The following is a 55,908-nucleotide window of genomic DNA, read 5'->3' as shown; positions in this document are numbered from 1 at the left end:
GGCCGCGATGATGCAGAACGAAAAACCCGGCGGCCACGGCGAACGCTCGGTCGCGGTGGGCACCATCGACATGGCCGTCTGGGACGCCGTGGCCAAGATCGCGGAAAAGCCGCTGTTCCGCCTGCTGGCGGAGCAGAAGGGCATTGAGGCCGATCCGCGCGTTTTCGTCTATGCGGCGGGCGGCTATTATTACCCCGGCAAGGACGACAGCGCGCTTTGCCGCGAGATGCGCAGCTACGTCGATCGCGGCTATACCGTGGTCAAGATGAAGATCGGCGGCGCATCCCTGTCAGAGGACCAGCGCCGGATCGAGGCGGTGCTGCGCGAGATCGGTAGCGAGGCGCGGCTGGCCGTGGATGCCAACGGGCGCTTCGATCTGGAAAGCGGGATCGCCTATGCCAGGATGCTCAGGCCCTACGACCTTTTCTGGTACGAGGAAATCGGCGACCCGCTGGATTACCAGCTTCAGGCCGCCATGGCGGAATTCTACCCAGGTCCCATGGCAACCGGCGAGAATCTGTTTTCCCATCAGGACGCGCGAAACCTGCTGCGCTACGGCGGGCTGCGGCCCGACCGCGACTGGTTGCAGTTCGACTGCGCGTTGTCTTACGGGCTGGTGGAATACCTGCGCACGCTTGACGAGATCGCGGCGGCGGGCTGGTCGCCGTCGCGCTGCATCCCGCATGGCGGCCACCAGATGTCGCTGAACATCGCGGCGGGCCTTGGGCTGGGCGGAAACGAAAGCTACCCGGACCTGTTCCAGCCCTATGGCGGCTTCCCCGACGGGGTGGCGGTGGAGGACGGATATATTACCATGCCCGACCTCCCCGGTATCGGCTTCGAGGGCAAATCCGACCTGATCGCGGAAATGCGCGCGTTGGCGGAATGATCCCGTCAGACCTGCCGCTTGCGGGTCAGGGAGGCGACGTGGCGCGGCAGGTTGCTGTGCCCGTGCAGAAAGTCGACAAAGACGACCTCGGCCGCGAGGTCGACGAAGACCGCGAAATGCTCTCCGGCACGGACAAAGCGGAGCCCATCCGTGTCGTCCCCGGCCAGCACGGCGCAATCGTATGAAACCGCACGCCCCGCCGCCACGGCCTCGCATCTTTCGAGCAGGTCGGCCTGATACCGTTCCGCCTGGGCCGGGCCAAAGCGGTCCAGCGTCCACAAGGCGATGCGATACAGCGACTCCTCGGCGTGCGGCGTCAGCCGCCAGGGTTTCACCCGTCGCTCCGCGCCTGCCGCGCCCTGTCAAAGGCGCGCTTTACCGCCTCCGCCCCATTGCCCTCGGCGCGGGCGCCGTCGCGGGCCTCTGCCAGCGCGGCGCCCAGACGTGCCCGGATCTCAGTCTGTTGCGTTTCCTCGTCCTGCAACAGGCGCAGCCCCGCGCGCACCGCTTCGCTGGCATTCTGGTAGCGGCCCGCCGCCACCAGCTGCGCCAGAAAGGCGTCCATGTCCTCGGTCAGAACAACATTTCTCGTCGCCATGCGCGGCCTCCATCCGGGTTGATGGCAATATATGCCAACGCGAGCGGAAAACAAACGGCCTCAGGACAGCGAGACGAAGTAATCCATGCCCTCGTTGAGCAGATGGCAGGTGCGCAGCTCCACCACGCGGTCGAGCACGTCGACCGCCTCGCGCCGCATCCGCATCACCGGCGCGCCCTCCGGGATCTCCAGCGCGCGGGCCACCTCGGGCGGGGCGGCGACGGCGCGCAGGCGCTCGTCGGCGCGGGTGATGATGATGGAATAGGCCTGCTGATACAGCACATACAGCGCGTTGGTCAGCGGCGCGCGCTCCATGATACCGGGATACAGCGAAGGCGGCAGGCAGGAGACCTCGTATGTCGCCTTGCGCCCGTCGACCGAACGCACGCGGTGGATCTGGATCACCTCTTCGGGCGCGCCGTGCAGGGTCGCAGTCTCCTCCGCGGTGGCGGGGCGGCGGGTGACCTCCTCCGTCACCAGCCTTGGCGCGGTCAGTGTCCCGTCCGGGCGGCGCAGCCGGAAGAAGTTGAACAGCGACGTCTCCGGCGTGCGCACGGTGACAAAGGTCCCCCGCCCCTGCGCCCGCTGCACCAGCCCGCGTTTTTCCAGATCCATCAACGCCTTGCGCGCGGTACCCTGGCTCACGCCCAGGTCGGACCCCAGCTGCGTTTCGCTGGGCAGCATGGCGCCCGAAGGCAGATCGCCGGACGCGATTCGCGCGATGATGGTGTCGATCACGGTCTGATAGAGCGGGGTCGCCATGGGCCAGTCTCCTGAAGTTCTGCGACAAATAGCACTGCCCCCCCGTCCCCGGCAAGTCTCATACATTATGTCTTGTATAAGACTAAGTGTACATGTTACCGACTCGTCAACAAATGACGGACAACGAGGAGGACCAGACCGTGGGCAAACCACATCTTCTGAAACACGATCACACCGACAACGTCGGTGTCGTGGTGGTCGAAGGGCTGACAGCGGGCACCGAGATGCTCGGCGTCGTCACCGCCGACAATTCCGATTTCACCGTGACGGCGAAGGCCGACATCCCCATCGGTCACAAGGTCGCCCTGACCGACCTGTCCGAGGGCGACACGGTGATGAAATACGGCGAAGACATCGGCCGCATGGTGGGCCCCGCCTCCGTGGGCGAGCACGTCCACACCCACAACTGCAAGACGAAACGGTGGTGACCCATGCCCTTTGATTTCAAATCCATGACCGTCAACGCCTGGCGCCGCGAAAACGGCCGCGTGGGCGTGCGCAACCACGTGCTGATCCTGCCCGTCGACGACATCTCGAACGCCGCCTGCGAGGCTGTCGCCAACAACGTGAAGGGCACGCTGGCCATTCCGCACGCCTACGGGCGACTGCAGTTCGGCGAGGATCTCGACCTGCATTTCCGCACCATCATCGGCACCGGCGCGAACCCCAACGTGGCCGCCGTCGTCGTCATCGGCATCGAACCCGAGTGGACGCAGATCATCGTCGACGGCATCGCCGCGACCGGCAAGCCGGTCACCGGCATTTCCATCGAGCAGAAGGGTGATTTCGAGGCGATCCGCCAGGCCAGCTGGAAGGCCAAGGAATACGTGCAGTGGGCCACCGAACTGCAAAAGGAGGAATGCCCGGTCTCCGATCTGTGGATTTCCACAAAGTGCGGCGAAAGCGATACCACCACTGGCCTGTCGTCCTGCCCCACCGTCGGCAACATGTACGACAAGCTGCTGCCCGAAGGCATCTACGGCTGCTTTGGGGAAACCTCCGAAATCACCGGCGCGGAACACATCTGCGAAAAACGCGCCGCCACGCCCGAGGCCGCCGCCGCCTTCATGAAGATCTTCCAGGCCTATCAGGACGAGGTGATCGAACCCTACAAGACCTCCGACCTGTCGGACAGCCAGCCGACAAAGGGCAATATCCTCGGCGGCCTGACCACGATCGAGGAAAAGGCGCTCGGCAACCTCGAAAAGATCGGCCGCACCTCCTCCTACATCGACGCCATGGGCCCTGCCGTGGCGCCCCAAAAGGGGCCCGGGCTCTATTTCATGGACACCTCCTCCGCGGCGGCGGAATGCGTCACGCTGATGGCGGCGGCGGGCTACGTCATCCACACCTTCCCCACCGGGCAGGGCAATGTGGTGGGCAACCCCATCGTTCCGGTCATCAAGATTTCCGGCAACCCGCGCACCCTGCGCACCATGTCGGAACACATCGACGTGGACGTGACCGGCGTGCTGACCCGCGAGCAAACCATCGACGAAGCCGGCGACGCCCTGATCGAGATGATTGCCCGCACCGCCAACGGCCGCCTCACCGCCGCCGAGGCACTGGGACACCGGGAGTTCTCGCTGACGAAACTCTACCGGTCCGCCTGATGCGCGTCGTCGTATCGGAGTTCATGGACCAGGATGCCCTCGCCGCCTTTGGCGAGGGGATCGAGGTGCTCTACGATCCGACGCTGGTGGACGACCGGGAGGCGCTGCTTGCGGCGCTTCCCGGCACCCACGGGCTGATCGTGCGCAACCGCACGCAGGTGGACACCGCCGTGCTGGACGCCGCGCCGTCGCTGAAGGTGATCGGGCGGCTGGGCGTCGGGCTGGACAATATCGACATGGGCGCCTGCATGATGCGCGGCGTGGCGGTGCGGCCCGCGACCGGGGCGAACACGCTGTCGGTGGCGGAATACGTCATCACCACGGCGCTGGTGCTGCTGCGCGGGGCCTATGCGTCAAACGCGGCAATGATCGCCGGCGACTGGCCGCGCAACGCCCTGATCGGCGGCGAGGCATCGGGCCGTGTGATGGGGCTGGTGGGTTACGGCGGCATCGCCCGCGCCGTGGCGGACCGTGCCCGCGCGCTTGGAATGACGATCGCGGCCTTTGATCCCTACCTCTCAGAGAACGACCCGGCGTGGCAGGGCGTTCAACGCTGCACGCTGCCGGACCTGCTGGCGCTGGCGGACGTGGTGTCGCTGCATGTCCCTCTCACCGATGCCACCCGCGACCTGATCGGGGCAGAGGCCATCGCCGGGATGAAGCCCGGCGCCGTGGTCATCAATACCGCGCGCGGCGGAGTGATCGACGAAGCCGCTTTGGCACAGGCGCTGAAGCTGGGGCGGCTGGGGGGCGCGGCGCTCGATGTCTTTGCCACCGAACCCCTGTCCGCCGAGGCGGGCCGCATATTCGCCGGCGTGCCGAACCTGATCCTGACGCCGCACATCGCAGGCGTCACCCAGGAGGCCAATATCCGCGTCAGCCGCCTGACCGTCGAGAACGTGAAGGAGGCCCTGACTCATGCCCCCGCCTGACGCGCAACGCATCCGGCCTGATGCTCAGCTGACCCGGCCCGAGGCGGAAACCCTCATCGCCCGCGCGCTGCAATCCGCCGGGACCGCCCCCGACAACGCGCACAGCGTGGCACGCGCGCTGGTCGCGGCGGAGATCGACGGCCAGAAGGGGCACGGGTTTTCGCGCGTCGCCTCCTACGCGGCGCAGGTGGCCTCGGGCAAGGTCGCGGGCCACGCCCGCCCCACGTCCACCCGCCACGGCGCGCGGCTGGACGTGGACGCCGCGAACGGATTTGCCTTCCCGGCGGTCGACCTTGCCATCGCGGAGCTGATCCGCATGGCCCCCGAAACCGGCGTCGCCATGGCCGCTATCCGCCGCTCGCACCATTGCGGCCAGCTTGGCGCGCATGTGGAACGGCTGGCGGAGGCGGGGCTTGCCGCGCTGATGGTCGCCAACACACCGCAGGCCATGGCCCCCTGGGGCGGCAATCGCGCCCTGTTCGGAACCAACCCCATCGCCTTTGCCGCGCCGCGCCCCGGCCAGCCGCCGCTGGTCATCGACCTGTCTCTGTCAAAGGTCGCGCGCGGCAAGGTCATGGCCGCCTCGAAGGCCGGCCAGCCGATCCCCGAAGGCTGGGCGCTCGACCCCGAGGGCCGCCCGACCACCGACCCCGCGCAGGGGCTGAAGGGCACCATGGTGCCCGCAGGCGATGCCAAGGGCGCCGCGCTGGCGCTGGTGGTCGAAATCCTCGCCGCCCTCGTCACCGGCGCCAACCGCTCCGACGAGGCGTCAAGCTTCTTCGACGCGGACGGACCGCCGCCCGGCGTCGGGCAGATGATCCTCGCGTTCGACCTGTCGCACGCGCCGGGCTTCGGCGAACGCCTCGAAGGGCTGATCAGCGCGATCCTCGCGCAGGACGGCACCCGCCTGCCCGGCAGCCGCCGCCTGACCGCGCGCGATGCGACGCATGTCACTGTCCCCGGACACCTGATGGAGGAGGTCGACGCGCTGATCCGCTGAGAACACCGAGACCAAGAAGCCCGGGCCGCGCAGCGGAGCCGGGACGCCCCAAGACACCCGGAGCGGAGGAGGTTCCGGGTCCACATCCAAAGGCCATATCCAAGGCCACATCCAAGGGAGGAGACCCCATGAGAAAGACCATCATCGCAAGCCTTGCGGCCATTACCCTGTCGCTGCCCGCAGCGGCGCAGGAATTCCCGCCGGGCCAGGTGGAATACATCATCCCCTTCGGACCGGGCGGCGAATCCGACATCACCGCCCGGATGCAGCAGCCCTTCTTCGAAGCGCTCTACGACGAACAGCTCGTGGTGTCCTACAAGCCCGGTGGCGGCGGCGCCGTGGGCTGGTCGCAGCTGAATTCCATGGCCGCCGACGGGTCGGTGATCATGGGGATCAACCTGCCCCACATCATCCTGCAACCGCAGCAGGGCAATGTCGGCTACCAGACCGACGACATCACCGGCGTCTACATCTTTCACTACACGCCCGACGCCATCGTGGTGCCCACCGACAGCCCGTTCCAGACGCTGGACGACCTGATCGCGGCGGCGAAGGAGAGCCCCAGGAAGATCACCTTCTCCGGATCGGGCAAGGGCACGGCGAACCATCTCGCCGCGATCCGTTTCGACCAGATGGCCGAGGTGGAAACCACCTACGTCGCCTTCAAGGGCACCGCAGCCGCCGTCACCGCCATGCTGGGCGGTCAGGTCGCGGCCGAATGGGGCTATACCACCGTCGGCGTGGGCCAGGGCGATCAGGTGCGCCTGCTGGCCGTCGCCATGGAGGACCGCCACCCCGCGTTCCCCGACGTGCCGACTTTCCGGGAACTGGGCTATGACCTCGTTTCCGGGGCCTATCGCGGCATCGCCGTGCCCAGGGACGCCTCCGAGGAAACCCGTCGGGCGGTGTCCGACACCATCGGCAAGATCAACGCCGACCCGGAGTTCCAGAAGAAGATGCTCGACGGGGGCTTTGCCCTGACCGACGTCGCATACGGCGAGGAAATGGACGCGTGGATGAAGGCCAAGGCCGATGAATTCATCCCCGCCGCCCGCGCCGCCGGCGTCATCGATTGACGGTAATCGATTGGCGGTGATCGACTGACCCTGCCCTGCGGGACGTGCAGTTCACCCCGGCACATCCCCCAGGGCACCGCGCGGGCGGGATACCCCTGCCCGCGCACGCCCCGCCGAAGCCGACCCAGCCCAGATCCGGCTGCCCAGATCCGGCTGCCCAGACATAGCCCCGACGGATGCCCGACCCATGCTCGACTACCTCTTTGCGGCACTGACGCCGCTCAATATCCTGCTGGCCTTCGCCGGCGTGGCCGCGGGCACGATCATCGGTTCCGTGCCCGGCCTGACCGCGACCATGGCCGTGGCGGTCCTGGTGCCGATCACCTTCGGCATGACCCCCGAAAGCGCGCTGATCCTGCTGGGCGCGATCTACACCGGCGCGATCTATGGCGGCGCCTATGCCGCCATCCTGCTGAACACGCCCGGCACGCCTTCGGCCATCGGCACCACCTTCGACGGCTACCCCATGGCGAAACGCGGCGACGGCGACCTGGCCGTGACCATCGCCTGCCTCGCTTCGCTGGTGGGCGGGCTGATCGGTGCCGCCGCGCTGCTGCTTCTCGCCCCACCGCTGGCCACCGCCGCGCTGGCCTTTGGCCCCGTCGAATACTTCTGGCTGGCCATCTTCGGCCTGTCGCTGATCGCCGCGCTGTCGACCCGCGATTTCCTCAAAGGTCTGATCGGCGCCGCCTTCGGCATTCTCATCGCCATGATCGGCGTGTCGGAAATCTCCGGCGAGGTGCGGTTTACCTTCGGTTCGACCACGCTTCTGGGCGGGATCGAAACCGTTTCCGCGCTGATCGGCCTCTACTGCGTTCCGGTTCTGATCGAACTCGCCGCGCGCTCAGAACGCCACCTTCAGGAACCCGAGGCCACGCGCGGCTTCCGCCTGCCCGAAGCCTTTGCCACCGTCATGCGTCAGAAGGTAAACCTGCTGCGCAGTTCGGTCATCGGCACGCTGGTCGGCGCCCTGCCCGGCGCGGGCGGCTCCATCGCCGGGCTCGTCGCCTATTCCGAGGCGCGCCGCTCCGACCGCCGCCAGCCGCCCTACGGCAGGGGCAACCCCGGCGGCATCGTCGCCACGGAATCCGCCAACAACGCCACCGTGGGCGGCGGCTTCATCCCGACACTGGTGCTGGGCATTCCCGGCACGCCGCCCGATGCGGTCATCCTCGGCGCGCTGCTGGTACAGGGCGTCCGCACCGGCCCCACGCTTTTCAACGAAGGGTCGAGCATCGTTTACACCTTCATCTTCGGCCTGTTCCTCGCCACGCTGCTTATGCTGCCCGTGGGCCTGCTGATCGGGCGCTTTGCCTATGGCTCCATTGTGCGCGCGCCAAAGGCCGGGCTGGTGCCGGTGGTGGCCTTCATGACCATCATCGGCAGCTTTGCGATCCGCAACAGCCTGTCGGACGTGGGCATCATGCTGGTGCTGGGCATTGTCGGCTGGGTGGCGAACCGGCGCGGCTTCGCCGTCTCGCCCATCGTGCTGGGGCTGATCCTCGGCCGCATCGCCGAAGAGGGCTTCGTCCAGAGCTGGACCATCGGCGAGGCAATGGGCTCCGTCTCCGGGCAGTTCTTTGGCCGGCCGCTGTCCATGGTCATCATCGCTCTGACCGCGATGAGCTTCCTCTACCCCTTCATGCCAGCGCTGAAACGCATCCTGAAACGCGGCGGCGAAGAGGCCATGCCGGAGAAATCCGAGGCCTCCGACCCCGCCAGCCGCGCCGCCATCCTGCGCGACCTCGCGGGTATCGGCACCATGGCGGCGGTCGCCATTATCGCCCTGTGGCAATGCTCCACCCTGAACCTGGAGGCGGCCGTGTTCCCGCGCACCATCGCCACCGGCATGCTGGTGCTGTGCGGGCTGGCCGCGCTGGAAACGATCCTGACCCGCCGCGTGGTCGAGGACCGCTCCTCCGGCTCCCTGCCGCGTCGGGCGGGCGTCCCCCTCGCCATGGCGGCGGGCATCGCGCTGGCGCCGGTGCTGGGCTTTGCCGCCGCGGGTATCGTCATGGCGGCGGGGCTGATGCTCTGCGCCGAACACGACCGCCGCAGCGCACGCGGCTGGGTGATCCTCGGGATCAGCACGGCGGCGGTGATCGTGATCTTTACCATGGGCTTCCGCGAGGCGCTCATGGTCCCGCTGCCGCGCGGGCTGCTGTACTGAAGGACTGCACATGACCGACCCGACACTCGCAGCGCCCCGCCTCAAGGGGCTCCTGCACCGCGCCGACACGCTTTGGCCCGGCCTGCTGGTCTGCGCGCTGGCGGCGCTGGCGGCGCAGTTCCTGTCCGACCACTACGGCGCGCCTGCCATGCTGATGGCGCTCCTGATGGGACTCTCGCTGCACTTCCTCGTGGAGGACGGCGAACGGTGCGCCCCCGGCATCGGCCTTGCCGCGCGCACGGTGCTGCGCCTTGGCGTGGCGCTGCTGGGCGCGCGCATCTCCTTCGAGGTCTTCGCCCAGCTGGGGCTTCAGGTGGTGGGGCTGATCGTGGCCGCGCTGCTGGCCACCATGGCGTTCGGCTGGCTGGCGGCGCGTCTGCTGGGACGCGGCTGGCGGCTGGCGATCCTGACGGCGGGTTCCGTGTCGATCTGCGGTGCCTCCGCCGCCATGGCCATCGCTGCCGTGCTGCCGCGCAACGACCTGAGCGAACGCAACCTCAGCTTTACCGTCTTCGGGGTCACGCTGCTGTCGACCGTCGCCATGGTGGTCTACCCGATCCTGTCCAACCTCCTGGGCCTGACCGACCTGCAATCCGGTATCTTTCTCGGCGGCACGATCCATGACGTGGCACAGGTGGTCGGCGCAGGCTTCTCCGTCTCCGAATCCGTGGGCGAGACCGCCACCACCGTGAAACTCATCCGCGTTTCCTTGCTGGCGCCCTTCGTCCTGGTGCTCACTGTCGCGCTGCGCCGCGCCGGGGTCGAGGACACCACCGCCGACAAGCGCCCCCCTGCCCTGCCCGCCTTTGTCCTGGCCTTCCTCGTCCTCGCCTTCGTCAACTCGCTGGGCTGGCTTCCCGCCGTCGCGCAGGCGACGCTCTGGGCGCTGTCCAAATGGGCCATGCTGACGGCCATCGCCGCGGTGGGCATGAAGACCGACCTCAAGCGCATCCTCTCCGTGCCGCCGCAATCAGTGGTGCTGATCTTCCTCGAAACGGCCTTTATCGCCGCCATCGTGCTGGCCGGGGTGCTGTTCCTGGCATGACGTAACATCGCCTGCTTGCGGGGCCTCTGGGATACCCTCATGTTAACCGCCATGACCGGGAGGCCTCCATGGCGGAAATGACCCTGCGGCAGATCGAAGTTATCCGCGCCGTGATGCTGACCGGCACCATCAACGGTGCCGCCGCCATGCTGCATGTCTCCGCCCCCGGTATCAGCCGTCTGGTAAAGCACACCGAGGAATCGCTTGGCATCCGCCTGTTCGAGCGCAAGGCCGGGTTATTCGTTCCTGCGATGGAGGCCGCCCGCGTCTTTGACCAGATCCGGGCCGTTTACCGTGGCGTCGAACACCTGCACCAGGCGGTCGGCGCCCTGCAGGAGGGCGAGGACGTCCGCCTCGCCATTGCCTCCGCACCGTCCGTTGCGCAATTCATCGCCGCCCGTGTCATGCAACGGATGCGCGCGCGATACGCCGACCTCTTCATCGACCTCAATATCCTGAAGATAGAGGAGACCGTGGATTACCTCCTTCTGGAGCGGGGCGAATTCGTGGTGATGAGTTCCCCCATCCCCAATGCCGCCATGGAAAACGAACAGATCGCCGAGGGGCGGCTGGTGGCCATCATGCCCGACGGGCACCCGCTGGCGGCGCGGACCGCTGTCTCCGTGCACGACCTGATCGCCGAGCCGCTTATCGGCATCGACCCCGCCGACCCCTATGGCCAACTGCTGGCCCGCCCTTTCGAACGCGAGGGCCTGACGCCCCGCCACGCCATGCGCGGCCGCTTTGCGCAGACGCTGGTCAGCCTCGTGCGGCACGGGTTGGGCGTTGCCGTGATCGACGAATTCTCCGTGTCGGAGGTCTATATGCCCGGCGTCACCCGCCGCCCGCTGGCGGAGGAAACCTCCGTCGGCGTGCATGTCGTGCGCAAGAAGGGCCGCGTTCTGTCGGGTTTCGCCGAATACGCCATCGGACAGTTCCGGAGCGAGCTCGCGAAGGCGGTGGAGGACGGCCCATGGCTGCGCGCCGCCCCGCCCCGGAAATAACTTCGTGTTCATCGGAATGAAATCTGGGTATTTGACGTTACGCGAAGGCCGCCCCAGACTCCCCCCAAGACTCCGAAGGAACCACCATGCCCAGCCCCGACGCGACTCCCGGCCTCAAACTCGGCCTCATCGGTGACAATATCGCCAGATCCCGCGCCCCCCTGCTGCACCGCCTCGCAGGGGAGCAGTCCGGACTGGCCGTGCAATACGACCGCCTCGTTCCGGCCGAGATGGGCGAGGCCTTCGACATCCTCTTTGGCAAGTGCCCCGCGCGCCGCTATCGCGGCATCAACGTCACCTACCCCTACAAGGAACGCGCGGCGAAGAAGGTCACGACCGCCGATCCGCTGGTCGCCGCCATCGGCGCGGTGAACACCGTGCTGTTCGATGCCGACGGCCCGCAGGGGTTCAACACCGATTACAGCGGCTTTGTCGCCGCCTACCGCGCCGCGCGCAGCACGCCCCCCGGCATCGCCTGCCTGATCGGCACCGGCGGGGTCGGCCGCGCGCTGGCCTTCGGGCTTCTGGCGCTCGGGGCCGAGGAGATCCGCCTGCTCGACCGCGACGCGGCAAAGGCCGAGACGCTCGCCGCCGACCTCCGCGCCGCCGGGAAACCCACGCGCATTTCCACCTGGACCGCCCCCGCAGAAGCCGCCAAAGGCGCTCAGGGCCTGCTGAACGGCACCCCGGTCGGCATGGTCGGCCATGGCGGCACCCCACTGCCCGCGCGGCACATGGGGGGCGCGGACTGGGCCTTTGACGCGGTCTATACCCCGGTCGACACGCCGTTCCTGCAAGACGCGCAGGCGAATGGCCTTCAGGTCATCTCCGGCTTCGAGCTCTTCTTCTGGCAGGGCGTGCACGCCTGGGATCATTTCTCCGATGGCCGCCCTCTCGACCAATGCGCCCTGCGCGCAGCCCTCGACGCAGCCCCGGCGGACCCCGCATGAAAACCTCAATCGCCACCGTCTCCATATCCGGCACCCTGCGCGAAAAGCTCGCCGCCATCGCGAAGGCCGGTTTCGACGGCATCGAGATCTTCGAACAGGACTTCATCGCGGACGAGGGATCGGCCCGCGAAATCGGCGCCATGATCCGCGACCACGGGCTTGAAATTCCCCTCTTCCAGCCCTTCCGCGACTTCGAAGGGCTGACCGGCGACCTGCGCCGCCGCGCCTTTGACCGCGCGCGGTACAAGTTCGACACCATGGCCGAGCTCGGCACCGACCGTATCCTGATCTGTTCCACCTGCCACCCGCAGGCGCTTGGCGGGATCGACCGCGCCGCCGCCGACTTTGCCGAACTGGGCGAGATCGCCCGCCCCTACGGCATCCAGGTGGGGTACGAGGCGCTGGCCTGGGGCCGCCACGTCAACGACCACCGCGACGCCTGGGAAATCGTGCGCCGCGCCGATCATCCCAACGTCGGCGTGATCCTCGACAGCTTTCACACGCTGGCGCGCCGCATCGACCCCGATACCATCCGCCGCATTCCCGGCGACCGCATCACCTTTGTCCAGCTGGCCGACGCGCCGCTGATCGACATGGACCTGCTCTACTGGTCGCGCCACTTCCGCAACATGCCGGGCGAAGGCGACCTTGCCGTGGCGGACTTCATGCGCGCGGTGGCCGCGACGGGCTATGACGGCTGGATCAGCCTCGAAATCTTCAACGACCAGTTTCGCGGCGGACGCCCCGAAGGGCTGGCCCGCGACGGCCACCGCTCGCTGGTGGCCCTCATGGACGACGTGCGGCGGCAGGAACCCGACATTGCTGCAACCGTGCCCGCCCTGCCCGCCCGCGTGGCGACCACAGGCGTCTCCTTCGTCGAATTTGCCACGCGAGGGGCCGAGGCGGACGCGCTGCGCGACCTTCTGCGTGCCATGGGCTTTGCCCAGGTCGCCCGCCACGTGGCGAAATCCGTAACCCTCTGGCAACAGGGCGATATTCGCATCATCCTGAACGAGGAAACCACCGGCTTCGCCGACCACGCATGGACCGCACGCGGCACCGGGATCTGCGACGTGGGGCTGTCGGTGGTACGGGCGTCCGATACCGTGACCCGCGCTCAGGCGCTTGGCGCGGAACTCTTTCACCAGCCGGTGGGACCGGGCGAATTCGACATCCCCGCAATCCGCAGCGTCGGTGCCTCAGTGCTGCATTTCATTGACGAGGAAACCGGCCTTTCAAAGGTCTGGCAGGTGGAATTCACCCCCATCGACGCGCCAGAGCCCGACGCGGGCCTGACCCGCATCGACCACCTGGCCGAAACCATGAGCTACGATGAAATGCTGTCATGGTCGCTGTTCTACACCACGCTTTTCGACCTCGCGCCCTCGCCGCTGGCCGATGTGATCGACCCCGACGGTCTGGTGCGCAGCCAGGCCCTGCGCAGCCCCGACGGCGCGCTGCGCATCACGCTGAACGGCGCGGAAACCCACCGCACGCTGGCCGGGGCCTTCCTCGCCGAAAGCTTTGGCGGCGCGGTGCAGCATGTGGCCTTTGCTTGCGACGACATCCTCGCCACCGCGCGCGCCATGGGGGATCGGGCATTTGCGCCGCTGCCGATGACCGAAAACTATTATCGCGATCTCGCCGCACGCTTTGACCTTTCGCCCGAGACGCTCGCGGCGCTGAAGGCGCATCACATCCTTTACGACGAAGACGCGCAGGGCCGGTTCTACCAGTTCTACGCCCGCCCCTTCGGCGGCGGCTTCTTCTTCGAGGTGGTGCAGAGGGTCGATGGCTACGACGGTTACGGCGGCCCCAACGCCCCCTTCCGCATCGCCGCGCAGAAGCGGCTGACCGGGACAAAGGGCGTGCCGACCCGCTGACCGCGGCGGGCTAAGACAGGACGCCCCCCCCCCCTGCCCCGCCGGCAGTCAAACCATCCAGTCACCTGGACGGCGGGCCGAATATCCGCTCAAGCTCGTTCATCGCCACGTCGATGGTGTCGCGCCCCACCGCGCGCCCGGACAGCCGGATATACCAACCGTTCGCATCCTCGCCCGCCTGAAACCGTACGCCGTTGTCCAGCACGCGCGGGCTGGCGACTTTCTTCGGGCGGCCGCCCTTTTTGGGGTCGGCCTTGCGCTCCACCCCGTCCAGCGCCTCCGCGATCAGCGCGGCCTCTTCCTCGGGCGTCTCGACCCGGCCCTCGGCCAGCGCGTCGCGCAGCCGCCCTTCTGCGCCCTCGCGCAGCGCCGCCGCCATGCGCAGACCGTCGCGTTCCTTCAGCATGTCGGGAAAGGACAGCATGTCGCCCAATTCCTCGAAGATCAGCGCAAAGGACCGGATCTTGGACCGCTTCGCCTTGGACGCCTGCGGGAACAGCGCGTTCACCGCCTCTTCGGTGTTCACGAAGGCCCCCTGCTGCGCCGCGATCACCGCGATCCGCCCGCGTTCGAAATGGCTCAGGGAGGCGCGGATCTCATTCTCCTCGACCATGGCGGCAAAGGTGCCCCCCATGGCCTGAGGATCGCGCACCACGGCCTTGATCGTGGCGTGTTTCTCCCCGCCGAAGTAATCGCTCAGTTGCTGCATCGCCATCAGCCGTCGATACCCGGACAAAAGCCCGTAGCGAAATGCGCCCTCCTCCAGTGGAAACACCTCGATCGGCAGGCGCAGCCCGGTCTTCATGATCGACAGCTTCAGTTCTTCGAGTTCGGCCGCGTCGATCACCACCCGGTCGCGTACGATGGCATCGCGCCGGATCTCGCTCAGCGGCACCTCCAGCATCACGAGGCCGCCCTTCTCCGCCGCCCTCAGCCGCTCCGCATCCGACCGGTCCTTCGCAGCCGCCGCCCGATCCTGCGCCGATCGGGTCTCGTGCAGGGCAGCCGTCTCTGCCGCCACCTGTGCGATCGGTGCGTTCACGATCCCTTTGGAGGTTTCGCGGCGAAACTCCTCCTCGATCCGGCTCAGATCCTCCGCGGAGGGCGCCTCCAGTTTTCTGCGCTTTGCCATCACTCAGCCTCCTCGTTCATCGCGGGACCCTCCGGGCCCGCGTTCTCCGCCATTTGCAGATCGCGCCACCAGGTGCCCAGGATCACCTCCTTCACCTCGGCCCAGGTGCGGTCGAACGTCTCGCGCCCACGCACATAGGTGTCGCGGTTGAAGTCGCGGTAATCGGTTTCGTAAATGCCGGACACCATCTCTCCCGCCTGCCCCACCATGGCCGTCACCTCCTGCCGGTAGGTCGTCATGAAGTCGCCGAAATAGGCCTGGATCACGTTCGCCAGATCGGTCTGCTGGCCCGCGTCGAACCGCGTCACCAGCGCCCGCACCGCGTCCCATTCGAACCGCATCTCCGGCAGCCCCCCCTGCCGCCGCGCGCGGTTCTCGCCTTCTTCGATGGAGGCGAAGGTCGAATAGATCATGTCGAAAAACCGCCCCGTGGAATCGAACTCCAGGAACGACGCGCCCAACGGCACGAGCAGGATATCCGCCGCCGAGAGCGCGTTAATCGTCAGATATCCCAGCGCGGGCGGCGTATCGAGCAGGATGATGTCGTAGTCGTCCAGCATACCGCCCTCCTCCAGCGCGTTCAGCAGCGCATCCCACAACGCCCATCCCCGCAGCTGCATCCGCCAGACCGGCACCTGGAATTCCGCCCAATACAGGTTCAGCTGCGCGCCGATCAGGTCGATGTTCGGCCAGTGGGTCTTTTGAACCAGGTTTCGCGGCGAAACCTCTAACGCGGCGGTCAGTGTCTCATCCAATTGGTAAGGCGTTTGCCCTTCCGCTTCGCGCACCCGATTCTCTTCGACCAGTTTCAGCGCGTAATCCCGCGCCAGCATGGGAAAGACCGTCTGCCATTCGTCCTCCACCGTGCCGCCCATGATCGAGGTCATGGAGCCCTGGCTGTCGAGGTCGATCACCAGCACCTTGTAGCCGTCCAGCGCCGCCGACATCGCCAGATGCGCGCAGGTTGAGGTCTTGCCGACCCCGCCCTTGAAGTTGGCGACCGCCACCACCTTCGCCGGCAGGCCTTCCGGCCTCCAGGCGCGGTATTCCTTGCCCTTGGCGCCCTCCTCGGCAAAGAAATCGCGCAAGGACAGGATCTCTTCGAGCGTGAACCACTTCGACCCGCCTTCGCCCTCGCCCTGCGGCAGGTCCGGGTTCTGCCGCAGCACGCGCCGCAGGTGGGCGGGGTTCACCGGGATCAGGTACTTGCAGACCTCCCAGGTGGAAAACTTGCGCAGCCGCTTCGCCCCGTCCGGCGCGTAGCCGCGTTTCGCCAGGTCGTCGCGCCCGCGCATGGCAAAGGCCGCTGCCTTGGCAAACCGGGCCGTATCGATAGGGTCCGCCAAGCGCGCGGCAGCCGCCGCCGGGTCGATGTTGAAATACGGGGGCAGGTCCGGCTTTGCCGATGGTTTCTGTGCCATGTCGCCTCGTCATGTTCGCTGTTTGCCGCGATATCGTGGAAACTATGGCACATGCGCGGGGCTGAGTGAATCGCCTTCATCCCTCATCAATCAAAATATACACCACACAGGCGGATTGTTTGAGACTCTTTCTGATTATTTAGAATCTTTCCGGTCTGGATTTTTCCGTCATACCAAATACTTGCAACTGCACAGGCACCCGCTTCCGGGATCAGGGGGCGCCGTTCCCGGGGCGAAGGGAACCCGTTTCCGGTATCAAGGGCTCCGATTCGCGGTTCTCCTGTGGATAAGCGCCGAAAACAGCCATGTTAGACCCTGATCGCCCCAGCCCCGAGTCGCCCCGATTCGCGCTGATCCCCTGACCGACCCGTAAACGGATACCTTTCGCCATGGGCCATCGCTGCCCCGACCGGCAAAGGCACCCGTTTACAGGATGCACCCAAAGGTGCCAGCCGGAGGCTTGTCACGGGATACCTTTTCCCGGACAATACGGGCCAACCGGGGCGCGATTCCGGAGCGGGCCGCCAACAGGGCGCGAACTGGCCCGAACTGGCCTGAACTGGCAACGGATGGCGACACGGGGCAGGACCAGATCCCGACGCCGGGCAGAGAGGCACGAGATGGACGACATTCCCCGCGACGATCTGAGCGGCCCGCTGCGCCGTGGCGCGGTCAAGAAGCACGTGGCCGCGATCCATGTATCGGGCAAGCTGACGCTGTTGCAGCGCAAGCTGTCGAACGTGTTGCTGCTCAATGCCTACGACACGCTGACCTCCGCCAGCCGCCACCGCATCGACGCGCGTACGCTGTGCCTGATGATCGGCTACAATTCGAACGACATGGACACGCTCAAGGCATCGCTGCGTGGTCTCGCGGAAACCGTGGCGGAATGGGACATGCTCGACGCCAGGGGGGAACAGGAATGGGGCGTCTCCTCCCTGCTGTCCTACGCAAAGCTCAAGGGCGGCGTCTGTGAATACGCCTATTCACCGGCGTTGGCGGAAAAGCTGCACGACCCAAAGGTCTTTGCCCTGATCAACCTCAACATCCAGCGCCGGTTCACCTCCGGCCATGCGCTGGCGCTGTATGAAAACTGCTATCGTTTCGTGCGGACGGGATCGACGGGCTGGTGGTCGCTGGACCTGTTCCGCCGCCTGATGGGGGTGGCGGACTCGCCGTATTACGAGGTCTACAAGCACCTCAACGCCAAGATCATCAAACCCGCCGTGGCCGAGGTCAACAAGACCTCCAACATCGTCGTCACGCCCGAAGTGAAAAAGCTGGGCCGACAGGTTACCGAAATCCGCTTTCGCATCGCGGAAAACCCGCAGTTGTCGATCCTCGACCTCGATGATGGCGAGGGTTTGCGCAAGTCCGACGTCTACGCCCGGCTGCGCGCGCTCGGCGTATCGGACCGGCTGGCACGGCAGTGGATGACGGAACACGGCGAAAACCACGTACGCGCCAAGATCGACTTCGTGGCGGGGCAGGGTGGGGTAAAGAACCCGGTAGGATACCTTACTGCCGCGTTAAGGAATGACTACTCACCCGGTGCCCCGCCGGAAGGAGGTTTCGCGGCGAAACCTCCCTCGGGTGGGGGGCAGGGTTTCGCGGCGAAACCTGTCAGCCCGCGGGGCAGGCGGCTGGCACGCATTCAGGCGCTGGCGCAGGCCCGCAAGCCCACCCAGCGCGACGCCGACCGCAGCCTCTTCATGGCCCGGCTTTCCGGCACGCTGCGCGACGATTTCGAACGGCATGGCTGGATGTCCGGCCTGAACGCCGAGGCGATCGAGGCCTTCTGGACCGAGCTTTCCCCCGGTGCCTTCGACGATCTGGACGAGGACTGACCGCGGCGCGCCCCGGACGGCGCAAGCCACCCGCAGGCGGAAGACGGCCGGACTGGCCCAAGGCCTTCCGGCCACCTTTCTGGCTGACGTTCAGGCTGGCTGTGGGGCCGGTTGTCGGTCGGTTCGCTCCCGCCAGGCCCGACCATAGGCCGCCAGCGCCGCCGCCTCTGCGGGCGGGGCGACGGGCCGACCCTTCGGCGGCTGGGCCTGCGGATCGGCCAGCAGGGCGGCCCCGACGCTGGTGCCCGTGGCGCTGGCCGAGATCAGCACCGCCCGCCCCGTGCAGGCCCCCAGCATGGCGAGGTAATCGGCGTTGCGGGCAAAGGGACCCTCCACCACCACAGGTCCGCGGGCCCCGATCAGGTGCTGGCATTCCGCTGTCATCAGCGCCAGATACCACGACAGCGCGGCGCCCTTTTCTCCGGGGGTCATGGCGGGATCGCTCCAACCGCCGCGCCGCCCCGCAAAGGGGCCGGAGGCCGCTTCGATGGCGGGCAGAAGCATCAGGTCGCCTGTCAGGACGCGGGTGCGGTCGGACTCGGTCGGAGCGGTCGTTTCGCCCTTCATCAGCTCGTACTCGCGCCCGCCCATGAAGCGGGCAGAGGGCGTCGCCCCACCGAGCGCGTTGACGTTAACCAGCGTATCGCGGGCGGGATCCAGCGCGGATGTCGCGCCGCCCACGGCCATGCTGATGACCCATGTGCCGGTCGACACGACTGAAAATGCCCCCTCCATCACCCGCAGGTGCGGCAGCAGGGAGGCATTGCTGTCGTGGATGCCGGAGTGCACCGGCGTCGACTTTGGCAGGCCGGTGGCGCGGGCCACGTCCTCGGTCAGGGTTCCTGCCACGGCCCCGGCGGCGATCAGCGGCGCCATGGTCAGGCCCAGCCGGTCCGGCAGGTCCGACAGCTGCCCCTCGGAGGGCAGCCAGAGGTCGGTATGACAACCCAGAGAGGTCGGTTCCGCTGCGAAACCTCCCGTTAGCCGCCCCGACCAGTATTGCGGGTAGCTGACCACTTGCGCCGTGGCCTCACGCAGGCCCGTCTGGGTCTCCAGCAGCCAGTGCAACTGGGCGCCAGCGTTCAGGCCCAGTGGCAGGCGGGGGGAGCCGGTGTCAGCGAAGTCCGGACGCAGGGCGTCGTAGGCTGCGGCCATGCTGTCAGGCCCGTCGTGTTCGTAGTCCAGCACCGGGCAGGCCATCCCCCCGCCGGCCCCCAGCAGCACAAAGCAGGCGCCGTGGGTGGTCACGGTGATCCGATCGACCCCGTGTGCGGCGTGGACCTCCCTTAGCGCAGCGAGGAAGAAGGCCCATAGCGCTTCGGTATCGAAATGCGGGTAGGGGGGGCCTTGAAGGACGGTGTTCGGCCGCGTCAGAACGGCCAGTTCCTGCATGGTCTCGGTCTCGACCAGCGCGAGTTTCGCATTGGTCTTGCCAATGTCCAGGACGGCGACGTGGGTCATGATCCCTCAGGGCATGTGGAACATCGGGACCAGCGGGCGGACCACGGGTTCGTTGTCGGGGTGGGTCGGCATGATGTCGGCCATATGCGCCCACCAACGCTGCATCACGGGGGAGTCGGGCAGGGCATCCATGCCGTGATCCGCACGCCGCCAGAGTATCCCGAAGAGTGTCCCGCTGCTCTCGTCGAGATGGATGGAGTAGTCGGAGATCCCGGCCTCCTTCAGGAGGGTGACAAGCTCGGGCCAGATGGCATCATGACGGCGCTTGTACTCCTCGGCCCGGCCGGGAAGAAGTTGCATGGCAAAGGCGTGTTTCTCCATCATCCCCTCCACATTTGCCACAGGCGGGGCAGCGCGATGACGCCGATCAACATGAGACCGATGAAGATCGACATGACGATCCCGGGCACGTTCAGCAGGCCCAGCCCGAAGGTCACCAGACCCATGACGAAGGCGGCGATCACAACGCCCGGAATTGACCCCGAGCCACCGAGAATCGAGACCCCGCCCAGCACCACCATGGTGACGACTTCAAGCTCCATCCCCGCAGCGATCGACGGCCGGGTGCTGCCGAGGCGCGAGGTCAGGCAGATGGCGGCAACGCCGGACATCAGCCCGGTCAGCAGGAAGAGGATGAACTTTACCCGTTCCACCCGGATGCCTGAGAACTGCGCGGCGGTCGCGTTGTTGCCGATGGCAAAGACCGCACGGCCGAAATTGCTGCGGTGCAGCAGGACGTGATAAGCCACGGCGAGGAGGGCGAAGAGGACGAATTCGAAGGAGATCACCCAGACCACGTAACCCTGCCCGAAATAAGAGAAATCCGCCGGATAGCCGCGATAGGCACCATCGCCCAGCACGATGAAGGAGATGCCGCGAAACAGGCTCATGGTGCCGATGGTCACGACGATGGAGGGCAGGCCCAGCCGCGTCACCAGCACGCCGTTGAAGGCGCCGCACAGCACCCCGGTCACGAGGCCGATCAGCACCAGCGCGGGCATGCCGAACCCGGCCACGGCCGCCGCGCCCATGGCGGTGGAGGCCAGCGCGATGATCGAGGCCACCGAGAGATCGATTTCCCCCGCGATGATCAGCAGCGCCATGGCGAAGGCGATCATCGCCTTTTCGGTGAAGTTGAAAGTGGCGTCGCTGAGGTTCCATGCGTTGAGGAAGTATGGCGAAGCCAATGAATTTGCGATGAAAATCGCCACCGCCACCAGCAGGAGCAGCAGTTCCCAGCTGGCCAGAAGGCGGGCGCCGGGGCCTTGAAGGCGGTCGGGGATATGGCGGCCCGGCGCGGTCTGGGGGGCGGAGTTTGCGGAAAGGTCGGTCATGCGGCGGCTCCTTCGGGCGCGCGGTGTTCGGCGCTGCGCAGGATGATGCGGCCCTTGGTGCGGGCGCTGCGCGTGTTCAGGGTCACGGCGACGATGATCGCGCTGCCGGAAATCGCCATCTGCCAGAAGGGCGAGACGTCGACGACCGGCAACGCGTTCTTGACGATGCCGAGGAAAAGCGCGCCCAGCAACGTTCCGAGGATCGTGCCGGCGCCCCCCGCGATGGAGATGCCGCCGATGACGCAGGCGGCGACGACCTCAAGCTCGAACCCCGCCGCGATGTCGACGTAGGCCACGGCGTAGCGCGCCACCCAGAGGTAGCCGGTCAGCCCCGCCAGCGCGCCCGACAGGGTGAAGGCCCAGAACTGCGTACGGCCCACGGACAGCCCGGTGTAGACGGCGGCATGCGGGTTGCCGCCCACCGCGTAAAAGGCCCGGCCCAGCGGTGTGCGCGCGATCATCAGCGCCACCCCGGCGGTGGCGAGGATGCCCATCCAGGCGAGCACCGGCAGGCCCAGCAGGCTGGCGCGCGGGAAGCCGGTGAAGGCCGCGCTCATTTCGTGCGCGTTGACCCATGCGCCATCGGAGATCAGGAAGATGATGCCGCGATAGATCGTCATGGTGCCCAGCGTCACCACGATGGGCGGGATCTGGAGTTTCCAGACGAGGATGCCATTGGCCATGCCCATGATCGCGCCGAGCGTGACGGCCACGGCAAGGATCACCGGAACGGGCAGGCCGGGCCAGGCGGCGTTCAGCATGGCGCAGACCATCCCCGAAAGCGCGAGGTTCGCCGCAACCGACAGGTCGATGCAGCGGGTGAGGATCACCACCGTCTGTCCCAGCGCGAGGATCAGCAGCGGCGAGGTATCGGTGAACACGCGCGCCAGGTTGCCGGGCGCGATGAAGCCGGGGAAGCGGCTGGCGATCAGCGCCAGCAGAGCCAGGATGGCGCCTGTCAGCATGGCTTCGCGGGATTTCAGGAAGCGGGTCATGCGCGGTCTCCGGCGGTTGTCTCGGCGGCTGCGCCGATGCCTGCGGCGTGGCGCACGAGGGTTTCGGGGGTAAGGTCGCCGCCCTCGAGTTCAGCGGCGATCAGACCTTCGCGCATGACGATGACGCGGTCGGACATGCCCAGCACCTCGGGGATTTCCGAGCTGACCATGATGACAGACAGGCCCTCCGCCGCGAGTTCGGCCATGAAGGCGTGCACGGCGGCCTTTGATCCGATGTCGATGCCCTTTGTCGGCTCGTCGAGGATGATGACGCGGGGCCGGGTGGCCAGCCATTTGGCGATCACCACCTTCTGCTGGTTGCCCCCCGAGAGATTGCCCACGTCCTGATCCAGCGAGGCCGCCCGCAGGTCAAGGCGTTCGGTGTACTGGCGGGCCAGCGCGAATTCCTCGGCCAGTCGCAGGAAGCCGTTTTTCGAGGTGCGGCGCAGCGAGGGCAGGGTGACGTTCTGGAAGATCGGCAGGCCGATGACGGCGCCCTGCCGGCCGCGATCCTCGGGGACGTAGACGATGCCGTTCTCCACTGCGTCGGCGGGGGAGCGGATGACCTTGATCTGCCCGCCGATCTTCACCACGCCCTTGGACGGACGGGTGATGCCGAAAAGCGCCTGCATGACCTCGGACCGGCCCGCGCCGACGAGGCCGTAGAAGCCCAGAATCTCGCCCTGGCGGAGGGTAAAGCCGATGTCCGCGAACTCGGTCGGGTGGCTGTAGCCCACGACCTGAAGCACGTCCTCGCCGGGATTGTGCACCCGGTCCGGAAAGATCTGGTCGACGTCGCGGCCCACCATCATGCGTACGAGGTCCGCCTCGCAAACCTCCGACATGAGGCCGGAGCCGACGTGCGTGCCGTCACGAAAAACGGTGTAGCGGTCTGCGATGCGAAAGACCTCGTCGAACTTGTGGGAGATGAAGAGGATGGCGCGGCCTTCGGCCTTCAGCCGGTCGACGAGCTCGTAAAGCTCCTCGATCTCCTTGTGGGACAGGGCGGCGGTGGGTTCGTCCATGACCACCACGCGGGCGTCGACCGACAGTGCGCGGGCGATGGCTACGAGGTGTTTCGACGCGATGCCAAGCTCGCGCAGCGGTGTGTCCGGGTCGAGATCGGCGTCGATGCGGGTCAGGATTTCGCGGGCGCGGCTGCGCAGGGTCGGCCAGTCGATGAGGCCCAGCCGCGTGCGCGGCGCGTGGCCGATGAATATGTTTTCCGCCACGGTGAGTTCGTCGAACAGCACGGTTTCCTGGTGGATCGCGGTGATGCCCGCCCGTGCGGCGTCCTGCGCGGTGGCAAAGCGGACGGGCTGCCCGGCCAGCGTGATCGTGCCCGCGTCGGGCTGGTAGATGCCGGTCAGCGTCTTCACGATGGTGGATTTTCCGGCGCCGTTCTCGCCGATCAGGGCGGTGACCTGGCCGGGGAAAAGCTCCAGCGAGACGCCATCCAGCGCCTTCACGCCGGGGAATGTCTTGGTGATGCCGGAGAGGGCCAGCACGGGGCCGTCGGCCTGCGTCTGGTCGAACTGCCGGGAAGGGACGCTCATCTGCATCGCATCCTCCGTCGGGAAGGGTCTTGAAGGGTGCCCCGGGGCCCGCGTCTGGGCGGCCCGGGGCGGAGGAGATCAGAGCGGGGAGATCAGAAGATGCTCTTGAAATCCTCGATGTTGGAGGCGTCGTAGACGAACGGATCGGCCATCGCGCCCTCGGTGTTCTCATCCAGCGTCAGCGTGCCCATGCGGCCCATGGGTATCTCCGCGCCCGGCGCGGCCTCGGCCTGATCGGTGGCCAGCTGGTAGGCCAGCATGGTTGCGGAATAGCCCAGGTCGATCGGGTTCCAGATGGCAAAGGACTTCGACGCGCCGCTTTCGATGGCGCCGGCCATTTCGGAGGGCAGGCCAAGGCCGGTGACATTGACCTGACCCACCTTTCCGGCGTCCTCCACCGCGCGGGCGGCGGCGACGATGCCCACGGAGGTCGGCGCGATGATCGCGTCGAGATCAGGATAGGTCTGCATCAGGCCGGTGGCCTCGCGGTAGGATTTGTCGGCCAGGTCGTCGCCGTAAACGGTGCCCACGACCTCGATTCCCTTGTAGTTGTCCATCACCTTGTTCATCTCGTCGATCCAGGTGTTCTGGTTCGTGGAGGTGGTGGTGGCCGAAAGCACCGCGACCTTGCCGCCCTCGGGCAGTTCGTCGGCGGCGAGCTTGATGATCATGTTGCCGATCAGCGGGTTGGACGAGGGGTTCAGGTGCAGCTCGCGGCCTTCCGGAGCCACGCCGCTGTCCCATGAAATCACGGTGATGCCGCGCTGCATCGCCTTTTTCAGGGCGGGCACCAGTGCGTCGGTGTCATTGGCGGAAATGGCGATGGCGTCGACCTGCTGGGCGATCAGGGCGTTGATGACCTCGATCTGGCCTTCGGCGGTGGTGTCGGTCGGGCCGGTGTAGATCACCTCCACGTTGCCGAGTTCCTGCGCCGCTTCCTCCGCGCCCTTGGCGGCGGCCTCGAAAAAGCCGATGCCGAGCGCCTTTACCACCAGCGCGATGCGCATCGGGTCCTCGGCCTGGGCCGCGCCCGCCGCCATGAGCGCCGTGGCCATCGCCGCGCCGCCAAAGAGTCTGCGTGTCAGTTTCATGTCAGTTCCTCCCGAAAAATCCTCTGCGGTTGTGCCGCGAGGGGTTGCGGACGCTAGCCTGCGTCCGATTTCTGCGCAGCGCCGCCGGGCGCCACGATCAGCCGGATTTCAGCGGCCTCCAGCATTGCCGCCTGCCGGTCGGTGATGCCTTCGTCCGTGATGACGATGTCGATACGCTCCAGCGGGCACAGCACGAGGCTGGAACGGTTGTCGAATTTCGAACTGTCCACCAGAACCACCAGCTCATCCGCCTGACCGATCAGCTTTTCCTCGGCCTGGATCAGCAGGGGGTCGCCTTCCATCAGGCCGATGGGGGCCAGCCCGTGCGCGCCCATGAACATGCGGCGGGCGTAGAAATGCTGGGTCATATCGTTGCCGAAGGGCGACAGGATGATGTTCTGCTCGCGGTAGATCGCGCCGCCGGGCACCATCACGGTATTCTTCGAATGCCGCAGCAGGTGTTCCGCGATGGGAAAGCTGTTGGTCAGCACCTGCAGGCGGCGGTTCACCAGCGGATGCACCATCTGGAAGGTCGTCGTGCCGCCGTTGATGATGATCGGCTCGCCGTCCTCACACAGCGCCACGGCTTCCTTGGCTATGGCCTGCTTGGCCTCGGCATTGATCGTCTGGTTGACGCTGAAGGGGCGGCCCGCAAGGCCGGGCAGGGCAGGGGGGGTCAGCGCCTCCGCCCCGCCGCGCACCCGGCGCAGGCGTCTGGATGCGTCAAGCGTCGCGATGTCGCGGCGGATCGTCGCCTCCGAGGTTTCCGTCAGCGCGACCAGTTCCGCCACCGTGACGATGGGGCGTTCCTGTACTGCTGACAGAATGATCCTGTGGCGTTCCGTTTCGTGCATCGTGTCCTCCCGTTTCTCTAAAATGCCCGATTCAGCGTATCGGTCAATCATTTTCTTTCAGTTTCGATCATACTGCGGCGCAGCATGATCGATATTGATTGGTTTTGGTTGACTTCCCGTCCGATCCTGCGCAATCTCGCGCTCAGCGAAAGGCCGCACCGCGCGGCGTTCATGGGAGGATTATCATGTTGACCCGCGCCGAAAACCGGCTTCAGAATCTGTGGGATGACGCCCGCGCCGCAGGGATGGGCGAGGCCGAGAAGCTGCTCTATCGATCCAACCTTCTGGGCTCTGACAAGCGAATCACCAACTACGGCGGCGGCAATACCTCGGCCAAGGTGATGGAAACCGACCCCCTGACCGGCGGGCAGGTCGAGGTCCTTTGGGTGAAAGGATCTGGCGGCGACGTGGGTTCGATCAAGATGGACGGTTTCGCCACGCTTTACATGGAGAAGCTCCACGCGCTGAAGGGCAAGTATCGCGGCGTCGATTTCGAGGACGAGATGGTGGGCTACCTGCCGCATTGCACGTTCAATCTGAACGCGCGGGCGGCGTCGATCGACACGCCCTTGCACGCCTATGTGCCCCGCAAGCACGTCGACCACATGCACCCGGACGCGATCATCGCCATCGCGGCGTCAAAGAATTCGAAGGCGCTGACGCAGGAGATCTTTGGCAATGAAATCGGCTGGCTGCCGTGGAAGAAACCGGGTTACGAGCTGGGCCTGTGGTTGGAGAAATTCTGCAAGGAGAACCCGGAGGCGAAGGGCGTCGTGCTGGAAAGCCACGGGCTGTTCACCTGGGACGACGACGCGAAGGCCTGCTACGAACTGACGCTGGAAATCATCCAGAAGGCGATGGACTGGTTCGCGGACCGGACTGCCGGGCAGGCGGGATTTGGCGGTGCGGTGCACGAGAGCCTGCCTGCGGCGGAGCGGCGCGCGGTGGCGGCGCGGCTGATGCCCGCAATCCGGGGCTTTGTATCGGGCAACCAGCACATGGTCGGCCATTTCGAGGACTCCGAGGCGGTGCTGGAATTCGTGAACGCGAAGGACATGCGCGCCCTCGCGGCGCTGGGGACCTCCTGCCCCGACCACTTCCTGCGGACAAAGATCCGGCCGCTGGTGATCGATTTCGACCCCGCGCAGGGCAATGTCGACGCGGTGCTTGAGGGGCTGGCCGACCAGATCGCCGCCTACCGCGAGGACTACGCCGCCTATTACGCGCGTTGCAAGCACGCCGACAGCCCCGCGATGCGCGACCCGAACGCCGTGGTCTACCTGGTGCCGGGCGTCGGCATGATCACCTTTGCCAAGGACAAGGCGACGGCGCGGATCTCGGGTGAGTTCTATGTCAACGCGATCAACGTGATGCGCGGCGCCTCGGCTGTCAGCGAATACGTCGGCCTGCCGGAGCAGGAGGCGTTCGATATCGAATACTGGCTGCTGGAAGAGGCAAAGCTGCAGCGGATGCCCAGGCCCAAGTCGATGGCGGGCCGCGTGGCGCTGGTCACCGGCGGGGCGGGCGGCATTGGCATGGCCACGGCAGAGCGGTATCTGGCCGAAGGCGCCTGCGTCATGCTGGCCGACATCAACGCGGAGGCACTGGAGACCGCGCAGGACGCGCTGACCGGGCGCCATGGCCGCGACGTGGTACGATCAGTCGAGATGAACGTGACCGACGAGGCAGCGGTGGAACGCGCCTATGCGGAGCTCGCGGTGGAATACGGCGGGATTGACATCCTCGTGTCGAACGCGGGCATCGCGTCGTCGGCGCCGGTGGAGGAAACCACGCTCGCGCTCTGGCAGAAGAACATGGACATCCTGTCAACCGGCTACTTCCTCGTCTCGCGCGAGGCGTTCAAGGTGATGCGCGCGCAAGGCATGGGCGGCTCGGTCGTTTTTGTCGCGTCGAAGAATGGGCTGGCGGCCTCGCCCAATGCCTCGGCCTACTGCACGGCGAAGGCGTCGGAAATCCACCTCGCGCGCTGTCTCGCGCTCGAAGGGGCGGGGGCGGGCATCCGGGTCAACGTGGTGAACCCCGACGCGGTGCTGCGCGGCTCGAAGATCTGGGAGGGCGAGTGGCTGGAACAGCGCGCCTCGACCTACGGCACCGACAAGGACGGGCTGGAGGAGATGTACCGCCAGCGGTCGCTGCTGAAACGGTCGGTGCTGCCGGAGGACATCGCGGAGGCGGCCTATTTCCTGGCCTCGGACCGGTCGGCCAAGTCCACGGGCAACATCATCAACGTGGACGCGGGCAACAAGGAAGCGTTCACGCGATAAGGCGGGTGTGGGGCCAGACCCATCCTGAAGGAGACGAGGGCGCGCGCGGGGCCGGGGAGGCCCCGCCGCCGTCCGGGGAGGATTTACATGACTTACGAACAGGCCCGCGCGGCCTATGCGGACTGGGGCGTGGACACGGAGGCCGCGCTGCGGACACTCGCCACGATTCCGATTTCCATGCACTGCTGGCAGGGCGACGACGTGAAGGGCTTCGAGGCGGCCACGGGCACCTCGGGCGGGGGCATTCAGGCAACGGGCAACCACCCCGGCCGCGCCCGCACGCCCGACGAATTGCGCGCCGATCTGGAATTCGCCTACGCGATGATCCCGGGGCGGCACCGGCTGAACCTGCACGCCTGTTACCTCGACAGTGACGAGCGCCCCGACCGCGACGCGATCGAGTTCCGCCATTTCGCGCCGTGGGTGGAGTGGGCGCAGGGGCAGGGGGTGAAGCTGGACTTCAACCCCACCTTCTTTGCCCACGAGAAGGCCGACGACAACCTGACGCTGGCGCATCCCGACAAGGGCATCCGCGATTTCTGGATCGAGCACGGGCGCCGCTGCCGCGAGATCGCGGATGCCATGGGCGCGGCGCAGAGCGGCGAATGCGTCAACAACATCTGGGTGCCGGACGGGTCGAAGGACAATCCGGTGGACCGCATCGGCGCGCGGCGGCGGCTGGAGGCCTCGCTGGATGCCATGCTGGATGGCCCGCGCGACAACGTGCTGGACGCGGTGGAATGCAAGCTCTTCGGTATCGGGGTGGAGGCGATGACCGTCGGCAGCCACGAATTCTACATGGGGTACGCGATCCGCAAGGGCACGGCGCTTTGCCTCGATATGGGGCATTTCCACCCGACCGAGAACGTCGCAGACAAGGTGAGCGCCGTGGCGCTGTCGGTGCAGGACATCCTGCTGCACGTCTCACGGCCAATGCGCTGGGACAGTGACCACGTGATCCTGCTGGATGACTCGATCCGCGCCATGGCGCAGGAACTGGTGTTCGGCGATCTGCTGGGGCGGGTTCGGATCGGGCTCGATTTCTTCGACGCCACGATCAGCCGCACGGCGGCCTGGGTCATCGGCACGCGCAACATGCAAAAGGCGCTGCTGGAGGCGCTGTTGATGCCGCGCGACCGGCTGGTGGCGGCGGAGGAGGCGCTGGACTTCACCACGCGGCTGATGCTGACCGAAGAGTTGAAGAGCCTGCCGGCCGCCGCCGTCTGGGCCGAGTTCTGCGCCCGCGAAGAGCGCCCCGTCGGGGCGGAACTGGTTCAGAGCCTGTCGGGCTACCAGTCGACGGTCGCCGCGCGCGGCTGATGTGGCGCGCCAAGGCCCGGTCCGCCAGTGCCAGTCCCAGTTTCACTGCTTGGGCCATTGGTAGGGCCGGTGCCTGATCCTGTCGCGGCGGCGGACCGGGCCTCGGCGCGCGGGGCATGGGGTCTTGCAGGCTCAGAGGTAGCCGGAGATGCCCCGTGCCAGGTAGATCAGTCCGATGGACAGGAGGATGTAGCGCGTGTAATCGCGGAACCGCTTGTCGCTGAGGCGGTCGAGAACGGGCCTGGCAAGGGTGGTCCCCAACACCGCCGCCGCCAGCGCGATAGCCACGACAGGGATCGTCAGCCCATCGGTTTCATGCGCCGACACGGACGCGAGCATGCCGAAATAGACGATCTTTGTGGTGTGGGTCAGGACCTGGCAGCACGCCTTGGTGGCAACGATGGCCCTCCGGCCGATGTCCGTGTGGACAAAGTAGACATCCAGCATCGGCCCGGACACGCCGGAAACCAGCTGCATGGCCGTGCAGATGAAGCCGCAGCATTCGGCCCCGCCGCGCGCCGTTGCGCGCGGAACGAACCGGTCGGGCATGAGTAGCGGAACGACCGGCGCCAGCCCCAGCAGGATGTAGACCAATCGCTGATCCGGTACGAAGCTGATCAGCGAAAACAACCCCGCCGCGGCGAGCAGGCCCAGCGAATACCGCAGGACGATCCGGCGCTCCGCGTGCTCCCGCCACAGAACCGCGCGCCATCCGTTGGAGGCAAGCTGCGTGATGCCGTGCAGCATCATCGCCCCGGCCACCGGAAGAAGCATCAGCAGGCCGCCCATCAGGATCATTCCGCCCGCCATGCCGAATACCCCGGCAATGAAGGAGGTGGAAACAACCAGCAGGGCAAAGAAGGACAGGACCGTCACGGCCATTCGGTGTCAGGCCCCGAAGAGGTTCTGGCGGACAGTCACGAGGTGCGTTTCGATCGCCTTTTCGGCAAGGCGGGCGTTCCGCGACTGGAGCGCGTCGAGAATCCGGCCGTGTTCCTGACTGTACAGCTCGCGCCGCTCCGCCGTGATGCTGCCTTTCTTCAACTCGCCCCATTCCGCGCTGTCGCGGGACTGGGTGATGATCCGGAACAGGTCGATGATCAGCCGGTTGTGCGTCGCGTCGGCCAGCATCTGGTGAAACTGGCCGTCCCAGTACTCGAAGGTCACGAAGTCGGCGGCCCTTTCGGATTCCGTGAACGCCCGGCGGACGGCTTCGATGTCGGCCTTGTTGGCATGCATCACGATCAGCGAGGCAAAGCGCGGTTCCAGCAGCATCCGGGCTTCCATGATTTCGCGCGGGCTGTAGTCCTCGATCTCGACGGGACCGGCGCTGCGGGTTTCCCTGGGGGCCGCGTCGGCGACGTAGGTGCCGCTGCCGATGACCCGGACGACCTTGCCCTGCGCCTCGAGTCGCGCCATCGCCCGGCGCACCGCGCTGCGGGACACCTTCAGGTCCTCGGCCAGCGCGCGTTCCGTCGGCAGGCGCGTGCCGGGCAGTACCTCGGGCTTCGACAGGAGATCCTCCAGCCGATCTTCGACCGGGTCAATCCTGACGCCCTGTCCCGTCTCTTCGGGAGCGTTGTTGGTGATCATGTCCCGCGGTTCCTTCGCAATCGCATGGGGGTCTGGGGCGCATCGCCCGGTTCCCTTTATGACAGATAGATAAAGTGTTGCGCCAAGGTCAACCAATACCCTATAACGCGATCATTGGGCAACCATTTTGCGGCAGGATTCGACAATTGGTTGAACACAAAAACAGCAGTATCACCGATAGGGAAAGGAAACGATCATGGCCCAACTCGAGGCGCAAGCAACGGCCACAGGCACGGAGCACTGGACGAAGAAAGGAGATGTGAACCTGTTTCTCTGGAACAAGGCGCCGGCTGCAAAGCCCAGGGGCACGGTTCTTTTCGTCCACGGTTCTTCCATGGCGTCGCAGCCCACCTTCGACCTGCAGGTGCCGGGGCGGCCGTATTCTTCCGTGATGGATTGGTTCGTGGACCAGGGCTATGACACCTGGTGCGTGGATATGGAGGGCTATGGCCGCTCCGACAAGACGCGCGACATCACGTCCAACATCGCGGACGGGGCCGACGATCTGACGGCCGCATCGCAGTACATCATGGAAACGACCGGCGCGGAGCAGTTCTACATCTACGGGATTTCTTCGGGCGCCCTGCGGGCTGCGGCCTTTGCCGAACGGCACCCGGAGCGGGTCGCAAAGCTGGCACTGGACGCCTATGTCTGGACCGGGGAGGGTGCCCCTACCCTTATGGAAAGGCGCAAGAAACTCGACCAGTTCAAAGCGATGAAGCGTCGCCCGATCGACCGCGATTTCGTCTTTTCGATCTTCAACCGCGATCACCCGGGCACAGCCGAAGACAAGGTCGTGGACGCGTTCGCCGATGCTATTCTGGCGCTCGACGATTCGATGCCGACCGGCACCTACGTCGACATGTGTTCGCGCCTGCCCATCAACGATCCGGCAAAGCTGACGATGCCGACAATCGTCATGCGCGGCGAATATGACGGCATCGCGGCCATGGACGACCTGCTGAAGTTCTTTGCGTTGCTGCCGCACCCGAACAAGCAGTTCACGGTTATGCAGGGCATCTCTCATGCGTCGTTCCAGCAGAAGAACTACATGATGGTCTACCAGATCCTTCAGAGCTTCTTCGAGCAGCCGGTGCCGGTTTACACCGGCGACTGATCCGGCACGGCGTGTCCCCGGGTTGGAGGAGCCGGGGGCGCGCCTGGAAAATTGGCTGCCCAAAAGCGAACCAAACAAATAATGGTTTACATATTGGTCAGCCTGCCCATTACTGAGCGTGAAGGCGAAACGACTCGTTTTCGCCTTTCAACGAAAAGGGAGGAAAACACATGAAACAGACGAAACTGAACGCCGCTGGGCGAATCGGACGCCGCCGCTTTCTTGCCGGTGCGGGTGCAGGGGTGGCCGCCGCGGCCTCCGGCGGCCTTCTGGCGCCGGGCATGGCGCTGGCGCAGGGCTTCCCGGACCGCAACATCGACATCATCATCCCGACCGGCGAAGGCGGCGGCGCTGACCGCGACGCGCGCGCCTTCGCATCGATCTGGGGCAACCACCTGCCAACCAATTTCCAGTTCGGCTATTACCCCGGCGCCGCCGGTCAGGTGGGCTACGAATTCTACATGAGCCGCGAGCCGGACGCCTACTCTCTGATCTTCGCCAACCTCGGCCCCGAAGTCATCATGCTGGAACTGCAGGGCACGGGCATCACCGTCGGCAAGGACATCGTCTATGTCCAGCAGACCCTGTCCGAGCCGATGGCTGTCTGGGTCGGCCCGCACAGCCCGTTCCGCACGCTGGAGGAACTGGTCGAGGAAGGGCGCCGCCGTCCGCTGACCGTGGCGGTCAGCCGCCTGCCGCATCCTGCGTCCATCGGGATGCTTGCGCTTGGCGAGGAACTGGGGATCGAGATCATTCTGGTGCCCTACGGCGGCGGCAACGCGACGGCCATGGCCGCCATCACGATGGAGGTCGACTGCGCCGCCCTGCCGGTGACCAATTCGATCGTTCTGGCGGATCAGTCGCTGGTCCTGGGCGTCTTTGCCAAGGAGAACGTGGCGCCGGAGGGCACCGACAATGCGCCGACCGTGAACGCCGCGCTCGGCACCTCGCTTCCCGCCCTGACGTCGTCGCGCGCCTGGGGTGTGCACCGCGCCGCCTATGACGCCTACCCCGAGCGCGTGGCCGCCCTGGTTCAGAGCATGTCCGCGACGCTTGCCGACCCGGCTTACGTCGCCGCCGTGGAGGGCACCGGCGTTCCGCCCGTCTTCATCGACCCGGGCAACGAGGCGGAGGCCATGGCCTCGGCGCAGGCCACGATCGAACTCGCGCGCCGCTACCGGGACCTGCTGACGGGATCCTGACCCGCGCAACCTGAACCGGACGGCGGCACGGCTGCCGCCGTCCCATGGCGCACGAAATCAAGCGAGCAACGTAATGTCTGATGACAATCCATCAGGCAGGAAGCAGGTCGGATCCGATCTGGTCATTCCTGTCGTCGGCATGGCCTATGCCGTCTACTATGTCTACTCGGTCTGGGAATTTCCGCCCGAGGCGCAGCGCAGTGGCTTTTTCCTTGCGGGAATGCTGGTTGTCCTCGGCCTGATCTTCTTTGCACGGATCGCCGTGCTGGCCCTCCGGGGGCAGGTCGAGCTGGAGTTCCACGCCCTTCTCGGGCCGCCAGAGGGCCGGCTGAGGCGGCTTGGCTTCGTTGGGCTGATCGGCGCCTACCTGCTGACGGTGCAGACGCTCGGCTTCACGCTGACCACCTTCGCCTTCCTGTTCCTCGGGTCGCTGGTCGCGGGGCTTGAGTCGATCCGCCGGGCGGCGACGTTCGCCGCCGTGGCGGCGCTGTCCGGCTGGCTGTTCTTCATCGTTCTTCTTGGCACACGTTTTCCGATCGGGCCGTTCGAAACCCTCATGAATCAGGTGATGCCATGGAGATGAACGCAGCGGGTCTGGCCGAGCTCTTTCTCTATTCGGTCTCGATGTGGTGGCTGATCATCCCCGCCGTGTTCATCGGCATTCTCATGGGGGCGATTCCGGGGTTCGCAGCGCATAACACGATCATCATGCTGCTGCCGCTGACGCTTGCGGTGGATGTTGATCTGGCGCTGACCTTCATGGTGGCGCTGTATTGCGCCAGCCACCTCGGCGGGGGGATTCCGGCGATCCTGCTGAATATTCCCGGAACCGGGGGCGCCGCCGCGACAACGCTGGATGGGTATCCGATGTCGCAGCAGGGCAATGCATCGCGGGCTTTGGCGCTCAGCTTCGTGGCCTCGATCAGCGGCGGGCTGATCACCTCGGCCGTGACGCTGTTCATGCTGCAATACCTGTCGCAGGTCGGTTTCTACGTCCGGTCCGTCGAGATGGTCGTGGTGATGCTGTTCGGCCTGGCGCTGATCGCCGCCATCGCCGCGCGGGACATGATCAAGGGCCTGATCGCGGGCGCGCTTGGCCTGATGCTGGGTGCGATGGGCGCCGACCACATCTATGCGACGCCGCGCGGGACCTTCGGTATCCTGGAACTGTTCGACGGGGTGCCGCTGGTGCCGGCGCTGATCGGTCTCTTTGCGATCTCCGAGGCGCTGATCATGCTGGAATCGCGCACCATCGCGCCTGCGGCCAGCGCGCGAGCGATGCCCAGCTGGTCGCAGACCTTCCGCGAAATCCTCGGGGCGTTCCGCCACTGGTGGCTGATGCTCTGGACGTCGTTGCTGGGGCTGGTGATCGGCGTGCTGCCGGGCGCCGGGGCCTCGATCGCCTCCTTTGTCGCCTACCAGCAGGCGCGGGTCTTCTCCAGGACGCCGGAGGCGTTCGGAACCGGGCACGAGCAGGGGGTCGTCGCGCCGGAGGCCGCGAACAACGGGGTGACGACGGGCACGCTGGTGCCGCTGCTCGCCATTGGCGTGCCGGGCGGGAGCACCGCAGCGGTGATGATGGTCGTGCTGCAGTTCCACGGGGTGCCGTTCGGCCCGCGCCTGTTCGTGCAGGACCCGGTGCTGGCCTATGGCGTCATCATGTCGATGTTCGTGGCCTACGTGTTCATGCTGTTCACTCTGTTCCCGCTGACGCGTTACCTGTCGCGGATCACGGTCGTGGCGAATTACTACATGGCGCCGATGATCGTCGCCTTCACGCTGGTGGGTGCCTTCGTGCCGCGGAACTTCATGGCGGATCTCACGATCGCCGTCGCCTTCGGGCTGCTGGGATATGTCGCCCGCAAGACCGGCTACAATGTCGCCGCGATCCTGATCGGCGTGATCCTCGGCCCGCTGCTGGAACGGTCGTTCCTGCTGTCGATGCGGATTTCCGGCGGCGACTGGACGGTCTTCTTCTCGTCGGTCATCGGCAACGTGCTGTGGGGGCTTCTCGCAGTGACGCTTCTGGCCTCGCCGACAATGAACCTGCTGCGCAATTTGCGCAGCGCCCGCAATACCCAAAGCAAGATGGAGCACTGAAGATGCGCATTGTAACCGTTCAGCGTGGCGAGGATCAGCTTGTTGCGATCGAGGCACCGCAGGGGGTGATCCCCCTGGCCGATCTGCCCGGCGACCTGCCCGCAACCGCCCTGGACGTGGTGAGAGGCGGACCGGACGCACTCCAGCGTATCCGCGATGCGCTGGATGCCACCGATACCGCGCCGCTGGCACCGGGGAGCTTTCGGCTGCTGGCGCCGATCCCGCGACCCGCGAAGAATATCGTCTGTGTCGGAAAGAACTACGTGGAGCACGCCAGGGAGTTCCAGGGGTCGGGGTTCGATTCCAGCTCCGGCGGACAGGAGGTGCCCGATCTGCCGATCATCTTCACCAAGGCGCCGACCTCCGTGGTAGGCCCCGGCGCGGATGTGATCGCGAGCCACGATGCCGATGGCACGCTGGATTACGAGGGCGAGCTGGGTGTGGTGATCGGCACCGGCGGGCGCGGCATCACAAAGGATCGGGCCTATGACCATGTGTTCGGCTACACGGTCATCAACGATGTCACGGCGCGGCAGGCCCAGAGTGCCCACAAGCAGTGGTTTCTGGGCAAGTCCTGCGACACCTTCTGCCCGATGGGTCCCGCCATCGTCACTGCCGACGAGGCAGGTGCGGTGACGGATCTGCACCTGACGACGAAGGTGAACGGGGAATTGCGGCAGGATGCGGTGGTGCGCGATCTGATCTTCGACATTCCCACCATCATCGAGACGATCTCGCGGGCGATCACGCTGGAGCCGGGCGACATCATCGCCACCGGCACGCCGGTGGGGGTCGCGCTCGGCTTCACGCCGCCGAAATACCTCAGGGCGGGCGACGAGGTGGAGGTAGAGATTTCCGGCATCGGCGTCCTGCGAAATCGCATCGTCTGACAGTGGCCCTTCGGGGCCACTTTTCCGCCCAGGCCACGCATGACGCGCGCCCCTGACAGGCTTGCAGGCGAGCCTGTCAGACTGGGCTGGCAGACTGGGCCGGCAGACTGGGCTGACAGACTGGGCCGGCAGCGGGCCCGAAAAACAAGAAGGCAGACCAGAATGGATTTCCTTTCCGCCGAATTCCTCGTGATCGCCGTGACGCTTCTGGGCGCCGGCGCTCTGACCGGGATGCTCGCGGGCATGTTCGGCGTGGGCGGCGGTGCGCTCATCGTGCCGGTGCTCTTCGAAGTCTTCGGCGTGCTCGATGTCGCGGACGACACGCGAATGCCGCTGGCCGTCGGGACCTCCCTGGCCATCATAATTCCGACGTCGATCCGGTCATGGTTCGGGCACCGGGCGCGGGGCGCCGTCGACACCGCGCTGCTAAGGGCCTGGGCCATTCCCATCGTGGCGGGAGTCGCCATCGGCGCCGTGATCGCGCGTTTCGCCCCGTCGGAGGTCTTCCAGATCGTGTTCGTGCTCGTGGCGGGTGTGAACGCGATAAAGCTGATTTCGGGCGTAAAGAAGTGGGACATCGCCGAGGGACTGCCGCAAGGGGCGGGCCTGCGGGCCTATGGCGGCCTGATCGGCTTCCTGTCATCCCTCATGGGGATCGGAGGCGGCCAGATTGCCAACATCATCATGACCCTGCATGGCCGGCCGATCCATCAGGCCGTGGCGACTTCGGCGGGGATCGGGCTGCTGATCTCGGTGCCCGGCGCGATTGGCTACATCCTTGCGGGTTGGGGAATGCCCGGCCTGCCCGCCGACGCCGTCGGGTTCGTGTCGCTGTCGGGCTTCGTCCTGTTCGTGCCGACGACGATCCTGACCGCCAGTCTCGGTGTCCGGATCGCGCACGGGCTTTCGGCGCGCAGGCTTGAACTCGCGTTCGGGTCCTTCCTCGCGGTCGTCTGCCTCCGGTTCATCTACGCGCTGGCGGTCGCATGAGGGCCGCTCGGGCGGGGTCGCCCCCGGCCTGCCTGCGCGGCGGCGTTTCGGGGCGCGTCAGGATGCCGCCCCGGACAGGATGAAGCGGGTCAGGCTGGCGCCGTCCATGCCGCCGAGGCCGGACCTGATCGCCGCGTCGTAGCGGGCGCGGGCGGCCTCTGACAGGGGCAGGGCGGTGCCGTCCCGACCCGCCCATTCCAGCGCCAGGCCCAGATCCTTGCGCAGCCCGTTCAGGTCGAAGGTGCCGGGCTGATCGGCGCCCGCGAGCGTGTCCTTCACCACCTGCAGACGGTTCTTCAGCACGGCGGGGCCGGCGGAACTGTCGGACATCACGTCGGCCGCAACGCCGGGGTCCACGCCGCTGTCCGCGAGCAGGGTCAGGGCCTCGCCCATGGCGGCCCAATACAGCGCCAGCGGCAGGTTCACGGCCAGCTTCATCGCGGAACCGGCCCCCACCGGGCCAAGATGATCCAACCGCTTGCACAGCGCCTCAAGCACGGGCTTGCCCCGCTGCCATGCCGCCTCCGATCCGCCCGCCATGCCGACCAGCGCGCCCTTCAGCGCCGGGCCGACGGTGCCGCCCACCGGACATTCAAGGTAAAGGGCGCCCGCCGCCTCCACCCGCATGGCGATGTCGCGCTGCTGGTCGGGCAGGAGCGTGCTCATCTCGATCCACAGCTTGTCCTTTGGCGTGTCGGACAGGGCCCCAGCGTCGAGCACCGCGGCCAGCGCGGCGTGATCGGTCAGAGAGGAGAGGATGATATCCGCACCTGCCACCAGCGCGGCGGGAGTCCCGGCCAAGGTGGCGCCGGCCTCCTGCGCCCGTGCGGTGCCTTCAGAGCTGCGGTTCCAGACGGAGACCGCGAAGCCCTGCGCGCGCAGCCGTGTCGCGATGGCGGTACCCATGCGGCCGGTGCCTATGATGCCTATCGTGTCGGTGCTCATGCGCCGTCCTTTTTCTGAAATGACGTGGTGTGGTGTGAGGGGCTTGCGTGACTGGGGCTTGCGTGACCGGGGGCGCTGACCCGAAAGGGCCTGGCCCGGGTTTGCGCCCCGGGCCGGGTGGAAGGGGGTTAGGTTCGGCGGGTGGATGTGTCAGGTTGGCTTGCCGCCGATGGTGACCGATAGCGGCTGGAGCCCCTCGCAAGTGACCTCGATCCGGTCGCCGGTGGTGACGGCGCCGACCCCGGCAGGCGTTCCGGTCATGATCAGGTCGCCCGCCTTCAGGGCGTGCTGTTCTGAAATCTTGGCGATTATCTCGCGCGTGTTCCAGATCATCAGCGCCACATTGGCGTCCTGCTTCGTCTCGCCGTTGATCGCGGTCCGCAGGACGTGGTCGTCGATATGGCCCACATCCTCCACCCGGCTGATCGGCCCCAGCGGGCAGGAGTGGTCGAAGGACTTTGTCACCTCCCACGGCAAACCCTTTTCGAGGGCGTTCGCCTGATGGTCGCGGCGCGTCATGTCGAGTCCGCAGCAGTAGCCGAAGATGTGATCGCAGGCCTCCGCTTCGGGGATGTTGTACCCGCCTGATTTCAGCGCGACGACCAGCTCTCCCTCGTAGTGGAAGTTGTCGGTGAAGACCGGGTAGGGGATCTCTCCGCCGCCATCGACCACGGCATCGGCGGGCTTCATGAAGATCACCGGCGGGTCGCGTTCGTCGGCGTTCATCTCGTGGATGTGGGCGACGTAGTTCTTGCCGATGCAATAGATCCTGCGGACCGGGAACACCTGGTCGGAGCCGTAGATCGTGACGCCGGGCCGTTCGGGCGCCGGGATTGCGTAGTCGGTCATCAGTTTCTCCCCCTGCTGATAGCGTGCCGGGGCAGAATAATATATTTTATATTTTATCGCTAATCGAGAATTATATCTATATAAAACATGCTGTTAAGTGCAAAAATGCCTCGTTTCTGCGGGTGCGAAAATATATAAACCTGCGAAATTTCCACCGAATCGCATATGGTTTTCTTACTGGTTCGGCGCGGGACAGCGCCAAGCCACCAAGGGAGGAGATAAAAAATGAATTTTACCAAAGGGTTGGTGAAGGGGGTCGCGGTTGCGGCGGTCTCGGTCTTCGGGTTTGCCGGAGCGGTGGCCGCGCAGACCGATATCACCGTAGCGGTGCCGAACCCATCGGCGATCACCTGGGCGCCAATGTGGGCCGCCGTCGGGGAGGGCTATTTTGAAGCGGAGGGCCTGAACGTGGACGTGCAGGCGGTCGACGGGTCGTCGCAGGTGCTGCAGGCGATGTCCGCGGGGCAGGCGCAGATCGGCGCCCCCGGACCAGGTCCGGTGCTGGGCGCGCGGGCGCGCGGGCTGGACGTGGTGTTCATCTACAACCTCTATCCCAAGAGTGTCTTTGGTCTGCTGGTAAAGGCCGACAGCGGTCTTGCGGCACCCACCGACCTCAAGGGCAAGGTGATCGGGGTGGGCACGGCTGACGGGGCGGAGGTCTCCTTTGCCCGCGCGATCCTGAATGACGCCGGGATGCAGGAGGGTGAGGACTTTACCTTTCTGCCGGTGGGGGATGGCGGAACCGCGGCGGTGGCGTTCCTGCGCGGCGATGTCGACGCTTATGCCGGAGCGGTCAGCGACGCGGCGATCCTCGCCAATCGCGGGCTGGAACTGACGGAGATCACGCCAGACGAATACCTCGCCTATTTCGGCAATGGCTACGCCGTGCTTGCCGATTACATGGCGGAGAACCCTGAGGTGGTCGAAGGCTTCGGGCGCGCGCTGGTGAAGGGGATGCGCTTTATCTCCGATCCCGCCAACGAGGATGCGGCGCTCGATCACATGGCCGCGGGCAACCCGTCGGAAGGTGAGGACCGTGGCTTTGCCGCCTCGCTTCTGGCTGCCGCGACGGAGCGGATGACCCCCACGGACGCCTATATCGAGCACGGTTTCGGCTACCAGCCGCCGGAGCACTGGCAGACCTGGCAGGACAGCCTGATCAGCTCGGGCGATCTTGAAAAGCCGTTCGACGACCTGACCGCCGGCTATTCCAACGACATGATCGAAGGTTGGAACGCCGAGTGACACAGGTGGCGCAGATGACCGCCAGAACGCGTGAACCGGCCGAAGCTCGGCCGGTTTACCGCATCGAGCGGCTGACGAAGACCTACGGCGGGTTCACCGCCTTGCACAAAGTGAACCTGACCCTGAGGAAGGGCGAGTTCGGGGCGGTCATCGGGTCTTCGGGCTGCGGGAAATCCACGCTGCTGAAGATCATGGCCGGGCTGCTGCCGCCCAGTTCGGGCCGCGTGGTGCTGGAGGACAAGCCGGTGCTGGGGCCGCGCCGGGACATCGGCATGATGTTCCAGCAGGCGACGCTGCTGCCGTGGAAGACGACGCTGGGCAACGTTCTGCTGCCCATCGAGATGCGCGACGGCAAGGCGGCGGCGCGGGCCGCCGAGGGCCGGGCGGAGGAACTGCTGGAGCTCGTCGGCATCGGCCGGGCAAAGCACGTTTTCCCCGGCGAACTGTCGGGCGGCATGGCGCAGCGGGCGGCGATCTGCCGGATGCTGATTTCCGATCCGGCTGTGCTGTTGCTGGACGAGCCGTTCTCTGCCCTCGACGAGTTGACCCGCGATTTCATGAACATGGAGTTGCAGCGGATCTGCCTCGAACGCGAGGCCACGTCCTTTCTCGTGACCCACTCCATCCCGGAGGCCGTGATCCTGGCGGACCGGATCTTCATCATGGAGGCGAACCCCGGCCGCGTGGCCGAGATCATCGAGATCGACCTGCCGCGCCCCCGCAATCTGGACATGATCAACACCGCCAAATTCGGCGAGATCGTCCACCACATCCGCGAAAAGCTGGGCAAGGAGGCCTTTGGCGCATGATCGAACAGAGTGTGACCGCGGCGCGGGCGCAGATGCCGGAGTACGAGGGCGACACGGTCTGGTCCGAGCACGAACCGCTGATCGACCGGATTCCGCGCTGGGTGGCGATGACCGGGCTTTTTATCGCCATCGTGGGCATCTGGTACGCCGTCACCGCGCTGGAAATCGTGTCCAACATCATCCTGCCGACCCCGATGGAGACATGGAGCGACATCGTCTTTGTCGGCGGCAACATGGTGTCGGGTGGTTACATGCTTGAAGCGCTGGTCACTACGACCAAGACGGTCCTGCTGGCCTTCGGGCTGGCCATGGCGATCGGCTTTTCGCTGGGCGTGCTGGTCGGAGAGACGAAATTCGGCGAACGGGCGGTGATGCCCTATCTCGTCGCCATCGATACCATGCCCAAGGTGGCCTTTGCGCCGTTGTTCATCGCGTGGCTGGGGTTCGGCATCGCCTCGAAGGTGGCGCTGGCGACCTTCATCGCGACTTTTCCCATCGTGGTCTCCACCGCCGCCGGGCTATACGCCGCATCGGAGAACGAGCGGATGCTGTTCAAGTCCATCGGCGCCAGCCGGATGCAGACGCTGGTCCGGCTGAAGCTGCCCACCGGGTTGCCCTACTTCTTTACCGGGTTGAAGATCGCCGCGGTGGGGGTCATGGCTGGCGCGATCACCGGCGAATTCCTCGGGGGCGGGCAGGGCGTGGGCGCCCTGATCCGGGTGTCGGCCTCGCAACTGGACACGCCACGGGTGTTTTCGCTCATCATCTACCTCAGTTTCCTGGGTTTGGCCCTGTTCCTCGCGGTTGTCTGGGTGCAGAAGACATTCGTTTTCTGGAACAAGTCGGACAAACCCGGGGGCGCGGCATAGATGGTACGACAGAAATCCGTCACGGCAGCGGAGCCGATCCTTTCGGACCGGGCACATGACGCGATCAAGGCGGATATTCTCGCCGGCCTGCTGGAGCCCGGCGAGAAACTGCAGCTCGAGGCCATATCCGACCGCTACGGCATCGGTACCGCGCCAATGCGCGAGGCGCTCAACCGGCTTTCGGCAGAGGGCTGGGTCGAGCGGCGCAGCCAGCGCGGGTTCTTTGTCTCGGGCCTGTCCTTCACGGAATTGCAGGAACTGGTGAAAACCCGTGTCTGGCTCGAAACGCTGGCCTTGCGGGAATCCATCGCGCATGGCGGTCAGGAGTGGGAGGACGCGGCGATCCTGTCCTGTCACCGGCTGGCGCGCACCAGCCGCTTTGTCGATCCCGACGACGACGCCGACAGCTTTACGCTCAACCCCGACTGGGAGGTGCGCCACCACGAGTTTCACCGCGCACTGCTGTCGGCCTGCGGGTCGGGCCTGATGGAGCAGTTCTGCCAGCAACTGATGGAGCGGGCGATCCGCTACCGGAACCTGTCGGTGAAGTTCAGCCTCGCCCGGCGCGGCGACGCGCTGGTCGAGCACGAGGAGATCCTGACCGCCTGTCTGGATCGCGACGCGGACCTCGCCTGCCGTCTGCTGGGCGATCACTACCGGCTGACGCTCGACGGTCTGCGCGAGCGGCTCTTCGCGGAAGCGACCCCCTGAGGTCGTCGTCGGTGCGGCGTCGGTCGCATAATGCGATTTATGGTAAATCTACTGTGCTGTGCGTGGCGGACGAGCGCTGAGGACGCAAATGCGCTTTGGTTCAGCTCGCTGACGCCTTCGCCTGCAGGCCCGGAGGCTTTTGCATTGGCCGGGGCCATTGCCCTTCTTCCCCTGATGACCGACAAACCGCTGGAGGGCGGTGCAGGAACGGGGCGGGAGGAGCGGCGGCAATGAGGGATCTTCCGAAGGAGGTCGCAGGCTACGGTCGGTTGCGTCCGCATGCGCTCACGGCGAAGGCCGGGGACCGCACGACAAAGATCCTGCCCGACATCGATTCCGCCATCAAGGCCTGCGGGCTGCGCGATGGCGACACGGTGTCCTTTCACCATCACCTGCGCGACGGCGACGGAGTGCTGAACCTCGTTCTGGACCGGCTCGCGGCGCGCGGGCTGAAAGGGCTGCACGTGGCGGCGACCTCGATCTTTCCGGTACACGCGCCGTTGGTCGACCATATCCGCAACGGCACGGTGGCACGCCTGTCGGCCAGTTTCATCGCCGGGCCGGTGGGCGCGGCGGTCAGCCGGGGACTGCTGCAACACCCGGTGGTACTGCGCACCCACGGCGGGCGGGCGCGGGCGCTGGACATGGGCGAACTGGTGGTGGACGCGGCCTTTGTCGCGGCACCCGCTGCCGATGAGATGGGCAACCTTTCGGGCCGGGTGGGACGGAACGCCTGCGGCACGCTGGGCTACCCGCTGACCGATGTGGCGATCGCCCGCAGCGTCGTCGCCGTCACCGATACGCTGGTGCCCTACCCCGCCCCCGCCATCGACATCGCCCAGGACAAGGTCGATTTCGTCGTCGCGGTGGACAGCATCGGCGACGCGGGCGGCATCGCCTCCGGCACCACGCGGCCCGCCACTGACCCGGTGAGCCGTGGCATCGGCCATGACGCCGCCGGGGTGATCGCGGCAAGCGGCCTGCTGGCGGAGGGGTTCTCCTTTCAGACCGGGGCGGGCGGCGTATCGCTGGCCACGGCCGATGCCGTGGGGCGGATGATGGCGGAGCGCGGCGTCATCGGCAGTTTCTGTGCCGGGGGGATCACCGGGTTTCATGTGGCAATGCTGAACGCGGGGCTGTTTCGCGGGCTGTTGGACGTGCAGTGCTTTGATCTGGAGGCGGTGGCGTCATATCGCGACGACCCGCGCCACCAGATGATGAGCGCGGCGACCTATGCCGGGCCACATGTCGGCGGTGCGGTGGTGGACCGGGTCGATGCGGTGGTGCTGGGCGCGGCCGAGGTCGACGCCGGTTTCAACGTCAATGTCACGACTAAAGCGGGCGGCATGGTCATCGGCGGTTCGGGCGGGCACGCGGATGCGGCTGCGGGCGCGCGGCTGGCGATCATCACCACACGACTGACCGCCGCCGGATTCGCCAAGATCGTGCCGGAGGTCGGCACCGTCACCACGCCCGGGCACACCGTCGATGTCGTGGTGACGGAGGCGGGCATCGCGGTGAACCCCTTGCGGGCGGCGCTGGCAGAGCGGTTGCGCGCGGCGGGCCTGCCGGTGGTGGATATCGCCGCGCTGTGCGAGACAGCGGCCCGGACCGCCACCCGCGTCACGCCGCCGCGTGCCACGGGGCGCGTCGTCGCGGTGTCGGAATACCGCGACGCCAGCGTGACGGACGTGGTGCGCGCGATCGAGGGGGCATGACCCCCCTCCGCCGGTCAGCCGTGCAGCGCGCGTTCCGGGCCGCCGAAACGGTCCTTGGCGAACTGTTCCTGATGCCAGTGCGGATAGATCATCGGCGGGCGGCTGACCGTGTCGATGCGGGCGAGATCCTCGGCGCTGAGCGTCAGCGACAATGCGCGAAGGTTGCGCTCGAGCTGGTCGGGGCGGCTGGCACCCACAACGAGCGAGGCGACCGCGGGGCGGGTCAGCAGCCAGGCCAGCGCGACCTGCGCCGCCTCGACCTCGTGCTCGGCGGCGACGGCGTTCAGCACGTCGACGATGGCCCACAGCCGGTCCCAGTCGCGGATAGGCGGTTCGGTCCAGCCCTTTGCCTGACGGCTGCCCACGGCAAAGCCGTCGCGCGTGTGCTTGCCCGACAGCAGGCCTGCGGCAAGCGGGCTCCAGATCGTGACGCCCAGCCCCTGATCAAGCGAGATCGGCAGGAGTTCGTATTCCGCCTCGCGCGCTTCGACGGTGTAGTGGATCTGCTGCGTGACAAAGCGTTTGAGGTTGTGCCGGTCCGCCGCTGCCAGCGCCTTTGACAGTTGCCAGCCGGTGTAATTGGAGCACCCCGCATAGCGGATCTTGCCCTGCCGGGTGAGCGTGTCGAGCGCTTCCATGGTCTCTTCGACCGGGGTCAGCCCGTCCCATTCGTGGATGTGATAGATATCGATGTGGTCGGTGCGCAGGCGTTTCAGGCTGCGTTCGCATTCGCGGATCAGGTGCCAGCGGCTGGCGCCTTCGTCGTTCGGGCCGTCACCGATGCGCATCCGTGCCTTCGACGAGATCAGCACCCGGTCACGGCGCCCGTCGAGCGCCTCGCCCAGGATCTCTTCTGCCAGCCCGGTCGAATACATGTTGGCGGTATCGAGCAGGGTGATCCCGTGGTCGAGGCAGGTATCCACCAGCGCGCGGGCGTCAGCGACGCTTTGCGCGCCGACCATGCCGAAATCGCCCTTGCCGCCAAAAGTGAAGGTGCCCATGGCGAGCGCCGAAACCTTCAGTCCGCTGCGCCCCAATTGCCTGTACTGCATGTGTTTTCCTTTCCGTCAGAGCTGCCGGGCCACGTCCCGCATGACCTCGACCAGCATGACCGCCACCGTGCCGCCCGCGTCGGGCAGGCCGCGCGATTTTTCCTGAAAGGCAGCGGCCTTGCCGTGTTGCGCAACCATGTTCCTTGTCGCTTCCAGCGCATGACCGGCGGCCACGGTCGCTGCCTCCAGCGCGTCGGCCAGCGGGTCGTCGCGGCCGTCGAGCGCGGTGGCGATCGGGTCCAGCACATCGAGCACGGTCTTGTCGCCGGGCCGCGCCTTGCCGCGCTGCGCGACGCCCTCCGCGAAGGCGCGCCAGAAGGTCGCCGCCTGCCCGGTTCCGAAGGTGTCCGCGCCATCCAGCGCCTTGAACCCGCGCAGGAATCCGGTGGCCATCAGCGTGCCCATGGTCGAGGGCGCGGCGCGCGCCAGCGCCCCCCCGGCCAGTTTCATCTGCTCCGCGATCCCGGCCTCGGGCGCGGCGGCGACGGCATCACGGGCGGCAGCGAAACCCTTTGACATGGTGATGCCGAGATCACTGTCGCCCACCTGCCCGTCCAGCGCGATCAGTGCCTCGCGTTCGGCGGCAAAGCGGTCGGCCCATGCGGTGTAAAAGGCGCGTGTGTGGTCTGCGGTCAGCGCCATGCGGTCAGCCCCCGACGTGGGTGAAGAAGGGCGTGCTGACCGGCGCGGCGATCAGCGGCTCGAGCTCGTCATCGAGGTGCAACACGGAGATCGACGCCCCGGCCATCTCCATCGAAGTGGCGAATTCGCCCAGCCAGCGGTGGCGGATGGTGACGCCGCGCTCTTCCATCAGGATCGCGACGCGGCGATAGAGGATATAGAGTTCCTCCAGCGGCGTGGCGCCAAGACCGTTGATCAGCACCGCGACCTCGTCGCCGGTTTTGTAGTCGGTTTCCGCGAAAATCCGCTCCATCATCTTGTCGACCACGGTATCTGCGGGTTGCAGCGGCTCGCGCGAGATGCCCGGTTCGCCGTGGATGCCCATGCCGATCTCCATCTCGTTCTCACCGATCTGGAAACCGGGGCGGCCGACTTCGGGCACGATGCAGGGCGACAGGGCCACGCCCATGGTGCGGGTACGGGCGCGGGCCTTGTCCGTGATGCGCGCGACCTCGGTCAGCGGCAGCATCTGCGCGGCTGCGGCGCCCGCCGCCTTGTAGAGGAAGAAGATCCCCGCCACGCCCCGACGCTTGTGCTCTTCGCCAACGACGGAGGACGCCACGTCATCGTTGCCGACCACCGTGGCGGTGGCGATGTCCTCCAGCTCGGCCAGCTCTCCCGCCATGTCGAAGTTCATGATGTCGCCGGTGTAATTGCCATAGAGGTAAAGCACCCCTGCGCCCTGGTCGACATGCTTCGTGACTTCGAGGATCTGGTCGGAACTGGGCGACTGGAAGACGCCGCCGACCGCGCAACCGTCGATCATTCCGTCGCCCACGTAGCCCAGGAAGGTCGGCAGGTGCCCCGACCCGCCGCCGGTGACGATGCCGACCTTGCCGGGCACCGGGTTGGCGGTGACGTAGCAGCGCAGGTCGCCCGCCGTGTGCGTCACCTGGGGGTGGGCGCGATAGATGCCGTCCAGCATCTCGTCGACAAAGGCTTCGGGCGTGTTGAGGAACTTCTTCATGGGCTCGGTTTCCGGTTTCGGGATTGCAGTTTGCCGCGGCGGGTCACGAAGAAGGCCGCGGCGAGAAGGATGAAGGCGCCGACCACCACGCGCTGCCAGGTGGAGGGAATACCCACCAGCACAAGCACGTTGTTGACGACAGTGATCAGCAGCACGCCGGTCACGGTGCCCAGCACGGAGCCGGTGCCGCCGGTGATCCGGGCGCCGCCCAGCACCACGGCGGCGATCACGCCGATTTCGGTGCCGACGAGGTCGAAGGGATTGGCCATGCGGTTGGCGCAGACATGCACGATGCCCGCCAGCCCCGCGAGGCCGCCGGCGAAGGCAAAGACGAACAGGTGCACCGTGCGCTGATCATAGCCCAGCCGCGCGGCGACCTCCGGGTTGCCCCCGGTGGCAAAGATCGCGCGCCCCATGAGTGTGCGGTTGAAGATCGCCCAGGTCAGCAGCGCGGCGGCGGGGAAGACGAGGAAATACCACGGCAGCGTCACGGTGGCACCGTTGGCGGTGGTGACGTCCAGCATCGACGCCTTGCCGAAGGCGACCATCTGGGGCGGCAGCTCCATCAGCCAGACGGTGCCGATGAAGGCCAGCAGGATGCCCCGGAACAGGTATTGCGTGCCGATTGTGACGATCAGCGCCGCGACGCGCAGTTCGTGCACCAGCCAGCCGTTGACGGCCCCCAGCGCCGTGCCCCCGGCCACCGCGATCAGGAGGATGGCCGCCATGGGCAGGTCCGGCGCGACCTTCAGCACGAACAGCGTGAGCGAATACATCGCAAAGGCCGCGATGGCGGTAAAGCTGACGTCGATCCCTCCCGCCGCGAGGATGGAGAACACCCCGAGCGCGAAAAGCCCCGTCACGACGGACGCGCGGCCCATGTCGATCAGCGACGTGGGCGACAGGAACGCCGGGTTGATCAGCGCCACCGCGACGCAGATCGCCACCAGCAGGCAGAGACTGACCAGTTCCGGGTGCCGGGTGAAGGTGTCGGCCAGCCCGGCGCGCGGGTGGTGCCTGCCAGCCGGGGGGGCGGCGTTGCGATTGTCGAACGTGGATTGTGTCATGGTCATTCCGCCGCCTCCGCCGGAGAGGCGAGCATCGCCCTGTAGATGTCGTCTTCGCTGGCGGTGTCGCCCGCGGTTTCCGCCACGACCCGCCCGCCGTTCATCACGAGGATCCGGTCGCAGTTCTGCAGCAGTTCGGGCAGGTCGTCGGAGACGATCACCAGCCCGATGCCGCGTTCCGCCATGTCCTGAATGGTGCGGTAGATCGTATCCTTCGATCCCACGTCGACGCCGACGGTCGGCCCGTGCAGCACCAGCACGCGCGGCGCGATGCTGAGCCAGCGACCGATCAGCACGCGCTGCTGGTTGCCACCCGACAGGGCGCCCACCGGCAGGTCCACGTCTGTCGTGTTCAGCTTCATGTCCTCGGAGATGGTCCTGGCCGCCGCGCGGGCCTTGGTCCGACTGACGGTGCCCATTGGCCCGAGGATGCGGTCGAGGATCAGCGGCACCTCGTTGTCGAGAATGGACTTCTCGATAAAGAGCCCCTCGCCCAGGCGGTCCTCCGGCACATAGCCGATACCCAGCGCGATGGACTGCGCCGGGGTGTTGATCCGCACTGGTGCGCCGTCCATCTCGATGCGGCCATCGGTGATTTCGCGGTGCCCCGCCAGCGCCAGCGCCAGTTCGTTGCGCCCCGAATCCGACAGGCCGGTGATACCGAGGATCTCGCCTTCGTGCAGGGTGGCGGTGACGCCGTGGAAGCCGTCGCCGGACCCGAGGTTGTCGAGCCGCATCAGCTCGGCCGTGCCGGGGTGTCCTTCGCGGTAGCGCCGCGCCTCGATCTCGCGGCCGGTCATCAGCTCGCTCAGTTCGGCACGGCTGTAGCCTGCGATGGGGCCCTGCGCCACGCATAGACCGTCGCGGAAGACGATGGCCTGCCCGCCGATGCGGTAGCATTCCTCCAGCTTGTGGGTGACGAACAGCACGGCGACGTTCTGCGCCCGCAGGCGGCCGACGACTTCGATCAGGGTTTCGACCTCGTGCCGGGTCAGCGAGGTGGTCGGTTCGTCCATGATGACCAGCCGGGCGTCCTGCGCGATGGCGCGGGCGATGGCAACCCGCTGGCGGATAGCGAGCGGCAGATCAGAGACGCGGGTGCCCAGCAGGGCGCGCGTCGGCTCCAGCCCGACTTCGCGCAGTGCCTTCTTCGCGGTTTCGGACAGGCGCGCGCGGTCGAGCCAGCGCAGCAGCCGCCCGTGCCCCGCGACCAACTGCTCGCCAAGCGCGACGTTTTCGGCAACGGTCAGGTTCGGCAGCAGCGAAAGGTCCTGGTAGACGGTCTCGATCCCGGCCTCCAGCGCCATGATGGGGCTGAGTTCGGAATGCCTGCGCCCGTCGAGGATGATCTCGCCCTCGCTGGGGGCGTGGGCGCCGGACATGATCTTGATCACGGTGCTCTTGCCGCAGCCGTTTTCGCCAAGCAGGTGATAGGCCTCGCCCGCGCGGAGCGTCAGGTCGACGCCGCGCAGCGCGTGCACGCCGCCAAAGCGTTTGTGGATGCCGCGCAGTTCGAGGAACGGCTGATCGGTGGGATCGCTGTGGGTCACGGGTATCGGGCCCTGTCTCGGCTGGTTGGGTGGTCGGGACGGGGGCGCACGCGGGCGCCCCCGAGGTCTTTGGATCGGGTCTTCGGACCCTGCCTTCAGTCGGACCGCCTCAGAAGAGGTAGTCCTTGTAGGTGTCCTTGTCGGCCAGAACCATGCCGTTGCCGATCAGGAGCTTGCCGACGCCGGGGCCGTCCTTCAGCGTGACACTGTTGTAACCCTCGACGCCCAGGTCCATTCCGTCGGTCAGTTCCTTGCCTTCCAGCAGCATCTTGGCGACGGCGTTCATCGCCATGCCGGCCTTCTGCGGGTCCCAGAAGCCAATCGCGGTGATCGCGCCGCTGTCAAGATAGGCGGCGGAGGGGTTCGGCAGCCCGGTCCCCACGAGGCAGACCTTGCCCGTCAGGCCGGCCTCCTCGATGGCGCGGCCGACGCCCAGCACGTCGTTGCCCGCAGAGGTCTGGAAGCCCTTGATGTCAGGGTGCTTGCGCAGGATCTCCTTGGCCTTCTCGTAGGTGCCGTTGGCGTCGTCAAAGCTTTCGTTGTTGGGGTCGACCAGTTCCATACCGGGGAATTGCTTGGCGTTTTCCTCGCCCGCACCGACCCACTGCATGTGCGTCCGGCTGCCCAGCGACCCGACAAAGGTCGTCCACTTGCCTTCGCCGCCCATGCATTCGGCCAGGCGCGCGTTCAAGGCTGCACCGTATTCGGCGTTGTCGAAGGCTTCGACGTCGACCATGGTGTTCATCTGATTGTCGGCTTCGTGCGTCACGATGATCGTCCCGCGATCCATGGCGCGCTTGAAGATGCCTTCGAGGATTGCCGGGTCCATCGGCACCACGGCCAGCGCGTCGGTGCCCTTGGCCACCAGATCCTGCACGATCTGCAACTGCTGGGCACTGTCCGCCTGCGCCGGGCCGACCTGGCTGATGGTCATGTCGGCGTTTTCCTCGGCGAACTTCTCCACCCCGGTTTCCATCCGGTCGAACCACGGGATGCCGCTGATCTTGACCACCGTGGTGATGGTGCCTTCGGCCATTGCGGCGCTCGCGGCAGAGATCATCAGCGCGGCGGCGCACCCCAGTTTAAACGTCTTCGTCATGTTCATTCCTCCCTGGAAGTCCCTCGAATTCAGCCCTTCGACGCGCGAGGGACCCGCGCCGAAGTGATCCCTGAAGCGATGCCCGCAGCCAGCCGTTCGATCAGCTGGAACCGTCCCACCGCGAGGAACGCGAGCAAGAGCGCGCCCCAGGCGAAATCCCGGACGAAGTTCGACAGGCCGATGAAGTTGAGCAGGCTTGACAGCAGTTGCAGCACGATGGCCGAGAGCACGACGCAGACGATGCGCCCGGAGCCGCCCTCGGGCCGCACCCCCGCCATGACCGCGACAAGGATCGCGATCAGCAGGTAGGAGGTGCCGTAATCCCATTTCACGTTCACATTGCGCGCGGCGATGATAACGCCTGCCAGCCCCGCCAGTGCACCCGACAGCGTATAGGTGACGGTAAAGATCCGGCGTTTCGCAAAGCCGCTGTAGTCGGCGGCGCGGGCATTGGCGCCGGTCAGCATCAGCCGCATCCCGAAAGGGGTGAAGCGCAGCACCGCGCCCAGCACCAGCGCCACGGCGAGAAATATCAGGAAACTGTAGGGCACGCCCATGATGACGCCATTGCCCAGTTCATACATCGGGTCGGGCGACCCGATAGTGACGGAACGCCCGTCGGAGAAGACCACCGCCAGCCCGGTGAACAGCATCTGCGTGCCCAGCGTGCACAGGATCGGCGTGATCCCCAGCCGCGAGATGATCAGCCCGTTCAGCAGCCCGCCCAGGATGCCGACGACCACGGCGCCCAGCGTAAAGCACAGGGTGAACAGCCACGGCGCGTCGTAGACCGGAATGAACTGCGTCATCACGAGGCCGGAGGCCACCCCCGCGAGGTTCGCCAGCGCGATGCCCGACAGGTCGATGCCGCCGTTGCCGGCGCACATGGCGAGCATGACGCCGATGGCCAGCAGGCCGATTTCCGGCACCTGGGTGGCCATGGATTGCAGGTTGAACAACGACAGGTAAGTGCCGCCGGACACCAGCCCGCCGGTGACCATGAGGACCACCACGAGCATCGACAAAATGGCCAGCCGGCCATCGAGTTTACGCATGCCCTCCTCCCAAGGTTTTAGTAAACTTGATCTTAATTTAGTAAATCGTTAACAAACAATTCAGGCGCGTTCAACAGAATTTCCGTTGCGGGCGCAAAGACGTTACCGCTTGCGTCCCGCAGCGATCACGAAGATGTTTAGTAAACACGGCCAGCGGGACAGGGCGCGGGACAACCCATGACGAAACAAGAGAAAAAGCCAGTCACCCTGCGGCAGGTTGCCGAGCACGCCGGGGTCTCGGCGGCCACGGCCTCGCTGGTGCTGAACGGCAAGGGCGAGATTTCGGAGGCCACGCGACAGCGCGTCCTGAGCGCGGTCCGGGAGATGAACTACACCCCGAGGGGCGGGCGCACGAAGCCCGATTCCGTCAACACGCTGCGCTTTCTGAAGATCGCGCGGCACGGCCACACGGTGAACCGGGACCACAGCCATTTCATCGCCGATTACATCGACGGCATGTCCTGGGAAGCGACGCGGCGCGACTATTCACTGCAAGTGGAAAGCTTCGAGGGGGTGGAAATCGACCGCGTGGCGGAAACCCTGCGCACGGGCGATCTGCGCGGGGCCGTCATCCTGGGCACGGAACTGGACGAGGATGAGGTGCGCTTTCTCGCGCGGGCGCCGCTGCCCATGGTTTTCATCGACACCTATCACCCGCTGGTGAACCTGAACTTTGTCGACATGGACAACGATCAGGCGGTCTTCGCCGTGCTCCGCCACCTGTCCGAGCGCGGCTTTCGCCGCATCGGCATGGTGGGCAGTCACACGGCGGTGACGAACTTCGCGCTTCGGCGGGAGGCCTTTTCACGCGGGATGGCCGCGCTGGGGCTGGAGGTCGACGAGGCGCATGTGCTGTCGGTCGATTCGACGCTGGAGGGCGCCTACGGCGACGGGCTGGCGCAGCTCGGGACCGGGCGCGACGTGGCAGAAGCCTATTTCTGTGCCAACGACATGATCGCCTTCGGATTCATGAAGGCGCTGCGCGAACGCGGGCTGGAGGTGCCACGGGACGTCTCTATCGTCGGATTCGACAACCTGCCCATGAGCGCCATGAGTGACCCGCCACTCAGCACCATCGAGGTGCCCAAGCGCCGCATCGGCGCCATGGCGATCCGGCTCCTGGACGACATGCTGATCGCCACTACGCCGGAACCGGCGACAAAGGCGCTGATCAGCGGCGAATTCGTCAGCCGCGACAGCGTGGGGTTCGGCCCGGCGCGGACCGGGGCGGCGCAGCCAGCCAGCAGCGAGGCATGAACGCACCTGCCCGGGGTCCGGGATCGGACCGAGGGGTATGTCATCGCCGCGCCGGACAGGCTAAGGCAGGGCGGGGACGGCGCGCGGACAGGACGCGCCGATTGGGAGAAAAGGACAGACAGACATGAGCAGGACAGCGGTTATCGGGCTCGGCTCGATGGGCTATGGCATGGCGCAAAGCTGCCTGCGCGCCGGGCATGAAACCTGGGGCGTGGACATCGACGCGGGCGCCATGGCGCGCTTTGCCGCCGAGGGCGGGCAGGAGGGCGGGCTGCCCGCTGATCTGGACGCCGTGATGGTCGTCGTACTGAACGCGGCGCAGACCGAAGCGGTCCTGTTCGGTGACAACGGCGTGGTGGCAGGGCTCGAACCCGGCGCGGTGGTGATCGCCTGCGCCACCGTGCCGCCCGCCTTTGCCCGCGAGATGGAGGCACGCTGCGCGCAAGGCGGTGTGCACTACCTCGACGCACCGATTTCGGGCGGCGCGGCCAAGGCGGCGCAAGGCGCGCTGTCGATCATGGCCTCCGGGACACCCGACGCCTTCGCCGCCGCGCGGCCCGTGCTGGACGCCTGCGCGCAGACGGTCTTTGAGCTGGGCGCGGAGGCCGGGCCGGGGTCGGCCATGAAGGCGGTGAACCAGCTTCTGGCGGGCGTGCATATCGCCACCATGGCGGAAGCGATGACCTTTGGCATGACGCAGGGCGTGGAGCCCGCGCAGTTCCTGGAGGTCATCAGCCAGTGCGCCGGGACGTCCTGGATGCTGGAAAACCGCGCGCCGCACATCGTCGACGGCGATTACAGCCCGAAAAGCCAGGTGAACATCTGGCCAAAGGATCTGGGCATCGTTCTGGACGTGGCGAAACAGGCGGGGTTTTCCGCGCCGATCACCGCCGCCGCTTTGCAACAGTACATGGTCGCCGTGGGCATGGGTCTGGGTCGCGAGGACGACGCCGCCATTGCCAAGGTCTACGCCCGCAACGCAGGTCTGACCCTGCCCGGCGCGGAGGGCTGAGCCATGACAACCTACCTTGGCTGCATCGCGGATGATTTCACCGGGGCGACCGACCTTGCCGGGCTCTTGGCGCGTTCCGGCCTGCCGGTGTCGCTGCGCATGGGCGTGCCGGACGCGCCACCCGCGGACACCGCCCCGTTCGAGGTCATCGCCCTGAAGTGCCGCACCGCTCCCGTGGCGGAGGCCGTAGTGGAAACCCGCCGCGCGCTCGACTGGCTGAAGCAGGCCGGGGCCGAGCGGTTTTTCTGGAAATACTGCTCCACCTTCGATTCCACGCCCGAGGGCAACATCGGCCCGGTGGCGGAGGCGCTGATGCAGGCGCTTGGAACCGACCAGACGATCTACTGCCCCGCCTTTCCGGAAAACGGGCGGTCGATCTTCATGGGCAACCTCTTTGTCGGGCGGCAGCCGCTGGCGGAAAGCCCGATGAAGGACCACCCCCTGACACCGATGCGCGACTCGAACCTGATGCGCCTTCTGGAACCGCAGGTCACGCGCCCCGTCGGGCTGGTCGACCGGCTGACGGTGGCGCAGGGCGCGGATGCCGTGCGCGCGGCGCTGGCGGCGCTCGGGACGGAGGGCGTGGCGCATGTGGTCGTCGATGCCGTCGCCAACGGCGACCTCGAAGTGATCGCGGAAGCCTGCCGCGACATGCCGCTGATGACTGGTGGCAGCGCTGTCGCCATGCCGCTGCCTTCGCTCTACCGCGCCGCCGGAGGCATGGGCGAGGACGCCGCGCGCTTTGATCCGCCACAGGTCGCGCGGGCGGCGGTGGTGCTTTCGGGCAGCTGTTCGGCCATGACCAACGCGCAGGTTGCGCAATACATCGCTACCGGCGCACCCGCGCTGCGTCTCGACCCGATGACACTGGCGGAGAATGGCCATGGCTCGGCGCTGGACTGGCTGGCATCGCAGGACCTCGACCGCGCGCCGCTGATCTACGCCACCGCCGACCCCGACGCGGTGCGCCGCGCGCAGGAGGCGCTTGGCCGCGCCCGCGCCGGCGAGATCGTGGAACAGGCGCTCGCAGCCTGCGCCCTGGCCGCGCGCGATGCGGGAGCCCGGCGTATCGTCGTGGCGGGGGGCGAAACTTCTGGCGCGGTGACGCAGGCTCTGGGCGTCGACAGGCTGGACATCGGGCAGGAAATCGCGCCGGGCGTGCCCTGGACCTACTGCACCAGCGCGGGCCACCGGCTGGCGCTGACGCTGAAATCCGGCAACTTCGGCGCACCATCCTTCTTCACCGACGCATTGGAGCGCGCATGACCGACACCGCCCTGCGCGAGGAGATCTGCCTGCTGGCCAAATCGCTTTTCGATCGCGGCCTGACCCACGGCAGTACCGGCAATATCTCCGCCCGGACAGAGGACGGCGGGCTTCTGGTGTCCCCCACGGGCACCAGCTTCGGGCGGCTCGACCCGGCGCGGCTGTCGCGTTTCGACGCATCGGGCCAGCTGATCGGCGGTGACAAGCCGACAAAGGAGATGCCGCTGCACACGGCGTTCTACGACACGCGCGGCACGGCGGGGGCGGTGGTCCATCTGCATTCCTGCCACGCCGTCGCGCTGTCGATGATGACCGACGTGGACGAGGACGACTTTTTGCCGCCGCTGACGCCCTACGGGCTGATGAAGCTCGGGCGGGTGAAGCTGCTGCCCTTCTTCCTGCCCGGCGATCCCGCCATGGGGCAGGCCGTGCGCGGGCTGGCGGGCAGGCGTTCGGCCGTAATGCTGGCGAACCACGGCCCCGTGGTCGCGGGCAAGGACGTGGAGGCCGCCTGCAACGCCATCGAGGAGCTGGAGGACACCGCCCGGCTGGCGATGATGACGCGCGGGATGGGTGCCCGCGCGCTGACAGAGGCGCAGGTCCGCGCCGTGGTCACGACCTTTGACGTGGAGTGGGATGCATGAAA

At 66.6% G+C, this 55,908-nt stretch carries 52 protein-coding genes (1 of these 52 only partly in view); 29 read left to right on the top strand and 23 right to left on the bottom strand.

Features of this window, described 5'->3' with window-relative positions; genetic code table 11:
- On the top strand, positions 1 to 889 hold the 3' portion of the coding sequence (locus tag J5474_RS21035) for a mandelate racemase/muconate lactonizing enzyme family protein (RefSeq protein ID WP_209363784.1). Its footprint begins 275 nt before the window's first position; the window shows 889 of its 1,164 coding nt (coding positions 276–1,164); its start codon lies beyond the left edge, outside the window; it ends in the stop codon at positions 887 to 889.
- A gap of 5 nt (positions 890 to 894) precedes the next feature.
- On the opposite strand, the gene J5474_RS21030 is transcribed toward J5474_RS21035, so the two are convergent.
- Genes J5474_RS21030 through J5474_RS21020 form a run of 3 tightly spaced genes read right to left on the bottom strand, consistent with a single transcriptional unit; the run spans position 895 to position 2,249 of the window.
- On the bottom strand, positions 895 to 1,224 hold the full coding sequence (locus J5474_RS21030; RefSeq protein ID WP_209363782.1) for a type II toxin-antitoxin system RelE/ParE family toxin: 330 nt from the start codon (positions 1,222 to 1,224) through the stop codon (positions 895 to 897).
- Positions 1,221 to 1,487 (bottom strand): type II toxin-antitoxin system ParD family antitoxin, encoded by a 267-nt coding sequence (locus J5474_RS21025; protein WP_209363779.1) that lies wholly within the window; start codon positions 1,485 to 1,487, stop codon positions 1,221 to 1,223. Before J5474_RS21025 ends, J5474_RS21030 begins: the two co-directional genes overlap by 4 nt.
- A 60-nt stretch (positions 1,488 to 1,547) precedes the next feature.
- On the bottom strand, positions 1,548 to 2,249 hold the full coding sequence (locus J5474_RS21020) for a GntR family transcriptional regulator (RefSeq protein WP_209363777.1): 702 nt from the start codon (positions 2,247 to 2,249) through the stop codon (positions 1,548 to 1,550).
- A 113-nt stretch (positions 2,250 to 2,362) separates the two neighbouring features.
- On the opposite strand from J5474_RS21020, the gene J5474_RS21015 reads away from it, so the two are divergent.
- The 10 genes from J5474_RS21015 to J5474_RS20970 all read left to right on the top strand — a co-directional run bounded on the left by J5474_RS21015 (position 2,363) and on the right by J5474_RS20970 (position 13,922).
- Positions 2,363 to 2,677, top strand: a complete 315-nt coding sequence (locus tag J5474_RS21015; protein ID WP_209363775.1) for a UxaA family hydrolase — start codon at positions 2,363 to 2,365, stop codon at positions 2,675 to 2,677.
- 3 nt (positions 2,678 to 2,680) lie between these two features.
- Positions 2,681 to 3,862, top strand: coding sequence for a UxaA family hydrolase (locus J5474_RS21010; protein ID WP_245216627.1), 1,182 nt, complete (start codon positions 2,681 to 2,683; stop codon positions 3,860 to 3,862).
- Positions 3,862 to 4,794 (top strand): hydroxyacid dehydrogenase, encoded by a 933-nt coding sequence (locus J5474_RS21005; RefSeq protein ID WP_209363773.1) that lies wholly within the window; start codon positions 3,862 to 3,864, stop codon positions 4,792 to 4,794. Before J5474_RS21010 ends, J5474_RS21005 begins: the two co-directional genes overlap by 1 nt.
- Positions 4,781 to 5,794 (top strand): Ldh family oxidoreductase, encoded by a 1,014-nt coding sequence (locus J5474_RS21000; RefSeq protein ID WP_209363771.1) that lies wholly within the window; start codon positions 4,781 to 4,783, stop codon positions 5,792 to 5,794. Before J5474_RS21005 ends, J5474_RS21000 begins: the two co-directional genes overlap by 14 nt.
- 128 nt (positions 5,795 to 5,922) lie before the next feature.
- The gene (locus J5474_RS20995; RefSeq protein ID WP_209363769.1) at positions 5,923 to 6,870 is read left to right on the top strand and encodes a Bug family tripartite tricarboxylate transporter substrate binding protein; all 948 of its coding nucleotides are present in this window, start codon (positions 5,923 to 5,925) and stop codon (positions 6,868 to 6,870) included.
- A gap of 187 nt (positions 6,871 to 7,057) precedes the next feature.
- Positions 7,058 to 9,040, top strand: coding sequence for a tripartite tricarboxylate transporter permease (locus tag J5474_RS20990; protein WP_209363766.1), 1,983 nt, complete (start codon positions 7,058 to 7,060; stop codon positions 9,038 to 9,040).
- Between the two features lie 10 nt (positions 9,041 to 9,050).
- A complete protein-coding gene (locus tag J5474_RS20985; RefSeq protein ID WP_209363764.1) occupies positions 9,051 to 10,085 on the top strand; it encodes a YeiH family protein in 1,035 nt (344 codons plus the stop codon).
- A gap of 68 nt (positions 10,086 to 10,153) precedes the next feature.
- Positions 10,154 to 11,089: a LysR substrate-binding domain-containing protein gene (locus J5474_RS20980; protein ID WP_209363762.1), complete on the top strand. Its 936-nt coding sequence runs from the start codon at positions 10,154 to 10,156 to the stop codon at positions 11,087 to 11,089.
- Positions 11,090 to 11,175: 86 nt separating this feature from the next.
- A complete protein-coding gene (locus J5474_RS20975; protein ID WP_209363759.1) occupies positions 11,176 to 12,039 on the top strand; it encodes a shikimate dehydrogenase family protein in 864 nt (287 codons plus the stop codon).
- Positions 12,036 to 13,922, top strand: coding sequence for a bifunctional sugar phosphate isomerase/epimerase/4-hydroxyphenylpyruvate dioxygenase family protein (locus J5474_RS20970; protein WP_209363758.1), 1,887 nt, complete (start codon positions 12,036 to 12,038; stop codon positions 13,920 to 13,922). Before J5474_RS20975 ends, J5474_RS20970 begins: the two co-directional genes overlap by 4 nt.
- 61 nt (positions 13,923 to 13,983) lie before the next feature.
- On the opposite strand, the gene J5474_RS20965 is transcribed toward J5474_RS20970, so the two are convergent.
- Both J5474_RS20965 and J5474_RS20960 read right to left on the bottom strand, forming a co-directional pair.
- The gene (locus J5474_RS20965) at positions 13,984 to 15,054 is read right to left on the bottom strand and encodes a ParB/RepB/Spo0J family partition protein (RefSeq protein ID WP_209363757.1); all 1,071 of its coding nucleotides are present in this window, start codon (positions 15,052 to 15,054) and stop codon (positions 13,984 to 13,986) included.
- Positions 15,054 to 16,475 carry an AAA family ATPase gene (locus J5474_RS20960; RefSeq protein ID WP_209363756.1) on the bottom strand — a complete coding sequence of 474 codons (1,422 nt, stop codon included), beginning with the start codon at positions 16,473 to 16,475 and terminating at the stop codon, positions 15,054 to 15,056. Before J5474_RS20960 ends, J5474_RS20965 begins: the two co-directional genes overlap by 1 nt.
- A gap of 620 nt (positions 16,476 to 17,095) precedes the next feature.
- On the opposite strand from J5474_RS20960, the gene J5474_RS20955 reads away from it, so the two are divergent.
- Entirely contained in the window at positions 17,096 to 18,322 is a 1,227-nt protein-coding gene (locus J5474_RS20955) for a replication initiation protein (protein ID WP_209363755.1), read from the top strand.
- 90 nt (positions 18,323 to 18,412) lie between these two features.
- On the opposite strand, the gene J5474_RS20950 is transcribed toward J5474_RS20955, so the two are convergent.
- The 7 genes from J5474_RS20950 to J5474_RS20920 form a co-directional block, all read right to left on the bottom strand.
- Entirely contained in the window at positions 18,413 to 19,783 is a 1,371-nt protein-coding gene (locus tag J5474_RS20950; protein ID WP_209363754.1) for an FGGY-family carbohydrate kinase, read from the bottom strand.
- A gap of 6 nt (positions 19,784 to 19,789) precedes the next feature.
- A complete protein-coding gene (gene rhaM / locus J5474_RS20945) occupies positions 19,790 to 20,104 on the bottom strand; it encodes an L-rhamnose mutarotase (RefSeq protein ID WP_209363752.1) in 315 nt (104 codons plus the stop codon).
- Positions 20,104 to 21,117, bottom strand: a complete 1,014-nt coding sequence (locus J5474_RS20940) for an ABC transporter permease (protein WP_209363750.1) — start codon at positions 21,115 to 21,117, stop codon at positions 20,104 to 20,106. The genes rhaM and J5474_RS20940 overlap by 1 nt, the downstream gene beginning before the upstream one ends.
- Positions 21,114 to 22,112 carry an ABC transporter permease gene (locus J5474_RS20935; RefSeq protein ID WP_209363748.1) on the bottom strand — a complete coding sequence of 333 codons (999 nt, stop codon included), beginning with the start codon at positions 22,110 to 22,112 and terminating at the stop codon, positions 21,114 to 21,116. The genes J5474_RS20940 and J5474_RS20935 overlap by 4 nt, the downstream gene beginning before the upstream one ends.
- Complete coding sequence (locus J5474_RS20930) at positions 22,109 to 23,668, bottom strand: sugar ABC transporter ATP-binding protein (protein WP_425342907.1); 1,560 nt, start codon at positions 23,666 to 23,668, stop codon at positions 22,109 to 22,111. Before J5474_RS20930 ends, J5474_RS20935 begins: the two co-directional genes overlap by 4 nt.
- A gap of 92 nt (positions 23,669 to 23,760) precedes the next feature.
- A complete protein-coding gene (rhaS, locus tag J5474_RS20925; protein ID WP_209363744.1) occupies positions 23,761 to 24,759 on the bottom strand; it encodes a rhamnose ABC transporter substrate-binding protein in 999 nt (332 codons plus the stop codon).
- 53 nt (positions 24,760 to 24,812) lie between these two features.
- The gene (locus J5474_RS20920; protein WP_209363742.1) at positions 24,813 to 25,613 is read right to left on the bottom strand and encodes a DeoR/GlpR family DNA-binding transcription regulator; all 801 of its coding nucleotides are present in this window, start codon (positions 25,611 to 25,613) and stop codon (positions 24,813 to 24,815) included.
- A 185-nt stretch (positions 25,614 to 25,798) separates the two neighbouring features.
- On the opposite strand from J5474_RS20920, the gene J5474_RS20915 reads away from it, so the two are divergent.
- Positions 25,799 to 27,898 (top strand): bifunctional rhamnulose-1-phosphate aldolase/short-chain dehydrogenase, encoded by a 2,100-nt coding sequence (locus tag J5474_RS20915; RefSeq protein ID WP_209363740.1) that lies wholly within the window; start codon positions 25,799 to 25,801, stop codon positions 27,896 to 27,898.
- 87 nt (positions 27,899 to 27,985) lie between these two features.
- Entirely contained in the window at positions 27,986 to 29,218 is a 1,233-nt protein-coding gene (locus tag J5474_RS20910; protein ID WP_209363739.1) for an L-rhamnose isomerase, read from the top strand.
- A gap of 132 nt (positions 29,219 to 29,350) precedes the next feature.
- On the opposite strand, the gene J5474_RS20905 is transcribed toward J5474_RS20910, so the two are convergent.
- Together J5474_RS20905 and J5474_RS20900 are read right to left on the bottom strand one after the other, a co-directional pair.
- Positions 29,351 to 30,100 (bottom strand): TSUP family transporter, encoded by a 750-nt coding sequence (locus tag J5474_RS20905; RefSeq protein WP_209363738.1) that lies wholly within the window; start codon positions 30,098 to 30,100, stop codon positions 29,351 to 29,353.
- A gap of 6 nt (positions 30,101 to 30,106) precedes the next feature.
- On the bottom strand, positions 30,107 to 30,811 hold the full coding sequence (locus J5474_RS20900; protein ID WP_209363737.1) for a FadR/GntR family transcriptional regulator: 705 nt from the start codon (positions 30,809 to 30,811) through the stop codon (positions 30,107 to 30,109).
- Between the two features lie 196 nt (positions 30,812 to 31,007).
- On the opposite strand from J5474_RS20900, the gene J5474_RS20895 reads away from it, so the two are divergent.
- From J5474_RS20895 to J5474_RS20870, 6 genes are all read left to right on the top strand, one after another.
- Positions 31,008 to 31,928, top strand: coding sequence for an alpha/beta hydrolase (locus J5474_RS20895; RefSeq protein ID WP_209363736.1), 921 nt, complete (start codon positions 31,008 to 31,010; stop codon positions 31,926 to 31,928).
- 170 nt (positions 31,929 to 32,098) lie between these two features.
- Positions 32,099 to 33,130 carry a Bug family tripartite tricarboxylate transporter substrate binding protein gene (locus tag J5474_RS20890; RefSeq protein WP_209363735.1) on the top strand — a complete coding sequence of 344 codons (1,032 nt, stop codon included), beginning with the start codon at positions 32,099 to 32,101 and terminating at the stop codon, positions 33,128 to 33,130.
- Between the two features lie 73 nt (positions 33,131 to 33,203).
- Positions 33,204 to 33,713 (top strand): tripartite tricarboxylate transporter TctB family protein, encoded by a 510-nt coding sequence (locus J5474_RS20885; RefSeq protein ID WP_209363734.1) that lies wholly within the window; start codon positions 33,204 to 33,206, stop codon positions 33,711 to 33,713.
- Positions 33,704 to 35,230 carry a tripartite tricarboxylate transporter permease gene (locus J5474_RS20880; protein WP_209363732.1) on the top strand — a complete coding sequence of 509 codons (1,527 nt, stop codon included), beginning with the start codon at positions 33,704 to 33,706 and terminating at the stop codon, positions 35,228 to 35,230. Before J5474_RS20885 ends, J5474_RS20880 begins: the two co-directional genes overlap by 10 nt.
- A 2-nt stretch (positions 35,231 to 35,232) precedes the next feature.
- Complete coding sequence (locus tag J5474_RS20875) at positions 35,233 to 36,120, top strand: fumarylacetoacetate hydrolase family protein (protein ID WP_209363730.1); 888 nt, start codon at positions 35,233 to 35,235, stop codon at positions 36,118 to 36,120.
- A gap of 162 nt (positions 36,121 to 36,282) precedes the next feature.
- On the top strand, positions 36,283 to 37,110 hold the full coding sequence (locus J5474_RS20870) for a sulfite exporter TauE/SafE family protein (RefSeq protein ID WP_209363729.1): 828 nt from the start codon (positions 36,283 to 36,285) through the stop codon (positions 37,108 to 37,110).
- Positions 37,111 to 37,167: 57 nt separating this feature from the next.
- Here the strand turns inward: J5474_RS20870 and J5474_RS23195 are convergent, their stop codons facing one another.
- Both J5474_RS23195 and J5474_RS20860 read right to left on the bottom strand, forming a co-directional pair.
- Positions 37,168 to 38,076, bottom strand: coding sequence for an NAD(P)-dependent oxidoreductase (locus J5474_RS23195; protein ID WP_342454076.1), 909 nt, complete (start codon positions 38,074 to 38,076; stop codon positions 37,168 to 37,170).
- A gap of 129 nt (positions 38,077 to 38,205) precedes the next feature.
- Entirely contained in the window at positions 38,206 to 38,904 is a 699-nt protein-coding gene (locus J5474_RS20860; RefSeq protein WP_209363727.1) for a fumarylacetoacetate hydrolase family protein, read from the bottom strand.
- Positions 38,905 to 39,129: 225 nt separating this feature from the next.
- Here J5474_RS20860 and J5474_RS20855 point away from each other — a divergent pair, with 225 nt between their 5' ends.
- The 5 genes from J5474_RS20855 (at position 39,130) to J5474_RS20835 (ending at position 44,256) form a co-directional block, all read left to right on the top strand.
- Positions 39,130 to 40,149, top strand: a complete 1,020-nt coding sequence (locus J5474_RS20855; protein WP_209363726.1) for an ABC transporter substrate-binding protein — start codon at positions 39,130 to 39,132, stop codon at positions 40,147 to 40,149.
- A gap of 14 nt (positions 40,150 to 40,163) precedes the next feature.
- Positions 40,164 to 40,958, top strand: coding sequence for an ABC transporter ATP-binding protein (locus J5474_RS20850; RefSeq protein ID WP_209363725.1), 795 nt, complete (start codon positions 40,164 to 40,166; stop codon positions 40,956 to 40,958).
- Entirely contained in the window at positions 40,955 to 41,827 is an 873-nt protein-coding gene (locus J5474_RS20845; protein WP_209363724.1) for an ABC transporter permease, read from the top strand. Before J5474_RS20850 ends, J5474_RS20845 begins: the two co-directional genes overlap by 4 nt.
- On the top strand, positions 41,828 to 42,538 hold the full coding sequence (locus J5474_RS20840; RefSeq protein WP_209363723.1) for a GntR family transcriptional regulator: 711 nt from the start codon (positions 41,828 to 41,830) through the stop codon (positions 42,536 to 42,538). It begins immediately after the preceding gene.
- A 230-nt stretch (positions 42,539 to 42,768) separates the two neighbouring features.
- Positions 42,769 to 44,256, top strand: a complete 1,488-nt coding sequence (locus J5474_RS20835; RefSeq protein ID WP_209363721.1) for a citrate lyase subunit alpha — start codon at positions 42,769 to 42,771, stop codon at positions 44,254 to 44,256.
- 14 nt (positions 44,257 to 44,270) lie between these two features.
- On the opposite strand, the gene J5474_RS20830 is transcribed toward J5474_RS20835, so the two are convergent.
- From J5474_RS20830 to J5474_RS20800, 7 genes are all read right to left on the bottom strand, one after another.
- Entirely contained in the window at positions 44,271 to 45,308 is a 1,038-nt protein-coding gene (locus J5474_RS20830; protein WP_209363719.1) for an aldo/keto reductase, read from the bottom strand.
- A gap of 15 nt (positions 45,309 to 45,323) precedes the next feature.
- Positions 45,324 to 45,950: a dihydroxyacetone kinase subunit L gene (locus J5474_RS20825; RefSeq protein WP_209363717.1), complete on the bottom strand. Its 627-nt coding sequence runs from the start codon at positions 45,948 to 45,950 to the stop codon at positions 45,324 to 45,326.
- Positions 45,951 to 45,954: 4 nt separating this feature from the next.
- Positions 45,955 to 46,956, bottom strand: a complete 1,002-nt coding sequence (locus tag J5474_RS20820) for a dihydroxyacetone kinase subunit DhaK (protein ID WP_209363715.1) — start codon at positions 46,954 to 46,956, stop codon at positions 45,955 to 45,957.
- Complete coding sequence (locus J5474_RS20815) at positions 46,953 to 48,029, bottom strand: ABC transporter permease (protein WP_209363713.1); 1,077 nt, start codon at positions 48,027 to 48,029, stop codon at positions 46,953 to 46,955. Before J5474_RS20815 ends, J5474_RS20820 begins: the two co-directional genes overlap by 4 nt.
- The gene (locus J5474_RS20810) at positions 48,026 to 49,573 is read right to left on the bottom strand and encodes a sugar ABC transporter ATP-binding protein (RefSeq protein WP_209363711.1); all 1,548 of its coding nucleotides are present in this window, start codon (positions 49,571 to 49,573) and stop codon (positions 48,026 to 48,028) included. The genes J5474_RS20815 and J5474_RS20810 overlap by 4 nt, the downstream gene beginning before the upstream one ends.
- Before the next feature lie 109 nt (positions 49,574 to 49,682).
- Entirely contained in the window at positions 49,683 to 50,672 is a 990-nt protein-coding gene (locus tag J5474_RS20805; RefSeq protein ID WP_209363709.1) for a substrate-binding domain-containing protein, read from the bottom strand.
- A 29-nt stretch (positions 50,673 to 50,701) separates the two neighbouring features.
- Positions 50,702 to 51,727: an ABC transporter permease gene (locus tag J5474_RS20800; RefSeq protein WP_209363707.1), complete on the bottom strand. Its 1,026-nt coding sequence runs from the start codon at positions 51,725 to 51,727 to the stop codon at positions 50,702 to 50,704.
- 177 nt (positions 51,728 to 51,904) lie between these two features.
- Between J5474_RS20800 and J5474_RS20795 the strand changes: the two genes are divergently transcribed.
- The 4 genes from J5474_RS20795 (at position 51,905) to otnC (ending at position 55,906) form a co-directional block, all read left to right on the top strand.
- A complete protein-coding gene (locus tag J5474_RS20795) occupies positions 51,905 to 52,984 on the top strand; it encodes a LacI family DNA-binding transcriptional regulator (RefSeq protein ID WP_209363705.1) in 1,080 nt (359 codons plus the stop codon).
- Between the two features lie 124 nt (positions 52,985 to 53,108).
- Positions 53,109 to 53,996: an L-threonate dehydrogenase gene (gene ltnD / locus J5474_RS20790; RefSeq protein ID WP_209363703.1), complete on the top strand. Its 888-nt coding sequence runs from the start codon at positions 53,109 to 53,111 to the stop codon at positions 53,994 to 53,996.
- A gap of 3 nt (positions 53,997 to 53,999) precedes the next feature.
- Positions 54,000 to 55,262 carry a 3-oxo-tetronate kinase gene (gene otnK, locus J5474_RS20785; protein WP_209363701.1) on the top strand — a complete coding sequence of 421 codons (1,263 nt, stop codon included), beginning with the start codon at positions 54,000 to 54,002 and terminating at the stop codon, positions 55,260 to 55,262.
- Positions 55,259 to 55,906: a 3-oxo-tetronate 4-phosphate decarboxylase gene (gene otnC, locus J5474_RS20780; RefSeq protein WP_209363698.1), complete on the top strand. Its 648-nt coding sequence runs from the start codon at positions 55,259 to 55,261 to the stop codon at positions 55,904 to 55,906. Before otnK ends, otnC begins: the two co-directional genes overlap by 4 nt.
- The last annotated feature ends 2 nt before the right edge of the window (positions 55,907 to 55,908 follow it).

This window comes from Sagittula salina, assembly GCF_017813235.1.
Lineage (GTDB): Bacteria > Pseudomonadota > Alphaproteobacteria > Rhodobacterales > Rhodobacteraceae > Sagittula > Sagittula salina.
The sequence above is the reverse complement of the archived record's forward strand: the minus strand, read 5'-3'. Positions and strand labels throughout refer to the sequence as shown.

What these genes read in the sequence shown, in the direction of transcription:
- J5474_RS20840 (WP_209363723.1), top strand. Translation starts at nt 41,828, where the DNA reads ATGGTACGACAGAAATCCGTCACGGCAGCGGAGCCGATCCTTTCGGAC.
- J5474_RS20955 (WP_209363755.1), top strand. Translation starts at nt 17,096, where the DNA reads ATGGACGACATTCCCCGCGACGATCTGAGCGGCCCGCTGCGCCGTGGC.
- J5474_RS20885 (WP_209363734.1), top strand. Translation starts at nt 33,204, where the DNA reads ATGTCTGATGACAATCCATCAGGCAGGAAGCAGGTCGGATCCGATCTG.
- J5474_RS20930 (WP_425342907.1), bottom strand. Translation starts at nt 23,668, where the DNA reads ATGAGCGTCCCTTCCCGGCAGTTCGACCAGACGCAGGCCGACGGCCCC.
- J5474_RS20830 (WP_209363719.1), bottom strand. Translation starts at nt 45,308, where the DNA reads ATGCAGTACAGGCAATTGGGGCGCAGCGGACTGAAGGTTTCGGCGCTC.
- otnC (WP_209363698.1), top strand. Translation starts at nt 55,259, where the DNA reads ATGACCGACACCGCCCTGCGCGAGGAGATCTGCCTGCTGGCCAAATCG.
- J5474_RS21005 (WP_209363773.1), top strand. Translation starts at nt 3,862, where the DNA reads ATGCGCGTCGTCGTATCGGAGTTCATGGACCAGGATGCCCTCGCCGCC.
- J5474_RS20870 (WP_209363729.1), top strand. Translation starts at nt 36,283, where the DNA reads ATGGATTTCCTTTCCGCCGAATTCCTCGTGATCGCCGTGACGCTTCTG.
- J5474_RS20995 (WP_209363769.1), top strand. Translation starts at nt 5,923, where the DNA reads ATGAGAAAGACCATCATCGCAAGCCTTGCGGCCATTACCCTGTCGCTG.
- J5474_RS20820 (WP_209363715.1), bottom strand. Translation starts at nt 46,956, where the DNA reads ATGAAGAAGTTCCTCAACACGCCCGAAGCCTTTGTCGACGAGATGCTG.
- J5474_RS20800 (WP_209363707.1), bottom strand. Translation starts at nt 51,727, where the DNA reads ATGCGTAAACTCGATGGCCGGCTGGCCATTTTGTCGATGCTCGTGGTG.
- J5474_RS20895 (WP_209363736.1), top strand. Translation starts at nt 31,008, where the DNA reads ATGGCCCAACTCGAGGCGCAAGCAACGGCCACAGGCACGGAGCACTGG.
- rhaS (WP_209363744.1), bottom strand. Translation starts at nt 24,759, where the DNA reads ATGAAACTGACACGCAGACTCTTTGGCGGCGCGGCGATGGCCACGGCG.
- ltnD (WP_209363703.1), top strand. Translation starts at nt 53,109, where the DNA reads ATGAGCAGGACAGCGGTTATCGGGCTCGGCTCGATGGGCTATGGCATG.
- J5474_RS20890 (WP_209363735.1), top strand. Translation starts at nt 32,099, where the DNA reads ATGAAACAGACGAAACTGAACGCCGCTGGGCGAATCGGACGCCGCCGC.
- J5474_RS21010 (WP_245216627.1), top strand. Translation starts at nt 2,681, where the DNA reads ATGCCCTTTGATTTCAAATCCATGACCGTCAACGCCTGGCGCCGCGAA.
- J5474_RS20905 (WP_209363738.1), bottom strand. Translation starts at nt 30,100, where the DNA reads ATGGCCGTGACGGTCCTGTCCTTCTTTGCCCTGCTGGTTGTTTCCACC.
- J5474_RS20965 (WP_209363757.1), bottom strand. Translation starts at nt 15,054, where the DNA reads ATGGCAAAGCGCAGAAAACTGGAGGCGCCCTCCGCGGAGGATCTGAGC.
- J5474_RS20950 (WP_209363754.1), bottom strand. Translation starts at nt 19,783, where the DNA reads ATGACCCACGTCGCCGTCCTGGACATTGGCAAGACCAATGCGAAACTC.
- J5474_RS20975 (WP_209363759.1), top strand. Translation starts at nt 11,176, where the DNA reads ATGCCCAGCCCCGACGCGACTCCCGGCCTCAAACTCGGCCTCATCGGT.
- J5474_RS21015 (WP_209363775.1), top strand. Translation starts at nt 2,363, where the DNA reads ATGACGGACAACGAGGAGGACCAGACCGTGGGCAAACCACATCTTCTG.
- J5474_RS20935 (WP_209363748.1), bottom strand. Translation starts at nt 22,112, where the DNA reads ATGACCCGCTTCCTGAAATCCCGCGAAGCCATGCTGACAGGCGCCATC.
- J5474_RS21025 (WP_209363779.1), bottom strand. Translation starts at nt 1,487, where the DNA reads ATGGCGACGAGAAATGTTGTTCTGACCGAGGACATGGACGCCTTTCTG.
- J5474_RS20915 (WP_209363740.1), top strand. Translation starts at nt 25,799, where the DNA reads ATGTTGACCCGCGCCGAAAACCGGCTTCAGAATCTGTGGGATGACGCC.
- J5474_RS20880 (WP_209363732.1), top strand. Translation starts at nt 33,704, where the DNA reads ATGGAGATGAACGCAGCGGGTCTGGCCGAGCTCTTTCTCTATTCGGTC.
- J5474_RS21020 (WP_209363777.1), bottom strand. Translation starts at nt 2,249, where the DNA reads ATGGCGACCCCGCTCTATCAGACCGTGATCGACACCATCATCGCGCGA.
- J5474_RS20825 (WP_209363717.1), bottom strand. Translation starts at nt 45,950, where the DNA reads ATGGCGCTGACCGCAGACCACACACGCGCCTTTTACACCGCATGGGCC.
- J5474_RS20960 (WP_209363756.1), bottom strand. Translation starts at nt 16,475, where the DNA reads ATGGCACAGAAACCATCGGCAAAGCCGGACCTGCCCCCGTATTTCAAC.
- rhaM (WP_209363752.1), bottom strand. Translation starts at nt 20,104, where the DNA reads ATGGAGAAACACGCCTTTGCCATGCAACTTCTTCCCGGCCGGGCCGAG.
- J5474_RS20850 (WP_209363725.1), top strand. Translation starts at nt 40,164, where the DNA reads ATGACCGCCAGAACGCGTGAACCGGCCGAAGCTCGGCCGGTTTACCGC.
- J5474_RS20985 (WP_209363764.1), top strand. Translation starts at nt 9,051, where the DNA reads ATGACCGACCCGACACTCGCAGCGCCCCGCCTCAAGGGGCTCCTGCAC.
- J5474_RS20910 (WP_209363739.1), top strand. Translation starts at nt 27,986, where the DNA reads ATGACTTACGAACAGGCCCGCGCGGCCTATGCGGACTGGGGCGTGGAC.
- otnK (WP_209363701.1), top strand. Translation starts at nt 54,000, where the DNA reads ATGACAACCTACCTTGGCTGCATCGCGGATGATTTCACCGGGGCGACC.
- J5474_RS20920 (WP_209363742.1), bottom strand. Translation starts at nt 25,613, where the DNA reads ATGCACGAAACGGAACGCCACAGGATCATTCTGTCAGCAGTACAGGAA.
- J5474_RS20815 (WP_209363713.1), bottom strand. Translation starts at nt 48,029, where the DNA reads ATGACCATGACACAATCCACGTTCGACAATCGCAACGCCGCCCCCCCG.
- J5474_RS20855 (WP_209363726.1), top strand. Translation starts at nt 39,130, where the DNA reads ATGAATTTTACCAAAGGGTTGGTGAAGGGGGTCGCGGTTGCGGCGGTC.
- J5474_RS20795 (WP_209363705.1), top strand. Translation starts at nt 51,905, where the DNA reads ATGACGAAACAAGAGAAAAAGCCAGTCACCCTGCGGCAGGTTGCCGAG.
- J5474_RS20835 (WP_209363721.1), top strand. Translation starts at nt 42,769, where the DNA reads ATGAGGGATCTTCCGAAGGAGGTCGCAGGCTACGGTCGGTTGCGTCCG.
- J5474_RS20980 (WP_209363762.1), top strand. Translation starts at nt 10,154, where the DNA reads ATGGCGGAAATGACCCTGCGGCAGATCGAAGTTATCCGCGCCGTGATG.
- J5474_RS20805 (WP_209363709.1), bottom strand. Translation starts at nt 50,672, where the DNA reads ATGACGAAGACGTTTAAACTGGGGTGCGCCGCCGCGCTGATGATCTCT.
- J5474_RS20900 (WP_209363737.1), bottom strand. Translation starts at nt 30,811, where the DNA reads ATGATCACCAACAACGCTCCCGAAGAGACGGGACAGGGCGTCAGGATT.
- J5474_RS20940 (WP_209363750.1), bottom strand. Translation starts at nt 21,117, where the DNA reads ATGACCGACCTTTCCGCAAACTCCGCCCCCCAGACCGCGCCGGGCCGC.
- J5474_RS20845 (WP_209363724.1), top strand. Translation starts at nt 40,955, where the DNA reads ATGATCGAACAGAGTGTGACCGCGGCGCGGGCGCAGATGCCGGAGTAC.
- J5474_RS20990 (WP_209363766.1), top strand. Translation starts at nt 7,058, where the DNA reads ATGCTCGACTACCTCTTTGCGGCACTGACGCCGCTCAATATCCTGCTG.
- J5474_RS21000 (WP_209363771.1), top strand. Translation starts at nt 4,781, where the DNA reads ATGCCCCCGCCTGACGCGCAACGCATCCGGCCTGATGCTCAGCTGACC.
- J5474_RS20875 (WP_209363730.1), top strand. Translation starts at nt 35,233, where the DNA reads ATGCGCATTGTAACCGTTCAGCGTGGCGAGGATCAGCTTGTTGCGATC.
- J5474_RS20860 (WP_209363727.1), bottom strand. Translation starts at nt 38,904, where the DNA reads ATGACCGACTACGCAATCCCGGCGCCCGAACGGCCCGGCGTCACGATC.
- J5474_RS20970 (WP_209363758.1), top strand. Translation starts at nt 12,036, where the DNA reads ATGAAAACCTCAATCGCCACCGTCTCCATATCCGGCACCCTGCGCGAA.